General features: G+C 58.6%; 39 protein-coding genes. 29 read left to right on the top strand and 10 right to left on the bottom strand.

What is annotated here, in order from left to right:
• Positions 1–42: 42 nt before the first annotated feature.
• The 8 genes from cobU (at position 43) to Q7W83_RS18470 (ending at position 5,473) form a co-directional block, all read left to right on the top strand.
• Positions 43–564, top strand: coding sequence for a bifunctional adenosylcobinamide kinase/adenosylcobinamide-phosphate guanylyltransferase (cobU, locus tag Q7W83_RS18505; RefSeq protein WP_150630149.1), 522 nt, complete (start codon positions 43–45; stop codon positions 562–564).
• Entirely contained in the window at positions 561–1,616 is a 1,056-nt protein-coding gene (gene cobT / locus Q7W83_RS18500; RefSeq protein ID WP_458377707.1) for a nicotinate-nucleotide--dimethylbenzimidazole phosphoribosyltransferase, read from the top strand. Before cobU ends, cobT begins: the two co-directional genes overlap by 4 nt.
• Entirely contained in the window at positions 1,613–2,188 is a 576-nt protein-coding gene (gene cobC / locus Q7W83_RS18495) for an alpha-ribazole phosphatase family protein (RefSeq protein ID WP_473656460.1), read from the top strand. Before cobT ends, cobC begins: the two co-directional genes overlap by 4 nt.
• 2 nt (positions 2,189–2,190) lie before the next feature.
• Positions 2,191–2,928, top strand: a complete 738-nt coding sequence (locus Q7W83_RS18490) for an adenosylcobinamide-GDP ribazoletransferase (RefSeq protein ID WP_473656459.1) — start codon at positions 2,191–2,193, stop codon at positions 2,926–2,928.
• A gap of 152 nt (positions 2,929–3,080) precedes the next feature.
• Positions 3,081–3,485, top strand: coding sequence for a MarR family winged helix-turn-helix transcriptional regulator (locus Q7W83_RS18485; protein ID WP_473656458.1), 405 nt, complete (start codon positions 3,081–3,083; stop codon positions 3,483–3,485).
• A 52-nt stretch (positions 3,486–3,537) separates the two neighbouring features.
• Positions 3,538–4,746 (top strand): MFS transporter, encoded by a 1,209-nt coding sequence (locus Q7W83_RS18480; RefSeq protein ID WP_150630144.1) that lies wholly within the window; start codon positions 3,538–3,540, stop codon positions 4,744–4,746.
• Positions 4,743–4,865: a hypothetical protein gene (locus Q7W83_RS18475; protein WP_263596861.1), complete on the top strand. Its 123-nt coding sequence runs from the start codon at positions 4,743–4,745 to the stop codon at positions 4,863–4,865. Before Q7W83_RS18480 ends, Q7W83_RS18475 begins: the two co-directional genes overlap by 4 nt.
• 56 nt (positions 4,866–4,921) lie before the next feature.
• The gene (locus Q7W83_RS18470) at positions 4,922–5,473 is read left to right on the top strand and encodes a glutathione peroxidase (protein WP_150637788.1); all 552 of its coding nucleotides are present in this window, start codon (positions 4,922–4,924) and stop codon (positions 5,471–5,473) included.
• A gap of 90 nt (positions 5,474–5,563) precedes the next feature.
• Here the strand turns inward: Q7W83_RS18470 and Q7W83_RS18465 are convergent, their stop codons facing one another.
• The 3 genes from Q7W83_RS18465 to Q7W83_RS18455 form a co-directional block, all read right to left on the bottom strand.
• Complete coding sequence (locus tag Q7W83_RS18465) at positions 5,564–6,844, bottom strand: OmpP1/FadL family transporter (protein WP_150630142.1); 1,281 nt, start codon at positions 6,842–6,844, stop codon at positions 5,564–5,566.
• Between the two features lie 145 nt (positions 6,845–6,989).
• Entirely contained in the window at positions 6,990–7,472 is a 483-nt protein-coding gene (locus Q7W83_RS18460; protein WP_008033583.1) for a hypothetical protein, read from the bottom strand.
• Positions 7,473–7,748: 276 nt separating this feature from the next.
• Positions 7,749–7,973 (bottom strand): hypothetical protein, encoded by a 225-nt coding sequence (locus tag Q7W83_RS18455; RefSeq protein ID WP_008031832.1) that lies wholly within the window; start codon positions 7,971–7,973, stop codon positions 7,749–7,751.
• Between the two features lie 996 nt (positions 7,974–8,969).
• Here Q7W83_RS18455 and Q7W83_RS18450 point away from each other — a divergent pair.
• Together Q7W83_RS18450 and Q7W83_RS18445 are read left to right on the top strand one after the other, a co-directional pair.
• Positions 8,970–9,293, top strand: a complete 324-nt coding sequence (locus tag Q7W83_RS18450; protein ID WP_150630141.1) for an SEL1-like repeat protein — start codon at positions 8,970–8,972, stop codon at positions 9,291–9,293.
• A 175-nt stretch (positions 9,294–9,468) separates the two neighbouring features.
• A complete protein-coding gene (locus tag Q7W83_RS18445) occupies positions 9,469–10,833 on the top strand; it encodes a DNA recombination protein RmuC (protein WP_473657659.1) in 1,365 nt (454 codons plus the stop codon).
• A gap of 110 nt (positions 10,834–10,943) precedes the next feature.
• Here Q7W83_RS18445 and Q7W83_RS18440 read toward each other — a convergent pair whose 3' ends face one another.
• Both Q7W83_RS18440 and Q7W83_RS18435 read right to left on the bottom strand, forming a co-directional pair.
• On the bottom strand, positions 10,944–14,414 hold the full coding sequence (locus Q7W83_RS18440) for a hybrid sensor histidine kinase/response regulator (protein WP_473656457.1): 3,471 nt from the start codon (positions 14,412–14,414) through the stop codon (positions 10,944–10,946).
• A gap of 241 nt (positions 14,415–14,655) precedes the next feature.
• The gene (locus Q7W83_RS18435) at positions 14,656–15,195 is read right to left on the bottom strand and encodes a TetR/AcrR family transcriptional regulator (RefSeq protein WP_150630138.1); all 540 of its coding nucleotides are present in this window, start codon (positions 15,193–15,195) and stop codon (positions 14,656–14,658) included.
• Between the two features lie 91 nt (positions 15,196–15,286).
• Between Q7W83_RS18435 and Q7W83_RS18430 the strand changes: the two genes are divergently transcribed.
• From Q7W83_RS18430 to Q7W83_RS18415, 4 genes are all read left to right on the top strand, one after another.
• On the top strand, positions 15,287–16,480 hold the full coding sequence (locus Q7W83_RS18430; RefSeq protein ID WP_150630137.1) for an MFS transporter: 1,194 nt from the start codon (positions 15,287–15,289) through the stop codon (positions 16,478–16,480).
• 40 nt (positions 16,481–16,520) lie between these two features.
• The gene (locus Q7W83_RS18425) at positions 16,521–16,832 is read left to right on the top strand and encodes a cupin domain-containing protein (protein WP_150630136.1); all 312 of its coding nucleotides are present in this window, start codon (positions 16,521–16,523) and stop codon (positions 16,830–16,832) included.
• A 105-nt stretch (positions 16,833–16,937) separates the two neighbouring features.
• Entirely contained in the window at positions 16,938–18,086 is a 1,149-nt protein-coding gene (locus Q7W83_RS18420; protein WP_473656456.1) for a TDT family transporter, read from the top strand.
• A gap of 86 nt (positions 18,087–18,172) precedes the next feature.
• On the top strand, positions 18,173–20,047 hold the full coding sequence (locus tag Q7W83_RS18415; protein ID WP_150630134.1) for an MFS transporter: 1,875 nt from the start codon (positions 18,173–18,175) through the stop codon (positions 20,045–20,047).
• Positions 20,048–20,095: 48 nt separating this feature from the next.
• Here the strand turns inward: Q7W83_RS18415 and Q7W83_RS18410 are convergent, their stop codons facing one another.
• The 5 genes from Q7W83_RS18410 to Q7W83_RS18390 all read right to left on the bottom strand — a co-directional run bounded on the left by Q7W83_RS18410 (position 20,096) and on the right by Q7W83_RS18390 (position 24,987).
• Positions 20,096–21,022, bottom strand: a complete 927-nt coding sequence (locus tag Q7W83_RS18410) for a GGDEF domain-containing protein (RefSeq protein WP_150630133.1) — start codon at positions 21,020–21,022, stop codon at positions 20,096–20,098.
• A 372-nt stretch (positions 21,023–21,394) separates the two neighbouring features.
• A complete protein-coding gene (locus Q7W83_RS18405; RefSeq protein ID WP_008031809.1) occupies positions 21,395–22,135 on the bottom strand; it encodes a YciK family oxidoreductase in 741 nt (246 codons plus the stop codon).
• 86 nt (positions 22,136–22,221) lie between these two features.
• Positions 22,222–22,893 carry an N-acetylmuramic acid 6-phosphate phosphatase MupP gene (gene mupP / locus Q7W83_RS18400; protein WP_056856462.1) on the bottom strand — a complete coding sequence of 224 codons (672 nt, stop codon included), beginning with the start codon at positions 22,891–22,893 and terminating at the stop codon, positions 22,222–22,224.
• 4 nt (positions 22,894–22,897) lie between these two features.
• Positions 22,898–23,596 (bottom strand): bifunctional 2-polyprenyl-6-hydroxyphenol methylase/3-demethylubiquinol 3-O-methyltransferase UbiG, encoded by a 699-nt coding sequence (gene ubiG / locus Q7W83_RS18395; protein ID WP_109633737.1) that lies wholly within the window; start codon positions 23,594–23,596, stop codon positions 22,898–22,900.
• 56 nt (positions 23,597–23,652) lie between these two features.
• The gene (locus Q7W83_RS18390) at positions 23,653–24,987 is read right to left on the bottom strand and encodes a TRZ/ATZ family hydrolase (protein ID WP_150630130.1); all 1,335 of its coding nucleotides are present in this window, start codon (positions 24,985–24,987) and stop codon (positions 23,653–23,655) included.
• Between the two features lie 107 nt (positions 24,988–25,094).
• Here Q7W83_RS18390 and mtnA point away from each other — a divergent pair, with 107 nt between their 5' ends.
• From mtnA to Q7W83_RS18315, 15 genes are all read left to right on the top strand, one after another.
• Positions 25,095–26,171, top strand: coding sequence for an S-methyl-5-thioribose-1-phosphate isomerase (gene mtnA / locus Q7W83_RS18385; protein ID WP_150630129.1), 1,077 nt, complete (start codon positions 25,095–25,097; stop codon positions 26,169–26,171).
• 434 nt (positions 26,172–26,605) lie between these two features.
• Positions 26,606–29,269 carry a DNA gyrase subunit A gene (gene gyrA / locus Q7W83_RS18380; protein ID WP_150630128.1) on the top strand — a complete coding sequence of 888 codons (2,664 nt, stop codon included), beginning with the start codon at positions 26,606–26,608 and terminating at the stop codon, positions 29,267–29,269.
• A gap of 251 nt (positions 29,270–29,520) precedes the next feature.
• Positions 29,521–30,606, top strand: coding sequence for a 3-phosphoserine/phosphohydroxythreonine transaminase (serC, locus tag Q7W83_RS18375; RefSeq protein WP_150637801.1), 1,086 nt, complete (start codon positions 29,521–29,523; stop codon positions 30,604–30,606).
• Positions 30,606–31,700 (top strand): prephenate dehydratase, encoded by a 1,095-nt coding sequence (gene pheA / locus Q7W83_RS18370; protein WP_007899727.1) that lies wholly within the window; start codon positions 30,606–30,608, stop codon positions 31,698–31,700. Before serC ends, pheA begins: the two co-directional genes overlap by 1 nt.
• 10 nt (positions 31,701–31,710) lie before the next feature.
• The gene (hisC, locus tag Q7W83_RS18365) at positions 31,711–32,823 is read left to right on the top strand and encodes a histidinol-phosphate transaminase (RefSeq protein WP_473656455.1); all 1,113 of its coding nucleotides are present in this window, start codon (positions 31,711–31,713) and stop codon (positions 32,821–32,823) included.
• Between the two features lie 28 nt (positions 32,824–32,851).
• The gene (locus Q7W83_RS18360; protein WP_473657656.1) at positions 32,852–35,059 is read left to right on the top strand and encodes a bifunctional prephenate dehydrogenase/3-phosphoshikimate 1-carboxyvinyltransferase; all 2,208 of its coding nucleotides are present in this window, start codon (positions 32,852–32,854) and stop codon (positions 35,057–35,059) included.
• Positions 35,056–35,745 (top strand): (d)CMP kinase, encoded by a 690-nt coding sequence (gene cmk, locus Q7W83_RS18355; protein WP_008031791.1) that lies wholly within the window; start codon positions 35,056–35,058, stop codon positions 35,743–35,745. The genes Q7W83_RS18360 and cmk overlap by 4 nt, the downstream gene beginning before the upstream one ends.
• Before the next feature lie 120 nt (positions 35,746–35,865).
• Entirely contained in the window at positions 35,866–37,554 is a 1,689-nt protein-coding gene (gene rpsA, locus Q7W83_RS18350) for a 30S ribosomal protein S1 (RefSeq protein WP_150630124.1), read from the top strand.
• Positions 37,555–37,770: 216 nt separating this feature from the next.
• Entirely contained in the window at positions 37,771–38,049 is a 279-nt protein-coding gene (locus Q7W83_RS18345; RefSeq protein WP_150653846.1) for a hypothetical protein, read from the top strand.
• A 149-nt stretch (positions 38,050–38,198) separates the two neighbouring features.
• Positions 38,199–38,495 (top strand): integration host factor subunit beta, encoded by a 297-nt coding sequence (gene ihfB, locus Q7W83_RS18340; protein WP_473656454.1) that lies wholly within the window; start codon positions 38,199–38,201, stop codon positions 38,493–38,495.
• 15 nt (positions 38,496–38,510) lie between these two features.
• Positions 38,511–38,744 carry a LapA family protein gene (locus Q7W83_RS18335; RefSeq protein ID WP_473656453.1) on the top strand — a complete coding sequence of 78 codons (234 nt, stop codon included), beginning with the start codon at positions 38,511–38,513 and terminating at the stop codon, positions 38,742–38,744.
• Between the two features lie 770 nt (positions 38,745–39,514).
• Positions 39,515–40,828 carry a UDP-N-acetyl-D-glucosamine 6-dehydrogenase gene (wbpA, locus tag Q7W83_RS18330; protein ID WP_473656452.1) on the top strand — a complete coding sequence of 438 codons (1,314 nt, stop codon included), beginning with the start codon at positions 39,515–39,517 and terminating at the stop codon, positions 40,826–40,828.
• Positions 40,829–40,909: 81 nt separating this feature from the next.
• On the top strand, positions 40,910–41,860 hold the full coding sequence (gene wbpB / locus Q7W83_RS18325) for a UDP-N-acetyl-2-amino-2-deoxy-D-glucuronate oxidase (RefSeq protein WP_473656451.1): 951 nt from the start codon (positions 40,910–40,912) through the stop codon (positions 41,858–41,860).
• 154 nt (positions 41,861–42,014) lie between these two features.
• Positions 42,015–42,605 carry an acyltransferase gene (locus Q7W83_RS18320; RefSeq protein WP_473656450.1) on the top strand — a complete coding sequence of 197 codons (591 nt, stop codon included), beginning with the start codon at positions 42,015–42,017 and terminating at the stop codon, positions 42,603–42,605.
• On the top strand, positions 42,598–43,393 hold a 796-nt coding region (locus Q7W83_RS18315), incomplete at its 3' end, for a DegT/DnrJ/EryC1/StrS family aminotransferase (protein ID WP_473656449.1). The genes Q7W83_RS18320 and Q7W83_RS18315, both read left to right, overlap by 8 nt.

Here is a 43,393-nt window from a genome sequence, read left to right as displayed (position 1 = left end):
GATGAGGCCGGCACAGTCACCGAAGATTGAAAGGAATGAACCATGCTGCAACTGATCCTCGGCGGCGCCCGCTCCGGCAAAAGTCGCCTGGCCGAAAAACTGGCAGCAGACAGCGAGCTAGCGGTGACCTACATCGCCACCAGCCAACCGCTGGACGGTGAAATGAACGAGCGGGTTGCCCACCACCGCGCCCGTCGTCCGGTCGAATGGGCGCTGATCGAAGAGCCCGTTGAGCTGGCCCGCGTGCTGCGAGAAACCGCCAGCGCCGAGCGTTGCCTGCTGGTGGATTGCCTGACGTTGTGGATGACCAATCTGCTGATGCTCGACAACGCCGAGCGTCTGACGGCCGAACGCGAAGCGCTGCTGGACTGCCTGGCGCAATTGCCGGGTGAAATCATTTTTGTCAGCAACGAGACCGGAATGGGTGTCGTGCCGCTGGGCGAATTGACTCGCCGCTACGTCGATGAAGCCGGTTGGCTGCATCAAGCTTTGGCCGAGCGCTGTCAGCGAGTCGTCCTGACCGTCGCCGGCCTGCCCCTGACTCTGAAAGGAACCGCGTTATGACTCAATCCTGGTGGCTGAACCCGTGTAAGCCGATCGATGCCCACGCCGTCGAACAGGCTGAAGCCCGGCAACAGCAATTGACCAAGCCGGCCGGCTCCCTCGGACGGCTGGAGTCGGTGGCGGTGCAGTTGGCGGGATTGCAGGGGCGGGTCAAGCCAAACATGGATCAACTGTGGATCGCGATTTTTGCCGGAGACCATGGCGTGGTCGCCGAAGGTGTGTCGGCGTTTCCCCAGGAAGTCACCGGGCAGATGCTGCACAACTTCGTCAACGGTGGCGCAGCGATCAGTGTGCTGGCGCGTCAGCTCGGCGCGTCCCTCGAAGTGGTTGACCTCGGCACGATCACGCCGTCGTTGAGTCTGCCGGGCGTGCGCCACTTGAACATCGGCGCCGGCACCGCGAATTTTGTTAACGGCCCAGCCATGACTCAAGCCCAGGGCGAACGCGCCTTGCAGGCTGGTCGCGACAGCGTGCAGCGCGCCATGGCGGCGGGCGCGCAGTTGTTCATCGGCGGCGAGATGGGCATCGGCAACACCACGGCGGCCAGTGCATTGGCCTGTGCCTTGCTGGATTGTCCGGTGGTGCACCTGACCGGGCCGGGCACTGGCCTGAACGCGGCGGGTGTCAGCCATAAAGCTCAGGTCATCGAGCGCGCTTTGGCCTTGCACAGCGCTCAGCGCGGCGATGCGCTGCAAACCCTGTTCAACCTCGGCGGTTTTGAAATCGCCGCGCTGGTGGGCGCGTATCTGGCGTGTGCCCAGGAAGGTGTCGCGGTGCTGGTGGACGGGTTCATTTGCAGCGTCGCCGCCGTGGTGGCGGTGCGCTTGAATCCGCACTGCCGCGAATGGCTGTTGTTCGGGCATCGTGGTGCCGAGCCCGGTCATCGCCATGTGTTGGAGGCCCTGCACGCCGAACCCTTGCTGGACCTCGGCCTGCGCTTGGGCGAGGGTAGCGGTGCTGCGTTGGCCGTGCCGTTGCTGCGCCTGGCGTGTGACCTTCACGGGCAAATGGCGACCTTCGCCGAAGCCGCCGTGGCGGACCGTCCGGCATGACCTTGCGCCTGGACCTGTTACGCCACGGCGAAACCGAACTGGGCGGCGGTTTGCGCGGCAGCCTCGACGATGCACTGACCGCCACAGGTTGGGCGCAGATGCGCGCAGCGGTGGTCGCGCAGGGGCCGTGGGATCGGCTGGTCAGTTCGCCATTGCAACGCTGTGCGCGGTTCGCCGAAGAACTGGGCGCGCAACTGGGTTTGCCGGTGCAACTGGATAAAGATCTGCAAGAACTGCACTTCGGTGCCTGGGAAGGGCATAGCGCGGCGGCGTTGATGGAAACGGACGCCGAGGCGTTGGGTTTGTTCTGGGCTGATCCCTATTCGTTTACGCCGCCGCAGGGTGAGCGGGTCGCGGATTTTTCGACGCGAGTGCTGGCCGCAATCGGGCGTTTGCAGGCGGCCTGCGCGGGCGAACGTGTGTTGCTGATCAGCCATGGCGGCGTCATGCGTTTGTTGCTGGCGCAGGCAAGGGGATTGCCGCGCGAGCAGTTGCTCAACGTTGAAGTCGGCCATGGTTCGCTGTTTTCGTTGAGCGTCGAACCCGGCGTCATCCTCAAGGAATCGATCTGATCATGTTGCCCTTCTGGATCGCCCTGCAATTTTTGAGCAGCCTGCCGATTCGTCTGCCGGGCATGCCGGCGCCTCAGGAATTGGGGCGCTCGCTGCTGTTCTATCCGCTGGTCGGGCTGCTGTTCGGCGGGATCTTGTGGGTGTTGAACTGGCTGTTGCTGGGCACGCCGGTGTTGCTGCATGCGGCGTTGTTGTTAACGGTTTGGGTATTGCTCAGCGGTGCGTTGCACCTCGATGGCCTGGCCGATAGCGCCGATGCCTGGCTGGGTGGTTATGGCGATCGCGAGCGTACGTTGACGATCATGAAGGACCCGCGCAGTGGTCCGATAGCGGTGGTCACGCTGGTATTGGTATTACTGCTGAAGTTCGCGGCGTTGCTGGCATTGATTGAGCAGCAACACAGCGTTTTCCTGATCATCGTTCCGTTGATTGGCCGTTCCGCGTTGCTGGGGTTGTTCCTGACCACGCCGTATGTGCGCGCCGGCGGTTTGGGGCAGGCGCTGGCCGATCATCTGCCGCGTTTGGCCGGCAAGCGGGTGCTGGCGGTCAGTGCATTGGCGTGTGTGCTGATTGCAGGCCTCGGCGGTGTTTTGGCGTTGGTGTTGGCAGCGCTGATGTTTGTCTGGTTGCGGCAAGTCATGTTGCGACGACTGGGCGGCACGACCGGTGATACGGCGGGGGCGTTGCTGGAATTGCTGGAGGTCGGGGTGTTGGTGGGACTGGTGTTGGTCATCAGATGATTAATGTGCTGAATTTTCTGGCCTCATCGCGAGCAAGCTCGCTCCTACGGTGGTGCGAGCTTGCTCGCGATAGCGATCTACCCGACACTCTCAATCGCTAAGCGACGAATCTGTAACTTGATTTAACCTACTCGCGGGTATATACACGCACCATGCTCGACTCCCAATGTTTATGCATCAACCTGCGTCGCGCCGCCCGTGGCGTCAGCAGGCATTACGACGGCGCTCTCGACGGCTTCGGAATCAACGTTGCCCAGTATTCTTTGCTGTGCAATCTGCAGCGTTTGAATGAGCCGAGTATTTCCGCCCTGGCGGAAGCCATGGGCCTGGACCGCAGCACCCTCGGGCGCAATCTGCGGGTGCTGGAGGGCGAAGGCCTGGTCATGCTGGTCGAGGGCGAAGACATGCGTAATCGCATCGTCAGGTTGACCGAGTCTGGCGCTCAACGCCTGGCAGCAGCCTTGCCGGCCTGGGAGGGGGCGCAGCAGCGACTGGTTGATCGTCTGGGCGCCGAAAAACGCGAAACTTTGCTGAAGCTGCTGGACGAACTGGCCTGACGCCAGTTTTTCCGATCTTAAGCGGGTATATACCCGCTACCGGAGAATAAGAATGACATCGATGTGGCGTACTTGCGGTTGGGTTTTAGTGGGGAGTGCGCTGATCCTTGCGTTGTCACTGGGCGTGCGACACGGTTTTGGGCTGTTTCTGGCGCCGATGAGTGCCGAGTTCGGCTGGGGGCGTGAGACGTTTGCCTTTGCCATCGCCCTGCAGAACCTGATCTGGGGGCTGGCGCAGCCCTTCACCGGCGCGCTGGCCGACCGCTTCGGCGCGGCGAAAGTGGTGCTGATCGGCGGCGTGCTCTACGCGATGGGCCTGCTGTTCATGGGCTTGTCCGATTCGGCAGTCACCCTGTCGCTGAGCGCGGGCCTATTGATCGGTATCGGGCTGTCGGGCACCTCATTTTCGGTGATCCTGGGTGTAGTTGGCCGCGTGGTACCCCCAGAGAAACGTAGCATGGGCATGGGCATCGCCAGCGCTGCCGGTTCTTTTGGCCAGTTCGCGATGGTCCCGGGCACGCTGGGTTTGATCGGTTGGCTCGGCTGGTCGGCGGCATTGCTGGCGCTGGGCCTGATGGTGGCGTTGATCGTGCCTCTGGTGAGCATGCTCAAGGACAAGCCGTTGCCAGTTTTCGGTCATGAGCAGACCCTCTCCGAAGCCTTGCGCGAAGCCTGTTCCCATTCGGGCTTCTGGCTGCTGTCGTTCGGCTTTTTCGTCTGCGGTTTCCAGGTCGTGTTCATCGGCGTGCACTTGCCGGCGTATCTGGTGGATCAGCATTTGCCCGCCACGGTCGGCACCACGGTGTTGGCGCTGATCGGCTTGTTCAACATATTCGGTACTTACACGGCGGGCTGGCTCGGCGGTCGGATGTCCAAGCCGCGTTTGCTCACCGGCCTGTATTTACTGCGGGCCGTGGTCATTGTCCTGTTTCTGTGGGCGCCGGTGACGACCACCACGGCGTATCTGTTTGGCATGGCCATGGGTTTCCTTTGGCTGTCGACGGTGCCGTTGACCAACGGCACTGTGGCGACCTTGTTCGGCGTGCGAAATCTGTCCATGCTCGGTGGGATCGTTTTCCTGTTCCACCAGCTCGGATCGTTCCTGGGGGGCTGGTTGGGCGGGGTGGTGTATGACCGAACCGGGAGCTATGACTTGATCTGGCAAGTAGCGATTCTCTTGAGCCTGTTGGCGGCTGCCTTGAATTGGCCAGTGCGAGAGCGACCTGTGGCGCGCCTGCAAACCCGGATGAGTGCGACATGAACAGCCTCTGGCCACGAGTCGCCGTGGCAGCGGGCGGCGTGTTGCTGCTGGCCTTGGCATGGTGGGGTTGGCATCAGGGTGGGTTGGCGCTGATGCAGTTGGGCATGGGCGCTTGCTAGCACGATGTGAGGGCGAGTAAGTTCGTTGCAGACGACTTTTTCAAGGATGCATGGACATGTTTATGCGTTGGCTTGCCGTTCCCGCGTTACTGGTGGCGTTTACCGGATTGGTTCACGCGGCCGAGTGTCCCGAGCTTTTGGAAGGCTCGTTGCCCAAGCTGCGGTCCAAGGAAACGATCGACCTGTGCCAGCGCTTCGCCGGTAAACCGCTGGTGGTGGTCAATACCGCAAGCTTTTGCGGTTTCGCCCCGCAGTTCAAAAGCCTCGAAGCGCTGAATCAGCGTTACAAGGGGCAGGGGCTGGAGGTGATCGGTGTGCCTTCCAATGACTTCAAGCAGGAGTCCAAGGACGGTGAGGAAACCGCCAAGGTTTGCTACGTGAATTACGGCGTGACCTTCACCATGACCGAGCCGCAGAAGGTTCGCGGGGATGATGCGACTCATCTGTTCGAGGTCCTCGCCGCCCAAAGCGACGCGCCGAAGTGGAATTTCTACAAGTATGTGATTGATCGCAAAGGCAAGGTAATCGCCAACTTCTCCAGCCTCACCACGCCGGACGATCCTGAATTCATTGCCGCCGTGGAAAAAGCCCTGGCTTCACAACCCTGATCGACACCGACTAAAAAGCCCCGCCTCTGTAAGGAGCGCGGGGCTTTTTTGATTCAGGCGGCGAGGGGGTCAGGTTCGCCGTGAATCACCTCAGAAGCGGTAGGTTGCACCGACGCCGAAACCGTTCGCCCAGTTTTCATACTTGGCGCTGTAGCTCTGGTTGCGAGGGGCACCGTTGCTGTTGTTGACCTTGACCGACTCTTCGCGCAGGTACGAATACGCTACGTCGATGGTCAGGTCGTCGGTCGGGCTCCAGCCAGCGCCCAGGCTGAAAATCTTGCGATCGCCCGTCGGGATGCGTGGGGAGCGGTTTTCGTTGTTGGTCGGGGCCTGGTCGAAGGACAGACCGGTACGCAGCACCCATTGCTTGTTCAACTGATAGGAGGCACCGATGGCGTGAGCCCAGGTGTCGTGCCAGTTCTGCTCTTCAGTGATGGTGCCAAGGCCACGGGCGGCCAGCGCGGCAGGAACGCCTTCGTTCTCGACGGAGATTTCTTTCAGGCGGCTCCAGCGAGTCCAGGTGCTGCCTGCGTAGAGGGTCCACTGGTCGTCCAGCTGATGAGTGACCGAGAAGTCCAGGGACTCAGGCGTGGTAATGTCCAGCGAAGCGTCGAACTTCTGGTTTGGGTTCTGGCCCAGTGCCGCGAGCACGCCGTAGTTGACCTTGGTGTCACCTTCGAGCTTGTACTTCACTTTCGAGTGATAGGTCAGGCCGAGGCGAGTGCTTTCGAGGGCTTGAACCATGATACCGATGTTGTAGCCGATCGCGGTGTCGTCACCTTTGATCTTGACCTGGCCGTCCGGCGCCAGCGGGTTCAGCGACAGGTTCGATTCCAGCTTGCCGTCGATGCGGTTGATGGTCGGACCGAAACCGATCGACACCTTGTCGTTGAAGGCGTAGCTGACGGTTGGCTGCAGGGTGACGATTTTGACTTCGCTCTTGCTGCCGAAGTATTTGCCGGCGAAGCCGTTCTCGTAGTCGGTCACCAGGCCGAACGGAGCGTAGACGCCGAAACCGACTGCCCACTGGTCATCGATTGGCTTTACGTAGTAGCCCATGGGAACGCCCATGAAAGGGACCATGTCGCCTTTGTTGGTACCACCATTCGGGCGGGAGCTGGCATCGCTGATGTCAGTGTGCGCGTCGATAAATGCCACACCACCGGTCACTTGTTCGCGCTTGAGGCGAGCCATGCCGGCAGGGTTGCCAAATACTGTGCTTGCGTCATCGGCAGAGGAAGATCGCCCGGCAAACCCTGTGCCCATACCACTGATGCTTTGTTCGTTAAGGGCAAAACCACTGGCGAAGATTTGAGTGGATGCCAAGGCAACGGCGAGGCTAAGGGTGGTTTTGAGCATTACTTTTTTCATTATTAGAACTCCTGGTGATCACCGGGGCGGAAATTACCAACATTTTCGTCCCAGCGCCATAGGCTGTATTGCTTGATTTAGAGCGGTTTTGTAGGACAATCCGACCAAATCGCCACCTGTTGGGCGATCTTCTTGAGCGAGGAATTCAGCAGGCGACTTGATTCAGCGGTGATACACAGGTTTGCCAGGCGTAGGTGAAGTCTCTCAGGCGTCCTTGAGGCTGGAAGGTCTGGCGCCAGATTCGGGCCATTCCCAGCAAGTCGTCTGCTTCGGGGAGGGGGGTGTTCTGTTCTTCGACCAGCAGCCAGGCGATGGCGGTGGCGTAACGCAGGTTGACGGTCAATTCGAGATGCGGGCCACTGAGGAAGGCATGCTGGCTGGCCAGTCCACGCACCAGGCTTGCGCGCTCCGGGTCAAGCGCCAGGTAGTGGTCCCAGAGTGCCTGGTGGCGGGGTTCGGCGATTCGGTACAAGCCGTGCCCGCGACGGTCATGCAGGGCGGAGCCAAGGGCTGACTGACTGGCGGCGATGCCCAGCAGCAGGGATTCGGCAGTCGCGCTATGGCGTCCAAGGTAGATCAGCGTCGGACGGATCACATAACGGCACAGTTCGCTGGCAGCGATACCCATAAAACCCTCGAACATGAAGTGGTCGGCGAGTCCTGAAAGTAGCGTTGGCAGCGGGTGGATCGAATCAGGCTCGCCGTAAGCGGTTCAAGCCGCTTGAGTTGAAGTGTAGTGTCATATTCGCGCTGTAAAGGCCTGTTTTTAAAATATTTCCGGCAGCCAGTTATAACCGTTATATCGGTTAGTGCTTAGGCGACGGCTGCGAAAAGAGAAATATCGGGCAATAAAAAGCCCCGCTATTCAAGCGAGGCTTTTGAGGTTTTCAGCGTTTCTGGCGTCTCAGGCAACCAGTGCCTGACGGGTACGCTCGATCACTGCCTGCAGCGGCTCGGCGCTGGAGTATTGATCGGGGTACAGGCGTTCGCTGTGACGAGCGATGCCGTGTTCATTGACCAGGGTGAAGCTGAAGCAGCCTTTGCGTGCGGCCATGATCAGGCAGTTCATTGGTGCAAAAGCGTTGGTTAGGGTGCGGATGGCATCCTGGGTGTGGATTTGAGTAGTCATTATTGGGTGTTCCTACAAGCGACACGGATAAGAACCGTGCAAAATTAAAACGTTCCAGTGACGACGACCACCATTGGTCGAACGAAGAACCCGACTGGAACAAAGCAGCCAGTTTGAAGCGCTGATTAAGTTGGCGCGCTTGGGCTGGCAGGTAGGTACTTAGGAGGGCAGGCAACACATCAAGGGCAAAGGTTCTGGGCCCGGGGTGAAGATCCTGATCAATTTGCAGGCTGGTTCGGTCAGAGTAAGTGAGCTTCGCAACACCCTTTGCTTTCGATTCAAAGGCTGTGTTGGCGCAAGGTTTACCTGGAAACCATCGAGGTGGTCGATCCCGCTTGTTCGGTAGAGGCTTCCTTTGGGAAGGCTGACCGGGAGGATTTGTTCGACCAGAATTGACTTTCAGCTTGGTACTAACGCCGCGGATACTAACGGATTGAATCGCAGAAGGGAAGTGTGTTAGCCAAAAACATCTTCACGGGCCGGCATTCGTCTGCGGATTGGCGCTCTCCAACGGCCATGGAGCGCCGGTTGCGCCTTGTAAAGGCACAGATTACGACCGTCGGTCGTCGACGTTCGTCGGTCCGGAATCAGCCTGGATCATGGGTTAGCCAAGGTTTATCCCCAGGTCAGGTGCCAAAATGCGCCGAAAAAGCGCATCGATATAACTGGCTTGAAGGTACTTGTGCACATAAGTTGCGCGGACTGTCACGGCCCTGTCATCTGGCCCTCAAGCGTAGTGGGTGCCTGTAACCAAAATTTAAGTCAATGAAAAACATCGGTTTTTTTTACTGGTGAAAAAATCGTCAGTTTGACTGCGAGCCCCATTCCACAGGGGTTTGCGAGAGTTCAAGGGCGGTTGTCCACTGAGTTATCCACAGCTTCTGTGGATTGTCCCGAGCGCTTGCTCTAGCACGGGCGTGCCGGGTTTTTTTAGGCTTTACCTGTAAGAAAAAAAGAGTAGAGTGGCGCGCCTTCCGATCTGCCCCACAGTGCTTTATGAAGTTTCGCTCAATACCCGTTTCCGTAACCTCGACTCCTTCCAGCGTCCCCCCGCCCAAGCGCTTTTCGATGCGTGTGGCCGAGTGGTTGCTCGACAGCCCGCGTCTGGGCGAAAACCACAACGTCAAACACTTCGCCGGGCGTCTGCTCAAGCAGCCGGCGCGCGAAGGGGTAGTGGCGGCGCAGAGCCGTCTTGGTCAGTTGATGTGCCGCGAGTGTGGGAATGCAAGGGACCGCCGCATTGGCCAGGACCTCTTGCGTCAGGCCGCGCGGGCAGGGGATCGGCGCGCTCAACAGGAACTCGGTCTGATCGAAGACTGAGCTGTCCAAGACCTGATGCCTTGGTTAACCTTCAAGCTTTATCGAACGGGCAGGATTGGCTATGGCGATGGACTTGACCAGCATATTGCTCGGTCTGGCGGGTGCGGCGCTGCCGTTGCTGGTATTGGCCTGGCAACTTCAGCGTCGGGCGAGCACCACGCAGTCTGAAGTTGCACTGCTGGAAGAACGTCTGGCCATGGCCAACCTGGCACAGGACGGGCTGAATGCCCAACTCGAGGCGGCTCGCGACGAAATCGCGGATCTGGGACAGGCCAATGCCGCCAAACAGGCAGACCTGGCCGCCGTGCGCCGTGAAGTCGAATTACTGCAGATTGAACGTGATGACGCCCGCGACGCCGCTCATGCCTGGAACATCGAGCGCGCCGGCAAAGACGTTGAGTTGCGTCGCCTGGACGCTCAAGCCGCGTCGCTGAGTGCCGAGTTGCGAGAGCAACAGGAAAGCCATCAGCAGCGCCTCAGTGACCTGCAAGGCTCGCGGGATGATCTGCGTGCCCAGTTCGCCGAGCTGGCCGGCAAGATCTTCGACGAGCGCGAGCAGCGCTTCGCCGAAACCAGTCAGCAGCGTCTGGGGCAGTTGCTCGATCCATTGAAAGAACGCATCCAGTCGTTTGAAAAACGCGTCGAGGAAAGCTATCAGGCCGAGGCGCGCGAGCGCTTTTCGCTGGCCAAGGAGCTTGAGCGTCTGCAACAGCTGAACCTGCGCCTGAGCGACGAAGCGACCAACCTGACCCGCGCCTTGAAAGGGCAGAAGACCCAGGGTAACTGGGGGGAGTTGATTCTCGAGCGGGTGCTTGAACACGCCGGTCTGGAGAAGGGCCGCGAGTATCAGACGCAGGTCAATCTCAAAGGCCCGGACGGCGAGCGGTTCCAGCCGGATGTGATCATTTATCTGCCGGGCGACAAGCAGGTGGTGGTCGACTCCAAAGTCAGCCTGACGGCCTATCAGCAATACGTGGCGGCCGAAGACGATGCCATCGGCCAGATCGCCATCAAGCAGCATGTGCTGTCGCTGCGTAACCACGTCAAAGGCCTGGCCGGCAAGGATTACAAGCGTCTCGACGGTTTGCACAGTCTGGATTTTGTCTTGCTGTTCGTGCCCATCGAAGCGGCGTTTTCCGCTGCGTTGCAGGCTGAGCCAACGCTGTTTCAGGAAGCGTTCGACCGCAATATCGTGATCGTCAGCCCGACCACGTTGCTGGCCACGCTGCGGGTCATCGACAGCCTGTGGAAGCAGGAGCGGCAGAGTCAGAACGCCCGGGAAATCGCCGAGCGGGCAGGGTGGCTGTACGACAAGTTCGTGTTGTTCATTCAGGACCTGGATGAAGTCGGCAATCGCTTGCAGCAACTGGACAAGGCTTACAGCTCTGCACGCAACAAGCTGACGGAAGGACGCGGCAACCTCGTCAGCCGCAGTGAGCAGCTCAAGTTGCTTGGCGCGCGGGCGAGCAAGAGCCTGCCAGCGGACTTGCTGGAGCGGGCGATGACTGATGTAGATGGGTTGGCCGAGTTGCCCGAGTAAGCTGAAAAGCACCGCCGGCAAGCCGGCTCCTGCACTGACCGATTAATGTAAAAGCCGGCTTGCCGGCGATGGCGTCCGTTGAAACACCACAGGGCTAAACATCTACACTCCTACAACGGTAAATGCCGACTCAACAACGCCCTCAATGCCGCCGGTTTCACCGGTTTGGCCAGGTAATCCAGCCCCGCCGCATGCACCTGCGCCACAGTCTCGGGGCGCCCGTCGGCGCTGATCACCACGCCCGGCACTGGCTCGCCCAAACGGGTACGCAGCCACGCCATCAACTCGGTCCCGGTCTCGCCATTGTCCAGGTGATAATCCACCAGTGCCAATTGCGGACGTACGCCATCGCTGAGCAGCGCCGCGCATTCGTCGCGATTGCGCGCGGTCCAGACCTGACAACCCCAGCGGGTCAGCAAACTGTTCATGCCGATGAGGATGCTGTCTTCATTGTCGATGCACAGCACCTGCGCGCCGCTCAGCAACTTGCCGTTGAGCGGGGCGACTTTGCTCGGCGTCGCGGTTTGCGCCTTTGCCAACGGCACGCTGACGCTGAACACGCTGCCACGACCCGGCCAGGAACGCACTTGCAAGGTGTGCCCCAGAACGCGACACAGCCCGTCAGCAATCGCCAGCCCCAGGCCCAAACCTTTCTCGGCACGGGTCTGGTGACTGTCCAGGCGTTTGAACTCCTCGAAAATCACTGTCAATTTGTCTTTCGGGATACCCGGCCCACGGTCCCAGACTTCCAGGCACAGTTCACCCTTGTGCCGACGAACCCCCAACAGCACGGGGCCCTTGGCGTAGCGAAAGGCGTTGGTCAGAAAATTCTGCAAGATCCGTCGTAACAGTTTGATGTCGCTGTCGACCCGCAGCGTGCTGCCGCGAACTCGGAATTTGAGCCCTTGGTCCCGGGCCAGCGCCTTGAACTCTGCACCAAGAGTGTCGAACAGCTCATTGAGCACGAACGGTTTCGGATCCGGATTGATCTTGCCGTTTTCCAGGCGAGAAATGTCCAGCAAATCGCTGATCAGGTCCTCGGCCGAGCGCAGTGACGTATCCAGGTGATGAACCAGCTTCTGCGCTTCGCTGGACAAGCCGTCGTCCTGATGGGACAGCGCGGCGGAAAACAGCCGGGCAGCGTTCAGCGGTTGCATCAGGTCATGGCTGACTGCCGCGAGGAAACGGGTCTTCGACTGGTTGGCCGACTCGGCGGTGCCCTTGGCTTCGGTCAGGGCCACGTTGAGTTGCGACAGCTCGTGGGTCCGTTCGGTGACCCGCCGCTCCAGGCCTTCGTTGGCTTCGGTCAGCGCCTGCTCGGCCTCGCGGTACGCGGTGATGTCGGTAAAACTCATGACGAAACCGCCACCCGGCATCGGGTTGCCGATCAGCTCGATCACACGGCCATTGGGAAACAGTCGTTCAGAGGTGTGGGCGCGTCCCTGACGCATCCAGTGCAAACGCCGAGCGACGTGCACTTCGGCTTCGCCGGGACCGCACAGGCCACGTTCGGCGTTGTAGCGAATGATGTCGGCAATCGGCCGGCCGACGCTGATCAAGCCATCCGGGTAGTTGAACAGTTCCAGATAACGCCGGTTCCACGCCACCAGCCGCAGCGACTGGTCGACCACGCTGATGCCTTGCGTAATGTTCTCGATCGCGCCTTGCAGCAACGCACGGTTGAATTGCAGCACTTCCGAGGCTTCGTCGGCGATTCGGACGACATCCTCGAGTTGCATTTCCCGACCTTCGATGGCGGCTTTTACCACTGCCCGCGTCGAAGAAGCACCGAGAACACCGGCCAGCAAACGTTCGGTATGGGCGATCCACTCGCCGTCGGCGTTCTGGTTCGGGTTGAAACCTTTACCTTGGCGATAGGCGAAACGGATAAAGCTCTGGCGGGCGCGTTCTTCACCGACAAACCGTGCGGCCAGTTGCAGCAGGTCGTCGATCTGCACCGACAGCATGGAGCGGGCGCTGGGGCGGGCACTGATTTCCTGGCCGATGAACCGTCCGGCCTGCCAGTGTTCCGAAACACGCGTGCGCGACAACACCGATACCCAGGCGAATAGCGTGAAGTTGGCCGCGAGGGACAGCACCACACCTTGGGTCAGCGGGGTGAGCGGCAGGTTCAGCGGGTTGCCGTGCAGCCACGCCAGCCCGGGGAAAGTGTTCAACGACACACCCAGGCTGTGCGCGGCAATCGGCAGAACCAGCGTGTAAAACCACAGGAATGTTCCGGCAGCGAGGCCGGCGAACACACCGCGACGGTTGGCCTGTTTCCAGTACAACGCGCCCAGCATGGCCGGGGCCAGTTGGGTCACGGCGGCGAAAGCGATCTGGCCGATGGTCGCCAGGCTTGCGGTCGAGCCCAGCAGCCGATAGCTGACATAGGCCAGCAGCAAAATCACCACAATGCTGACCCGACGCACCGACAGCATCCACTGGCGGAACACTTCGAATGGCCGCTCGGCGTTGTTGCGGCGCAACAGCCACGGCAACAACATGTCATTGGAGACCATGGTCGACAGCGCCACGCTGGCGACAATCACCATGCCGGTCGCTGCTGAAGCACCGCCGATAAAGGCCAGCATCGCCAGTGCGGGGTGGGCCTGCGCCAGTGGCAGGCTGATAACAAATGAATCCGGCAACACCGAGCTGGGCAGCAGCATCTGACCGGCCAGCGCGATCGGCACGACAAACAAGGCTGCCAGCGCCAGGTAGGCCGGGAACACCCACTTGGCCAGGCGCAAATCCTGTGGGTCGATGTTCTCCACCACGGTCACGTGGAACTGCCGGGGCAGGCAGATGATCGCCATCATCGCCACACCGGTCTGCACCACCATCGACGGCCAGTTGATGGTTTCCTTCCAGTAGGCTTCGAGGCGCGGCGCGAGCATGGCCTGGTTGAACAGATCGTCGAAGCCGTCGTACAGCCCATAGGTCACGAACGCGCCCACGGCAAGAAAAGCAAACAGCTTGACCAGCGATTCAAACGCGATCGCCAGCACCATTCCGCGGTGGTGCTCAGTGGCGTCGAGGTTGCGCGTACCGAAGACGATGGTAAACAGCGCCAGCACCAGCGACACGATCAGCGCCGTGTCCTGGGCGCGGGTGCCCATGGCGTCGGCGCCGGCACCGATCAACAGGTTCACCCCGAGCACAATGCCTTTGAGCTGCAACGCAATGTAGGGCAGCACGCCGACCATGCAGATCAGCGCCACGACGATTGCCAGTGACTGGGATTTGCCGTAACGGGCGGCGATGAAGTCGGCAATGGAGGTGATGTTCTCCTGTTTACTGATCATCACCATTTTTTGCAGGACCCACGGCGCGCAGACCAGCAACAGGATCGGCCCAAGGTAGATCGGCAGGAACGACCAGAGTTGTTCGGCGGCCTGGCCGACGGCGCCGAAGAATGTCCAACTGGTGCAATAAACGGCCAGCGACAGGCTGTACACCCAGGCGCGCACACGCGGCGGCAACGGCGCACTGCGACGGTCACCGTAGAAGGCAATGGCGAACATGATGGCCATATAGGCCAGGGCGACGGCGGCGATCAGCCCGCTGGACAGCGACATGGAAACTCCAGACAAAAGACACCCGGGACTACAGCCCGGACGGACAGTCTCGCACGACCGTCCGAGTTAGTCAGTGTCGACCAAGGTCGTGGCGTGGTGGGGTGTCGCAGGGTTTCAGATCCTGGTTGTCTGTGTTGGCGCCATCGCGAGCACGCTCGCTGCCACAGGGATCTATGTTGGCCATAGATTATGTGGCCGCTGAAGATCCGCTGTGGGAGCGAGCGTGCTCGCGATGGTGGTTTTACTGACTTAACGCAATCTCGATCAACCGATGCAATTCCTCAACCTCCAGCGGCGCTGGCGAAAACAGAATGCGAAAAACCGTCGGCGCCGCTACCAGATTGATCAGCCGATCCACACCCGGTTTTGGTTGATCGGGATAACGATCCAGAATTATCTGCAACTGCCCGCCAATCAGTGAAACGCAAAGGCCTGGCGTCGGGCTCGATTGCACATCGCGCAGCATGTTGCGTCCCGGTTCGGAGCTCATCTCGTCCAGATACTGCTCCGCCCACGCTTGCACATCCCCGCGCAGGCTGCCGGTGTTGGCCGGCTCACTGTCAGGCTGCATGCGCGCCAGGGCGACATCCGCCAGCAACACCGACAGATCGCCCCAGCGTCGATAGATAGTCGACGGCGTAACGCCCGCGCGCGCGGCGATTTGCGGGACGGTCACGGTGGAGCGGTCCTGTTCTTCGAGCAGTGCGCGGACAGCCGAGTGAATCGACTCTTGCACCCGGGCGCTACGGCCTCCAGGGCGTAAACCTTCTTTAATAGTCATGGAGCGGACCTTAACACAAAGAATTTGCTTTAAGCGCTAGCGAGTAGCACACTCCGCAAAAGCAATAAATTAGCTTTTGCGGAGTGTGCACATGTTGAATTCAGCTTCCAACCGTTCCAGCCTGTGGTTTCTGGCGATCACTTTACTCAGTTTCCTCGCCGCTTCCACGGCGCCGACGCCGTTGTATCACTTGTACCAAGAGCACCTGAATTTCTCTGCAGCGACGCTGACGATGATTTTCGGCGTCTACGCCATCAGTCTGCTGGTGGCCCTGCTGACGGTCGGCTCGCTTTCGGATTATCTGGGACGCAAACCGGTGATCTTTACCGCTGTGCTGCTGAACATGCTGGCGATGCTGCTGTTTATCAATGCTGACAGTGTTGCGTGGCTAATCGGTGCGCGGGTGCTTCAGGGGTTTGCGACCGGGATGGCCACTGCCGTGCTGAGCGCTGCATTACTGGATACCGATCGCAAGCAAGGACCGCTGGTCAATAGCGTCGCGCCGCTACTCGGCATGGCGTTCGGCGGCATGGGCTGCGGTCTGTTGGCCGAGTTTGCGCCGCTACCGTTGCAGCTCACTTATTGGGTGTTGTTCGCGTTGTTTGCGATGCAGGCGCTGTATGTCTGGCGCCTGTCGGAAAGCGTCAGTCCGCAGCCGGGGGCACTCGCTTCGTTGCGGCCTACGCTGCATGTGCCCCTCCAGGCGCGGTCCACTTTGTGGCGAGTTCTTCCGCTCAATACCGCTACCTGGGCGCTCGGTGGTTTTTACGCTTCGCTCGCCCCTTCGTTGGTGCGCACGGCCACTGGCTCAACCTCGAACCTGGTCGGTGGATCGACCGTAGCGGCATTGACGGTGACCGGTGCGTTGATGATCTTCACCTTGCGCAATCGGCCCGCCGCCACCGCGCTGGTGTTGGGCGGTACGTTACTGCCCATCGGCATTGTGTTGCTGTTGCTGGGCGTGCACAGCGCCAGCCTGGCATTGTTTTTCCTCGGCACACTGGTGGCCGGTTGCGGCTTCGGTGCCGGGTTCCTCGGCGCGGTGCGCAGCCTGGTTCCGTTGGCGCTGCCCCATGAACGGGCCGGGTTGATGTCGGCGTTTTATGTGCTCAGCTACCTGGCGTTTTGTTTGCCGTCGTTGCTGGCGGGGAATCTGACGCGGACGTTTGGTCTGGTGGCGACCACTGATGGGTATGGTGCCGTGCTGATTATCCTGTCTGTCGGTGCGTTGCTGGCATTGATGCGCGAGCAGTCCATCAAAGTCTGTAGCGCCGATGGTCAATGATCGTTAGCCTTGGCACGCCATTCCTTTCGACGGACCGAACATGAAGATCATCCGCAGCAACGCCTTCACCGCTGACCGTGCCTGGGGAGCGCTGGACATCGCCAATATGAACGGCATCACCACGCGTTTGCACTGGACCGATCAGCCCTACAAGTGGCATGTGAATGACGGCGAGGAAGTGTTCGTTGTGCTCGATGGCCAGGTGCAGATGCGCTATCGCGAAGCAGGCGTGGAGAAAGCGGTGGTGTTGGCTGTAGGCGATATCTTTTACGCCTCGGTGGGCACCGAGCACGTGGCGCATCCGCTGGGCGTGGCGAGGATATTGGTGATCGAATCGGAAGGCAGCGTTTGACGCTATATCTACAAAGCAGATAACAGTTAGAGATATTACCCGTTATATAGATATTCGATTTGCGCCTACCCTGAATTCCACCTCAACAGAGGACAGGAGTTCGCTATGACATGCCCCAACGCCACCCCCGTTTTCAAACCCTTCAGTCACTTGCAGCACCCGCGCGAGGTTATCCGCCAGTTCACCCCGAACTGGTTCGCCGCGACCATGGGTACGGGCGTTTTAGCGTTAGCCCTGGCCCAGTTGCCTGTCGCGTCGCCAGGTTTGCAGGCGATCGCCGAAGCCCTGTGGCTGTTCAATATCGGTCTGTTCATCGTGTTCACTGCGCTGTACGCGGCGCGCTGGGTACTGTTCTTCGATGAGGCCCGGAGGATTTTCGGGCACTCCACGGTTTCGATGTTTTTCGGCACGATTCCCATGGGGTTGGCGACCATCATCAATGGCTTCCTGCTGTTTGGCCTGCCTCGCTGGGGCGAGGGGGTCGTCCATGTGGCCGCGTTGCTGTGGTGGCTGGATGTGGCGATGTCGCTGGCCTGCGGTGTGCTGATTCCCTACATGATGTTCACCCGCCAGGAACACAGCATCGACCAGATGACCGCCGTTTGGCTGTTGCCGGTGGTAGCAGCGGAAGTGGCGGCTGCCAGTGGTGGCCTGTTGGCGCCGCACCTGGCCGAGGCCCAGGCGCAAATGGTGGTGTTGGTGACCAGCTACGTGCTCTGGGCATTTTCCCTGCCGGTGGCGTTCAGCATTCTGACCATTCTTATGTTGCGCATGGCGCTGCACAAACTGCCCCACGAAAACATGGCGGCGTCGAGTTGGCTGGCGCTCGGCCCGATTGGCACCGGGGCGCTGGGGATGTTGCTGCTGGGCGCCGACGCGCCGGCCATCTTCGCCGCCAACGGGCTTCCGGGCCTGGGTGAAATCGCAGCGGGGCTCGGGCTGGTGGCGGGAATCACGCTGTGGGGCTTTGGTTTGTGGTGGATGCTGATTGCTCTTCTGATTACCGGGCGTTACCTGCGGGCCGGGATTCCGTTCAACCTCGGCTGGTGGGGCTTCACCTTTCCGCTGGGCGTCTATTCTCTGGCAACGTTAAAACTGGCCAGCACGTTGAACCTGACGTTTTTCAGCGCCTTTGGCTGTGTGCTCGTGGCGTTGCTGACGGTGATGTGGCTGATCGTCGCCCAACGCACGTTGCAGGGCGCATGGCGGGGCGAGTTGTTTGTCTCGCCGTGCATTGCAGGTTTAAAAAAATAACCTGCAAAGATTAGGTAATGTGTGGCCTGGATCGACGTCCGACATTCCAATAGCAGTATCCACGCCATCACAGGGACACACGGAAGATGAGTCACCCCTCACAGTTCACCTTGCTTCGCACCCGCCGCTTCCTGCCGTTTTTCGTGACCCAGTCCCTCGGGGCGTTCAACGACAACGTCTTCAAGCAATCGTTGATCCTCGCCATTTTGTACAAATTGTCCATCGAGGGGGATCGTTCGATCTGGGTCAATCTGTGTGCGTTGCTGTTCATTCTGCCGTTCTTTCTGTTCTCGGCACTGGCCGGGCAGTTTGGCGAGAAGTTCGCCAAGGACGCGCTGATTCGCCTGATCAAGCTCGGGGAGATCGTCATCATGGCGATCGGCGCGGTCGGGTTCGTCTTCGATCACCTGTCGCTGATGCTGCTGGCGCTGTTTGCCATGGGTACGCACTCGGCGCTGTTCGGGCCGGTGAAATACTCGATCCTGCCCCAGGCCTTGCATGAAGAGGAGCTGGTAGGCGGCAACGGCCTGGTGGAAATGGGCACCTTCCTGGCCATCCTCGCCGGGACCATCGGCGCCGGGGTCATGATGTCGTCCGCGCATTACGCGCCCATCGTGTCCACGGCGATCATCGGCATTGCAGTGCTCGGTTATCTGGCCAGTCGCAGCATTCCACGGGCGGCGGCCTCGTCGCCGCAGATGCGCCTGAACTGGAACATCTTCAGTCAATCCTGGGCCACCTTGAAACTGGGCCTGGGGCAAACGCCGGCGGTCTCGCGCTCGATTGTCGGCAACTCGTGGTTCTGGTTTGTCGGGGCGATTTATCTCACGCAAATCCCGGCGTATGCCAAGGAATGGATGCACGGCGACGAAACCGTGGTGACCCTTATTCTCACTGTGTTCTCGGTCGGCATTGCGCTGGGTTCGCTGCTTTGCGAAAAACTGTCCGGGCGTAAAGTCGAGATCGGTCTGGTGCCTTTCGGCTCGTTTGGTTTGACGGTGTTCGGTTTGTTGCTGTGGTGGCATTCCGGCGGAATTCCCGACAGCGTCAACGGCCATGGCTGGATCGAGATTCTCGGTTTTGGCCACACCTGGCTGGTGTTGATCGACATTCTCGGCCTGGGGGTTTTTGGTGGTTTCTACATCGTGCCGCTGTACGCGCTGATCCAGTCGCGCACCCCGGAGAACGAGCGGGCGCGGGTGATTGCCGCCAACAACATTCTCAACGCGCTGTTCATGGTGGTCTCGGCAATTGTTTCGATCGTGCTGCTGAGCCTGGCCAAGCTGTCGATCCCGCACTTGTTCCTGGTGGTGTCGCTGCTGAACATTGGCGTCAACGCGTACATCTTCAAAATCGTTCCCGAGTTCAGCATGCGTTTCATGATCTGGCTGCTCAGCCATTCCATGTACCGCGTGGAGCATCGCAATCTGGAGCTGATACCGGATGAAGGCGCGGCGCTGCTGGTGTGCAATCACGTGTCTTTCGTCGACGCGCTGCTGATCGGCGGCGCGGTGCGTCGGCCGATTCGCTTTGTGATGTACTACAAGATCTACAACCTGCCGGTGCTGAACTTCATCTTCCGCACGGCCGGGACCATTCCGATCGCGGGACGTCAGGAAGACATTCAGATTTACGAAAGAGCCTTCACGCGCATTGCTCAATATCTGAAGGACGGTGAGCTGGTATGCATCTTCCCTGAAGGCAAATTGACCGCCGATGGCGAGATCAACGAGTTCAAGGGCGGGTTGACGCGGATTCTCGAAGAGACGCCTGTGCCGGTGATTCCGCTGGCATTGCAGGGGCTGTGGGGGAGTTTCTTCAGTCGCGATCCCGACAAGGGCGTGTTCCGTCGGTTGTGGTCGCGGGTGACCCTGGTGGCGGGGCCGGCGGTGGCAGTTGAGGCAGCGGAACCGGCGAAGCTGCAAGGGTTGGTCGGGGCGTTGCGCGGCGCTGTTCGCTGATCCTTGTCGATGCGGGCCGATATTACCGCGAGCCCGCGCTGGCGGCGGTCAGCCCGCCATCGCCAAGCGGTTGCGTCCTTCGCGCTTGGCCACATAGAGCGCACTGTCGGCCCTACGCAACAGGCTCTCGGCCGATTCTCCGGGCAACAGGGTCGAGCAGCCGAGGCTGACGGTCAGCTCGATCAGGTTGCCATCGGCTGAAAAATTCTTGGCTTGTGCCGCGAATCGCAGTCGCTCGCCGACCATGGCGGCGGCTTCCCGGCCGGTGTTGGACAACAGAATCAAAAACTCCTCGCCACCAAAGCGGAACACCATGTCGACGTTGCGCAGCTGGCTCTTGATCGAAGCGGCGACACCCCTGAGCACGTCATCGCCGGCGCTGTGCCCGTGGTTATCGTTGATGTGTTTGAAGTGGTCGATGTCCAGCATCAGCAGTGACAAAGGTTGCAGATGCCGGCGCGACATCTCGATTTCCCGCTGCAGCGTCTGATCCATGGCAATGCGGTTACCGGTGTCGGTGAGGGGGTCGCGCAGGGCACTTTGGGTAGCTGCGCGGTAAAGCAGCGCATTACGCATCGGGTACATCAACGCGGACAGCGAAGATTCGAGATTGCCCAGTTCCTGCTCGCTGAAACGCTGATTGCGGCGGAACACCAGTTCACCCAGATGCTCGCCTTCATGGCTGAGGCTATAGCTGATCGAATGGTGGCCGCGCTGGCCGTATTCCAGGCGCAAATCGCTGGCCTTGTGTTGGTAGCTCAGGGCATCGAGCGGTACGAGTCGCTGAATTTCACGGTAGAAGAGCCCAAGAATGCGTTGCGGCTCAAGACTGGTTTGCAGCTGCAAACTCAGTTGCTGGCGCAATTGCGCAAGGCTGACCGGCCTCTCCAGAAGAGGGGGCTGCTGACCAAAGCCCAGGCGTTGCAATTTGGCGCTATCGAAGTCAATTGCGTTGGTCTGGGAAGGTGATTTCATATGGCGTGCACCCCTAAGCAGTAAGGCTGTCTTACAGGCTGGGTGAGAGCGGCTTTGGGCTGCGCGTCATACTGGTCCATCAGTCCCGTAGGACATTTGGAGCAAGTCTAATCTGCTTTGCTGGAGATTAGTAACCAATCGACCCGAAGGTCTGCCCGCCTGCTTTCACACCGCGTGTCTGAACAGATATAGAGCGAAAGTCATGCCATTCGGTTCATTCGGATTAAAGCCGTTTAAAATCAACGCACTGGAAGTGTCTTAAGTTGTTTTCAGCTTATTCGGCGACATTTGTTTGACTGAATTCAGGTGCAGTTGCGCCGCTTATGGGTGCCGTGACGGAAATTCGCCACGGCACAAAAGCGACGCACGGTGTTACTGAGCGTTGAACGCCTGGCCGTTGATACCGGTGCTGTCCGGGCCCATCAGGTAGAGGTAGACCGGCATGATCTCCTCAGGCGTCGGATTGTTCAGCGGGTTTTCGCCGGGATAAGCCTGGGCACGCATGCTGGTGCGGGTGGCGCCGGGGTTGATGCTGTTGGAACGTACCGGGGCGACGGTGTCGACTTCGTCGGCCAGGGTTTGCATCAGGCCTTCGGTGGCGAACTTGGAGACGCCATAAGCGCCCCAATACGCACGCCCCTTGCGGCCGACGCTGCTGGAAGTGAATACCACCGAGGCGTCCTGCGACAGTTTGAGCAGTGGCAACAGCGTGCTGGTGAGCATGAACATGGCGTTGACGTTGACTTGCATGACACGCATGAAGTTCTCGCCGGAGAGCTGTTCGATCGGCGTGCGAGGACCAATGATCGACGCGTTGTGCAGCAAACCGTCGAGGTGGCCGAATTCAGTTTCGATCATCGCCGCCAACTCATCGTATTGATGGGGCAGGGCGGTTTCCAGATTGAACGGGATGACCGCAGGTTGTGGATGACCGGCGGCTTCGATTTCGTCGTAGACCTGAGTCAGGTTGGCTTCGGTCTTGCCCAGCAACAGCACGGTGGCGCCATGCGCGGCGTAGGTTTTCGCAGCGGCAGCGCCAATACCGCGACCGGCGCCAGTGACCAGGATGACCCGGTCCTTGAGCAATTCAGGGCGGGCGGAATAATCAAACATAAAAAAACCTCAAAAATCAGAATGCGGGCGACCGATGCGCGGTCCTGCAGGAGCCCGGCAAGCCGGCTCCTACGAAGCGGTGCGGATCAGCAGCTACAGAGCGCGCTGTCCAACACCTTGCGCAACTCCAGCGGATGATCGACCACCACGTCCGCACCCCAGTGCCGCGGGTTATCGTCGGGGTGGATGTAGCCAAAGGTCACGGCGGCGGTCTTGGTGCCGGCATCACGACCGGATTCGATGTCACGCAGGTCATCCCCCACAAACAGCACGCTGGCCGGATCGAGGTCGAGCATCTTGCACGCCAGGATCAACGGCTCCGGGTCCGGTTTGCTGTTCTTCACGTGATCCGGGCAAATCAGCAGCGCCGAGCGTTCGGCCAACCCGAGTTGCTGCATGATCGGCTCGGCAAACCGCAGTGGTTTGTTGGTGACCACGCCCCAGATCAGGTTGGCTTTCTCGATGTCGGCCAGCAACTCGCCCATACCGTCGAACAGTTTGCTGTGCACCGCGCAACCCACGAGGTAGCGCTCCAGGAACTCCAGGCGCAGCGCTTCAAAGCCTGGCGATTCCGGGTCCATGCTGAACGTCACGGCGACCATCGCCTTGGCGCCGCCGGAAATTTCGTCGCGGATATGCTTGTCGTTGATCGGCGGCAAGCCGCGATCGGCACGCATCGCCTGACAGATCGCAATGAAGTCCGGCGCGGTGTCGAGCAGCGTGCCGTCCATGTCGAAAAGGACTGCTCTGATACGCATCGACTTACTCCTCGCGCAGGGTCTGGATCATGTAGTTGACGTCCACGTCGGCCGCCAGTTTGTAGTGCTTGGTCAGCGGGTTGTACGTCAGGCCGATGATGTCTTTGACAGTCAGACCGGCCATGCGGCTCCAGGCACCGAGCTCGGAAGGGCGGATGAATTTCTTGAAGTCGTGCGTGCCGCGAGGCAGCAGCTTCATGATGTATTCGGCGCCAACGATGGCGAACAGGTACGCCTTCGGGTTGCGGTTGATGGTGGAGAAGAACACCTGGCCGCCCGGTTTGACCATTTTGAAGCAGGCGCGGATCACCGAAGACGGATCCGGCACGTGCTCAAGCATTTCCAGGCAAGTGACCACGTCGAACTGCTCGGGCATTTCTTCAGCCAGGGCTTCGGCGGTGATCTGTCGGTACTCGACGCTGACACCCGATTCCAGCTGATGCAGTTGAGCGACGGCCAGCGGCGCTTCGCCCATGTCGATGCCCATCACGGTCGCGCCGCGTTGCGCCATGGCTTCGCTGAGGATGCCGCCGCCGCAACCGACGTCGAGGACTTTCTTGCCGGCCAGATTGACCCGTTCGTCAATCCAGTTGACCCGCAGCGGGTTGATGTCGTGCAGTGGCTTGAACTCGCTTTCGCGATCCCACCAGCGATGGGCCAGGGCTTCGAATTTGGCGATTTCGGCGTAGTCGACGTTACTCATGGTTCATCCTCTAAAACTTGAAAAATCCTGTTGCCCCGGCGTTGAGTCCAGGGTGCTTACAATTCGGTATGGCCGCTGATGCGCTGGCCCCAGGCCTTGGCGGTGGCGCACAGCTGTTCTTCATCCAGACGGGTCAGGCGGCGGTCGTCGAGCAATTGCTTGCCACCTACCCAAAGGTGTTTCACGCAGTCCCGGCCAGTGGCGTATATAAGCTGTGAAACCGGGTCGTACACCGGTTGCTGCGCCAGGCCGGAAAGGTCGAACGCGACCATGTCCGCGGCTTTGCCGATTTCCAGCGAGCCGACCTCGGCCTCGATCCCCAGCGCCCGTGCGCCGTTCAGCGTGGCCATACGCAACGCGCGATGGGCGTCCAGTGCGGTGGCCGAGCCGGCGACGGCTTTGGCCAGCAACGCAGCGGTGCGGGTTTCGCCAAGCAGGTCGAGGTCGTTGTTACTGGCCGCACCATCGGTGCCGACGGCCACATTGACGCCCGCCTGCCACAAACGCTCCACCGGGCAGAAACCGCTGGCCAGTTTCAGGTTCGACTCCGGGCAATGAATCACATTGGTGTTGCTTTCTACCAGCATCACCAGGTCGTCCTCGCTGATCTGCGTCATGTGAACCGCCTGGAAGCGCGGCCCCAGCAGGCCCAGGCGTGCAAGGCGGGCCAGCGGGCGCTCGCCACGCTGCTCGACCGATTGCTGCACTTCGAAGGCTGTTTCGTGGACGTGCATGTGAATCGACGCGTCCAGCTCTTCGGCGATCACCCGGATTTTCTCCAGGTTTTCGTCGCCCACGGTGTAGGGGGCATGGGGGCCGAAGGTGACTTTGATGCGTTCGTGGTGCTTGAGATCGTTGAACAGTTCAACGCCCTGACGAATGGCGTCGTCCGCCGTACTGGCGCCCGGAATCGGGAAATCGAGGATCGGAATCGCGATTTGCGCGCGTATGCCGCTGTTATGCACGCGTTCGCTGGCAACCTTCGGGAAGAAATACATGTCAGAGAAGCAGGTAATGCCACCTTTTATCTGTTCGGCGATGGCAAGGTCGGTACCATCGCGTACAAACGCTTCATCGACCCATTTGGCTTCGGCGGGCCAGATGTGGTTTTCCAGCCAGGTCATCAGCGGCAGGTCGTCGGCCAGGCCACGGAACAGCGTCATCGCTGCGTGCCCGTGAGCGTTGATCAGGCCGGGACTGAGCAGCATGTCCGGCAGTTCGCGGACTTCGGTTGCGTCAAGCTTCAGCGCGGCGGACCGCGGGCCGATAAACACGATGCGCCCGTCGCGGATGCCCACGCCATGCTCTTTGAGGACAACGCCAGCGGGTTCGACGGGTACCAGCCAGGTCGGCAGCAATAACAGGTCGAGCGCAGCGGCAGTGTTCGGCATCGAGGGTCGGTTCCAGTGCTTTTGTAAAGGATGGCGAAGTATACCCGAGCGTCTTCGCGGTGGGATCGCTATAATCGGCGGCTTTGTTTATGAGTGCGGGGTGAGGGATGCGCGATCGACTGTTGGCTGCGGAGAAGGTGAAGGCCATCGATTGGCGTGATGGCGCCCTTTATCTGCTGGATCAGCGTGTTTTGCCGTTCGAGGAAACCTGGATCGCCTACACCAGCGCGGCCGGCGTGGCCGAGGCGATTCGTTCGATGGTGGTGCGCGGCGCGCCGGCGATTGGCATCAGTGCCGCGTATGCCATGGTGCTGTCAGCCCGCGCCCGTATTCTCGAGGGCGGTGACTGGCAGGCAGCGTGGGAAGAAGATTACGCGTTGCTGGCCGATTCCCGTCCAACGGCGGTGAATCTGTTCTGGGCCTTGAGTCGCATGCGTGACCGCCTGGATCGTCTCAAGGGCGATACCGACCCTTTGGCGGCGCTGGAGGCGGAGGCCATCGCCATTCACGAAAGTGATCGCGAAGCCAACCTGACCATGGCGCAACTGGGTGTGGACCTGATCCGCAAGCACCAGGGCAACGCGCAGGCGATCCTGACCCACTGCAACACCGGCGCGCTGGCCACCGGCGGTTTCGGCACGGCGCTGGGGGTTATTCGCGGGGCCTTTATCGAAGGCATGGTCGAGCGCGTCTACGCCGACGAAACCCGTCCCTGGCTGCAAGGTTCGCGACTGACCGCATGGGAGTTGGCCAACGAAGGCATTCCCGTGACCCTCAATGCCGATTCCGCCGCCGCGCACATCATGAAGACCAAGGGCATTACCTGGGTCATCGTCGGCGCCGACCGGATCACCGCCAATGGCGACGTGGCCAACAAGATCGGTACTTATCAACTGGCGGTGAACGCCATGCACCACGGCGTGCGCTTCATGGTGGTGGCACCGAGCTCGACCATCGACATGAACCTGGCCAGCGGCGACGACATTCCGATTGAAGAGCGTGACGGCCGAGAGTTGCTGGAAGTGGGCGGCAAGCGGGTCGGGGCGGATGTCGATGCGTTCAACCCGGTGTTCGACGTCACCCCGGCGGACTTGATCGACGCGATCGTGACCGAGAAAGGCATCGTCGAGCGTCCGGACACGGCGAAGATGGCGCAGTTGATGTGCCGCAAGCGTCTGCATTGAAGGGATTTGGTGTCTGATCGATCGCCATCGCGGGCAAGCCCGCTCCCACAGAAATTTGTGTTGTGCCGCAAATCCCGGGCATTTCATGATCCCTGTGGGAGCGGGCTTGCCCGCGATGAGGCCCGCAAATTCAATAAAACAGTCTGAATTCTGCATTCGGCAACCCTCTAAGCCCCTCTCGTCCCCGTTAAGCCTGCCACCAGTCAACTAACTACACTCCATGCGCATCTGGGGGATAGGTGCGTGGCGGCTCTTGTGATAACATCCGGCGTTTTCCGAGGCAGTCCCACGGGGTTGTCTTTACTGCGCAAATCCATGGCATAACTCGTTGATTTGTCGTAAGTCGGTGCATGGCACTCAGCCTGCAGCGGCGAGCTTCGTTCGTCCCATATGGATGTGACGAGGTTTCACCAGAAAAAGGAATCGAGCTTCTCATGGGCGAACTGGCCAAAGAAATCCTCCCGGTCAATATCGAAGACGAGCTGAAGCAGTCCTACCTCGACTACGCGATGAGCGTAATTGTCGGGCGGGCCCTGCCGGATGCGCGCGATGGCTTGAAGCCCGTGCACCGGCGCGTGCTGTTCGCGATGAGCGAGCTGGGCAACGACTTCAACAAGCCGTACAAGAAATCTGCCCGTGTGGTCGGTGACGTGATCGGTAAGTATCACCCGCACGGTGATACCGCGGTGTACGACACCATCGTTCGGATGGCGCAGCCATTCTCGCTGCGCTACCTGCTGGTAGATGGTCAGGGCAACTTCGGTTCGGTGGACGGCGACAACGCTGCGGCCATGCGATACACCGAAGTGCGCATGACCAAGCTGGCGCACGAGCTGCTGGCTGACCTGCATAAAGAAACCGTGGACTGGGTGCCGAACTACGACGGCACCGAAATGATCCCGGCGGTCATGCCGACCCGTATTCCCAACCTGCTCGTCAACGGCTCCAGCGGTATCGCCGTGGGCATGGCGACCAACATCCCGCCGCACAACCTCGGTGAAGTCATCGACGGTTGCCTGGCCCTCATCGACAACCCCGAGTTGACCATCGATGAGCTGATGCAATACATCCCCGGTCCGGACTTCCCGACCGCCGCGATCATCAACGGTCGCGCCGGCATCATCGAAGCCTACCGCACCGGTCGCGGGCGCATTTACATGCGCGCCCGCTCGATGATCGAAGACATCGACAAGGTCGGTGGCCGTCAGCAGATCGTCATCACCGAACTCCCTTACCAGTTGAACAAGGCCCGTCTGATCGAGAAGATCGCCGAGCTGGTAAAAGAGAAGAAACTCGAAGGCATCACCGAACTGCGCGACGAGTCCGACAAGGACGGTATGCGCGTCGTGATAGAGCTGCGTCGCGGTGAAGTGCCTGAGGTGATTCTCAACAACCTCTACGCCCAGACCCAGCTGCAAGCCGTGTTTGGTATCAACATCGTTGCGCTGATCGACGGCCGTCCACGGATCCTGAACCTCAAGGATCTGCTGGAAGCCTTCGTGCGTCACCGTCGCGAAGTCGTTACCCGTCGCACCGTGTTCGAACTGCGCAAAGCCCGCGAACGGGGTCACATCCTCGAAGGTCAAGCGGTTGCCCTGTCGAACATCGACCCGGTCATCGCGCTGATCAAGGCCTCGCCAACGCCGTCGGAAGCCAAGGAAGCGCTGATCAAGACCGCGTGGGAATCTTCCGCCGTGGTCGCGATGGTAGAGCGTGCCGGTGCCGACTCTTGCCGTCCAGAGACCCTGGACCCGCAATACGGTCTGCGCGAAGGCAAGTACTTCCTGTCGCCGGAACAGGCGCAAGCCATTCTGGAACTGCGTCTGCACCGCCTGACCGGTCTGGAACACGAAAAACTGCTGGCCGAGTATCAAGAGATCCTCAACCAGATCGGCGAGCTGATCCGCATCCTCAGCAGTGCCACGCGCCTGATGGAAGTGATCCGCGAAGAGCTGGAAGTGATCCGCGCCGAATACGGCGACGTGCGCCGCACCGAAATTCTCGATGCCCGTCTCGACCTGACCCTGGGTGACATGATCCCGGAAGAAGAGCGCGTCGTGACCATTTCCCACGGTGGCTACGCCAAGACCCAGCCTTTGGCTGCTTACCAGGCCCAGCGTCGTGGCGGTAAAGGCAAGTCGGCTACCGGCGTCAAGGATGAGGACTACATCGCTCACCTGCTGGTCGCCAACAGCCACACCACGCTGCTGCTGTTCTCCAGCAAGGGCAAAGTGTACTGGCTCAAAACCTACGAAATCCCGGAAGCATCCCGTGCGGCCCGTGGTCGTCCGCTGGTCAACCTGCTGCCGCTGGACAGTGACGAATACATCACCACCATGCTGCCGGTCGAAGAATACACCGAAGGTCACTTCATCTTCATGGCCACCGCCAAAGGCACCGTGAAGAAGACCCCGCTGGAATCCTTCAGCCGTCAACGCAGCGTTGGTCTGATCGCGCTGGAACTGGATGAAGGTGACGTACTGATCTCTGCTGCCATTACCGATGGCAGCCGCGAAGTCATGCTGTTCTCCGACGGCGGCAAGGTCACTCGCTTCAAGGAAACCGACGTTCGCGCCATGGGCCGTACCGCTCGCGGTGTCCGCGGCATGCGTCTGCCGGAAGGCCAGAAGCTGATTTCCATGCTGATCCCGGAAGAAGGCAGCCAGATCCTCACCGCTTCGGCGCGTGGTTTCGGCAAGCGTACGGCGATCACCGAGTTCCCTGAGTACAAGCGTGGCGGTCAGGGCGTTATCGCCATGGTCAGCAACGACCGCAACGGCCGTCTGGTCGGCGCAGTCCAGGTGCTCGACGGCGAGGAAATCATGCTGATTTCCGACCAGGGCACCTTGGTTCGTACCCGTGTCGACGAAGTTTCCAGCCTGGGTCGTAACACCCAGGGCGTGACCCTGATCAAACTGGCCAGCGATGAAACGCTGGTCGGTCTGGAACGGGTTCAGGAGCCGTCGGAAGTCGAAGGTGAAGAGCTGGAAGGTGAAGAGGGTGAAGAAGGTGCAGTGTTCGACGGTGAAGTCGTGATCGACGACGTTGCCGAAGACCAGCAGCTCGACGCCGCCGCTGACGAAGAACCGCAAGAGTAAGCGGACAAACAGGGGGCGGATGAAAATTCGCCCCCTTGTTGTTTGTCCGTAATGAAATATCGACACCCATGGAGATCCCTTGTGGGAGCGAGCCTGGTCGCGATGCAGGCGCCGCGATACGTCTGAGGCGCTGCGGTGATGCCATTGCGAGCAGGCTCGTTCCCACAGATGTTTTGCTTTAGCAGGGACTCTGTGTCGATTGATGTTGTGATTTATTGCGTGACTACCACCAAATCAGAGCGAGATTGGATGTGAGCAAGAGAGCCTATAACTTCTGTGCCGGTCCTGCGGCACTTCCCGAAGCTGTCCTGACGCGCGCCCAGGGTGAACTCCTTGATTGGCACGGCAAGGGCCTGTCGGTCATGGAAATGAGCCATCGCAGTGATGAGTTCGTGTCCATCGCCACCAAGGCCGAGCAGGATCTGCGTGATCTGCTGAATATCCCCTCGAACTATAAAGTGCTGTTTCTGCAAGGTGGCGCCAGCCAGCAATTTGCGCAGATTCCTCTGAACCTGCTGCCGGAAAGCGGCACCGCCGACTATATCGACACCGGTATCTGGTCGCAGAAAGCCATCGAAGAAGCTTCGCGCTACGGTAACGTCAATGTCGCCGCCACCGCCAAGCCTTACGACTATTTTGCTATCCCTGGTCAGAACGAATGGAAGCTGTCGAAAGACGCGGCCTACGTTCACTACGCACCGAACGAAACCATCGGTGGTCTGGAATTCAACTGGGTTCCGGAAACCGGTGACGTTCCGCTGGTCGCCGACATGTCTTCCGACATCCTGTCGCGTCCGATCGATGTCTCGCGCTTCGGCATGATCTACGCCGGCGCCCAGAAAAACATCGGCCCGAGCGGCATCGTCGTCAACATCGTTCGCGAAGACCTGCTGGGTCACGCCCGTTCCCTGTGCCCGACCATGCTCAACTACAAGGTCGCGGCCGATAACGGTTCGATGTACAACACCCCGCCAACCCTGGCCTGGTACCTGTCCGGCCTGGTGTTCGAGTGGCTGAAAGAGCAGGGCGGCGTCGAAGCCATCGGCAAGCTCAACGACGTGAAGCAGCGCACGCTGTACGACTTCATTGATGCCAGCGGCCTGTACAGCAACCCGATCAACAAGTCCGATCGCTCATGGATGAACGTGCCGTTCCGTCTGGCTGACGATCGTCTGGACAAGCCATTCCTGGCCGGTGCCGACGAACGTGGCTTGCTGAACCTCAAGGGTCACCGGTCCGTGGGCGGCATGCGCGCCTCCATCTATAACGCCGTCGATATCGTTGCGGTCAACGCACTGGTTTCGTACATGGCAGAGTTCGAGAAGGAACACGGCTAATGTCTGAGCAAGAACTCAAGGCACTGCGCCTGCGCATTGATGCCCTGGACGAAAAAGTCCTGGAGCTGATCAGTGAGCGCGCACGCTGCGCCCAGGAAGTTGCGCGAGTAAAGATGGCCTCGCTGGCCGAAGGCGAAGTGCCGGTGTTCTATCGTCCTGAGCGCGAAGCTCAGGTGCTCAAGCGTGTGATGGAGCGCAATCAGGGCCCGTTGGGCAACGAAGAAATGGCGCGGTTGTTCCGCGAAATCATGTCTTCGTGCCTGGCGCTCGAGCAGCCGCTGAAAGTGGCTTACCTCGGCCCTGAAGGCACTTTCACCCAAGCGGCGGCCATGAAGCATTTCGGCCACGCGGTGATCAGCAAGCCGATGGCTGCGATCGATGAAGTGTTCCGCGAAGTGGCGGCCGGCGCGGTGAACTTTGGCGTGGTCCCGGTAGAAAACTCCACCGAGGGTGCGGTCAACCACACGCTCGACAGCTTCCTCGAACACGACATGGTCATCTGCGGCGAAGTCGAGTTGCGGATTCACCACCACCTGTTGGTGGGTGAAAACACCAAGACCGACAGCATCAGCCGCATCTATTCCCACGCCCAGTCGCTGGCCCAGTGCCGCAAGTGGCTGGATGCACACTACCCGAATGTCGAGCGCGTGGCGGTTTCCAGCAACGCCGAAGCCGCGAAGCGGGTCAAGGGTGAGTGGAACTCGGCGGCGATTGCCGGCGACATGGCCGCAGGCTTGTACGGGCTGACCCGCCTGGCCGAGAAAATCGAGGATCGTCCGGACAACTCCACGCGATTCCTGATGATCGGCAGCCAGGAAGTGCCACCAACCGGCGACGACAAGACCTCGATCATCGTCTCCATGAGCAACAAGCCGGGCGCGCTTCACGAGTTGCTGGTGCCGTTCCACGACAATGGCATCGACCTGACGCGCATCGAGACGCGTCCTTCTCGCAGCGGTAAATGGACCTACGTGTTCTTCATCGACTTCGTCGGTCACCATCGCGATCCGCTGGTAAAAGGTGTGCTGGAAAAGATCAGTCAGGAAGCAGTGGCACTTAAAGTGTTGGGTTCCTACCCGAAAGCCGTTCTCTAAGGGGTAGCAAATGAGTGGCAACTTCCTCGCTCTGGCACAGCCGGGCGTGCAACAACTTTCGCCTTACGTTCCGGGCAAACCCGTGGACGAATTGGCGCGTGAGCTGGACATCGATCCGGCCAGCATCGTCAAACTGGCGAGCAACGAAAATCCGTTGGGCGCCAGTCCAAAAGCCTTGGCGGCCATTCGTGAAGAGTTGGCCGAGCTGACCCGTTATCCGGATGGCAACGGTTTTGCGCTCAAGACCCTGCTGGCCGATCAGTGCCGCGTCGAACTGAATCAGGTGACGCTGGGCAACGGCTCCAACGACATCCTGGAACTGGTCGCTCGCGCTTATCTGGCGCCGGGCCTGAACGCGGTGTTCAGCGAGCATGCGTTTGCGGTCTATCCGATCGTCACCCAAGCGGTCGGTGCGACGGCCAAAGTCATCCCGGCCAAAGACTGGGGCCATGACCTGTCGGCCATGCTGGCCGCGATCGATGTCGATACCCGTGTGGTCTTCATCGCCAACCCGAACAACCCGACCGGGACCTGGTTTGGCGCCGAAGCGCTGGACGAGTTCCTGCAGGATGTGCCGGAACACGTGCTGGTGGTGCTGGACGAGGCCTACATTGAATACGCCGAAGGCAGCGATTTGCCGGATGGCCTGGACTTCCTGGCGGCGTACCCGAACCTGCTGGTCTCGCGCACCTTCTCCAAGGCTTACGGCCTGGCGGCGCTGCGGGTCGGTTATGGCTTGTCTACCGCGGTGGTTGCCGATGTGCTGAATCGCGTGCGTCAGCCGTTCAACGTCAACAGCCTGGCCTTGGCCGCTGCGTGCGCAGTGCTGCAAGACGCCGAGTACCTGGCTGAAAGCCGCCGCGTGAACGAAGCCGGCATGCAGCAACTGGAAGCGGGTTTCCGCGAACTGGGGCTGAGCTGGATTGCGTCCAAGGGCAACTTCATCTGCGTCGATCTGGGCCGTGTTGCTCTGCCGATCTTCCAGGGCTTGCTGCGCGAAGGCGTGATCGTGCGTCCGGTGGCCAACTATGGCATGCCGAACCACTTGCGCATCACCATCGGCTTGCCGGCGGAAAACAGCCGCTTCCTCGAGGCGCTGACCAAGGTTCTGGCTCGTGGTTGATGTCACTGCTCTGCAATCTCCTGAACCTGTGATCGGTCGCCTGGTGGTGGTCGGTCTGGGGTTGATCGGTGGTTCGTTTGCCAAGGGGTTGCGTGAAAGCGGCCTGTGCCGCGAAGTGGTCGGCGTCGATCTCGACCCGCAGTCGCGCAAGCTCGCGGTCGAATTGGGCGTGGTGGATCGCTGCGAAGAAGACCTGGCCGTCGCCTGCCAGGGCGCCGACGTGATTCAGCTGGCCGTGCCGATCCTGGCCATGGAGAAGATGCTCGGCCGGTTGGCCAGCATGGACCTCGGGCAAGCGATTCTGACCGATGTCGGCAGTGCCAAGGGCAACGTCGTGCGCGCCGCGACCGAAGCGTTTGGCGGTATGCCGGCGCGTTTCGTACCGGGCCATCCGATTGCCGGTTCCGAGCAGAGCGGGGTGGAAGCCTCCAATGCCGAACTGTTTCGTCGCCATAGAGTGATTCTGACACCGCTGGACCAAACCGATCCGGCCGCGCTGGCCGTGGTCGACCGGTTGTGGCGCGAACTGGGCGCCGATGTCGAGCACATGCAGGTCGAGCGTCACGACGAAGTGTTGGCGGCGACCAGCCATTTGCCGCACTTGCTGGCGTTCGGTTTGGTCGATTCATTGGCCAAACGCAATGAAAACCTTGAGATCTTCCGTTACGCTGCCGGCGGTTTCCGCGATTTCACAAGAATCGCGGGAAGTGACCCGGTCATGTGGCACGACATCTTCCTCGCCAACCGCGAAGCTGTCCTGCGCACACTCGATACATTTCGCAGCGACCTCGACGCCTTGCGCGACGCGGTCGATGCAGGGGATGGGCACCAATTGTTGGGCGTGTTCACGCGCGCCCGGGTTGCCCGCGAACATTTCAGTAAAATCCTGGCCCGCCGGGCTTATGTGGACGCTATGAACTCCAACGACCTGATTTTCCTGGGACAACCTGGTGGCCGCCTGACTGGGCGGATTCGTGTACCGGGCGACAAATCGATTTCCCACCGTTCGATCATGCTCGGCTCCCTGGCTGAAGGCGTCACCGAAGTCGAAGGTTTCCTCGAGGGCGAAGACGCTCTGGCGACCTTGCAGGCCTTCCGTGACATGGGTGTCGTGATCGAAGGACCGCACCACGGGCGCGTGACCATCCATGGCGTCGGTCTGCACGGATTGAAGCCTGCACCGGGTCCGATCTATCTGGGCAACTCCGGCACCTCGATGCGTCTGCTGTCCGGCCTGTTGGCTGCGCAGAACTTCGATAGCACCTTGACCGGTGACGCCTCGCTGTCCAAGCGTCCGATGAATCGCGTGGCCAATCCGCTGCGTGAAATGGGCGCCGTGATCGAGACCGCTGCTGAAGGTCGTCCACCGATGATCATCCGTGGCGGCAACAAGCTTAAAGGCCTGACCTACACCATGCCGATGGCCAGTGCCCAGGTTAAATCCTGCCTGCTGTTGGCCGGTCTGTACGCCGAGGGCAAAACCACCGTCACCGAGCCTGCACCGACGCGCGACCACACCGAGCGCATGCTGCGCGGCTTTGGCTACCCGGTCAGCGTCAATGGCGCTACAGCTTCGGTCGAATCCGGCCACAAGCTGACCGCGACCCACATTGAAGTGCCGGGCGACATCTCGTCGTCGGCGTTCTTCCTGGTGGCGGCGTCGATCGCCGAAGGTTCCGAGCTGGTGCTCGAGCACGTCGGCATCAACCCGACCCGTACCGGCGTGATCGACATCCTGCGCCTGATGGGCGCCGACATCACCCTGGAAAACCAGCGCGAGGTCGGCGGCGAGCCGGTAGCGGACCTGCGCGTGCGTGCAGCTAAACTCAAAGGTATCGAGATTCCCGAAGCGCTGGTTCCATTGGCCATCGACGAATTCCCGGTGTTGTTCGTGGCGGCGGCGTGTGCCGAAGGGCGCACCATCCTGCGCGGCGCCGAAGAGTTGCGCGTCAAGGAGTCGGACCGGATCCAGGTCATGGCCGATGGCTTGCTGGCACTGGGCGTCAAGTGCGAACCGACCCCGGACGGCATCATCATCGACGGCGGCCTGATCGGCGGCGGCGAAGTGCATGGTCACGGCGATCACCGGATTGCCATGGCTTTCAGCGTGGCGTCGCTGCGTGCCACTGCACCAATTCGCATCCATGACTGCGCCAACGTCGCAACCTCGTTCCCGAACTTCCTGGCGCTGTGCGCGCAGGTCGGTATCCGTGTTGCACAAGAGGCTCAGTCGTGAAAAACATCGCACCGGTCATTACCATCGATGGGCCAAGCGGCTCCGGCAAGGGCACGGTGGCTGGCATTCTGGCCAAGCGTCTGGGTTGGAACCTGCTGGATTCCGGTGCGCTTTATCGGTTGCTGGCCTTCGCTGCGCATAATCACGGTGTCGACCTCACCAATGAAGAGTTGCTGAAGAAACTCGCCGCTCATCTGGATGTGCAATTCATCGCGGCGACCGACGGTCAGTTGCAGCGCATCATTCTCGAGGGCGATGAAGTCAGCGATGTGATTCGCACCGAAAGCATCGGCTCCGGTGCCTCGCAGGTCGCGGCATTGCCCGCAGTGCGCGAGGCGCTGCTGCAGCGCCAGCGTGCATTCCAGGAAGCGCCGGGCCTGGTGGCCGATGGGCGCGACATGGGTACGGTGGTTTTTCCGGATGCACCGTTGAAGATTTTCCTCACCGCCAGTGCCGAGGAGCGTGCGCGCCGTCGATACTTGCAGTTGAAGGGCAAAGTCGATGGTGTTAGTCTGTCGAGTCTGCTAGATGAGATACGTGCACGCGATGAGCGTGATACCCAGCGAGCGGTAGCCCCGCTTAAGCCGGCGGCTGACGCCATACAGCTGGATTCCACGGAATTATCCATCGACCAGGTGCTGGAACGCATCATGAGCGAGATCGCCATTCGCGATATCGCCGGGTGACCAAGAAGTTGTGCAGGGGACCAGTCATAGTCCTGCGCCGCTTCTTTAAATGAACGTAACCCACGTCGTCTGGGATGTGGAGATGGGCGTATCCTTCGCCCTTATTCAACAGGAATTAAAATGAGCGAAAGCTTTGCGGAACTCTTTGAAGAAAGCCTAAAAACCCTGAACCTTCAGGCAGGCTCCATCATCACCGGTGTTATCGTTGATATCGATTACCAAGCTCGCTGGGTAACCGTTCACGCTGGCCTGAAGTCTGAAGCACTCATCCCGCTTGAGCAGTTCTACAACGACGCTGGCGATCTGACTATCAATGTCGGTGACGAAGTTCACGTTGCGCTGGACTCGGTTGAAGACGGCTTTGGTGAAACCAAACTGTCCCGTGAAAAAGCCAAGCGCGCTGAATGCTGGATTGTTCTGGAAGCTGCCTTCGCAGCCGAGGAAGTGGTCAAGGGCGTTATCAACGGTAAGGTTAAAGGCGGCTTCACTGTCGACGTTAACGGCATCCGTGCGTTCCTGCCAGGTTCCCTGGTTGACGTCCGTCCTGTGCGCGATACCACGCACCTGGAAGGCAAAGAGCTGGAATTCAAGGTCATCAAACTCGACCAGAAACGCAACAACGTTGTCGTTTCCCGTCGTAGCGTCCTCGAAGCCGAGAACTCCGCCGAGCGTGAAGCTCTGCTGGAATCCCTGCAGGAAGGTCAACAAGTCAAAGGTATCGTCAAGAACCTCACCGATTACGGCGCATTCGTCGATCTGGGTGGCGTCGATGGCCTGCTGCACATTACCGACATGGCTTGGAAGCGTATCAAGCATCCTTCCGAAATCGTCAACGTTGGCGACGAGATCGATGTCAAGGTTCTGAAGTACGATCGCGAGCGCAATCGTGTTTCCCTGGGCCTCAAGCAACTGGGCGAAGATCCATGGGTTGCTATCAAAGCCCGTTACCCAGAAAGCACTCGCGTTACCGCTCGTGTAACCAACCTGACCGACTACGGCTGCTTCGCTGAGCTGGAAGAAGGCGTTGAAGGTCTGGTACACGTTTCCGAAATGGACTGGACCAACAAAAACATCCACCCTTCGAAAGTCGTACAAGTCGGCGACGAAGTGGAAGTTATGGTTCTGGACATCGACGAAGAGCGTCGTCGTATCTCCCTCGGCATCAAGCAGTGCAAATCTAACCCATGGGAAGATTTCTCTGGCCAGTTCAACAAGGGCGATAAAATCTCCGGCACCATCAAGTCGATCACCGATTTCGGTATCTTCATTGGTCTGGACGGCGGCATCGACGGTCTGGTTCACCTGTCCGACATCTCCTGGAACGAAGTGGGCGAAGAAGCCGTTCGCCGCTTCAAGAAGGGCGACGAGCTGGACACCGTTATCCTGTCGGTTGACCCAGAGCGCGAGCGCATCTCCTTGGGTATCAAGCAACTGGAAAGCGATCCGTTCTCCGAGTACGTTCAAGAGAACGACAAAGGCGCAATCGTTAAAGGCATCGTGAAGGAAGTTGACGCTAAAGGCGCCATCATCACTCTGGCCGACGATATCGAAGCGACTCTGAAAGCCTCCGAAATCAGCCGTGACCGCGTTGAAGACGCGCGCAACGTTCTGAAAGAAGGCCAGGAAGTAGAAGCCAAGATCATCAGCGTTGATCGTAAGAGCCGCGTCATTCAGCTGTCGATCAAATCGAAAGACGATGCTGAAGAGAAAGAAGCCATCCAGAGCCTGAAATCGGCTCCGGAAGGTGAAGCTGCTGCTGACACCACCATGGCGGCACTGCTGCGCCAGGCAATGGCCAAACAGAACTAAGTTCTGCTTGATCGTTAAAAAGGGCGACTTCGGTCGCCCTTTTTTGTGCCTGCGATTTGGTGTTTGCAGTAACGGCGTCGCACGACATTGATGGCCCATGAAACCAATAGCCCCGCGCAGCTGTCTCTTTCTTTAATCGGATCAATCGCTTATTTGGGCTAGTCTTTAATCAGAAGCGAGCGGAGCTCGGGCAGGGCGCCCGGCATAAGGAAGAGAATGAATAGGCTGATTGTCGCAATAGCATTACTGACATTGGCGGGTTGTACCACTAATGCCAAGACCCACGCCGCACGTGGGGTCAGTGGCATCGAGGTCGATTGTTCGGGGTTGGGGTCGGGATGGGAGAAATGTCACAAGCGCGCTGCCAAGGAGTGCAAGGGCGCTGGTTACAAGGTGGTCACTCGATCCGATGACGCCAAAGACGAAGATGAGTTTCCCTTTGGGTTCAACCCCGCAGGTTATCTGACGCGCACCATGCTGGTTATCTGCAGATGAGCAGGTCGCGCTTGATCGGCTTTCTGGGCTGAAATAGGTCATCCCCTTGACAGCGAAGATATGTCAAAGCTCGGGCTGTTCAAATTCCTTCGGGCATGCTAAAACCTTTGAAGCGATTTTCCTAGCTGCTTGAAAAAGAAGGGAAAAATATGACGAAGTCGGAGTTGATCGAACGAATTGTCACCCATCAAGGGCTGCTCTCATCAAAGGATGTGGAGCTGGCCATCAAGACTATGCTTGAACAAATGTCCCAATGTCTGGCCACCGGTGATCGTATCGAGATCCGTGGATTTGGTAGCTTCTCCTTGCATTATCGGGCGCCGCGAGTAGGGCGCAATCCGAAAACCGGTCAGTCCGTCAGCCTTGACGGCAAATTCGTTCCCCATTTCAAACCGGGGAAAGAGTTGCGGGATCGGGTAAATGAGGATGAAGAGAGCGAGGTTTGATCGTCGGAGGCGCTGATGCGTGGTTTTAAGCGTGTGATACTTGTTCTGTCTATTCTGTTGATTGTGCTCATTTGTGTAGCGTTTGTGCTTGAAAATCAGCAGCCTGTTGCACTGTCGTTCATCGGTTGGTCGACACCTCAGGTCCCCGTTTCCCTGTGCATAGCGGGCTCATTGCTTGTGGGTATGATTATTGGTCCTATCTTGGGGATTTTAACTGGCCGCAAAAAAATGGCAATCCGAGCTCATTGATGATTCGTTAGGCCTGTTTTTTCTGGGAGTGCTCTGAATCCGTCGTTTGGGCTGGGTGACTCTCATCGGACAAGGCTTTTTTGTGATCGGATTATGTTCATGCCTCGCATGCATCTCGCATGAATGTGCATGTGCTCGAGAGTGGCGGTGGTCACTCTTTTTTTTTAAGAAAACCCATGAAATTTGGGTCGACGCGCCCTGAAAAACGTCTACATCCTGGTGTGTGCCCCGATTTTCAATCGTGATCTAGTGTGGTCGGCTTTTTTTCGGGAGGCGGAAAATTCCTGGGCCTGTGCGTGGGCTGGTGGCGTTATAATGGCTCACTGGGATTTTCACCGGGTTCTATCGCCCTACTTGTAGTATGTGAATGTCGGCTCTGGCAGCGCGGCTGGCGTGGGCTGAAGTCCTCAATCTAGTGTGCGCCATCCAGACGTCACATACGGTACAAATAGTTTTGATTAACGACGGCGATGCAATAGCATGTAGTGAATAACTGATCGAAGTAGTTTGCCGACCATTCGGTGACATACAAGTCACTCCGAAGATCGCGGTGTGAGATAATCCAACAGCTTTTTTTTGGCAGTCATGGCTAAGTGCTATGCGTCGCCATCCACCTTCACCGGCAAGGCTTTGAGGGTGTCGGTCCCGCGGTAGCGAGATCCGGGCTTGATTTGCATTTGAGATACAGGAGCGCCCTGGTAGTCAGATTTTGACTATCCGCGCAAACCCAAGCTGATAATTTTCAGGTTTTTAGAGTTGGAGTATTACTGATGCCCCTGCAGAAACAGGCCAGTGTCGCCAAGTTCAAAAGTAAAGAGGCATTGATCGGAATCGTAGGCCTTGGATATGTCGGCCTGCCTTTAATGCTTCGTTACAATGCGATTGGCTTCCGTGTGCTCGGTATTGACATTGATAGTCACAAGGTCAGCAAACTAAATGCTGGCGAAAGCTACATAGAGCACATTCCTTCGAGCAAAATATCTCAAGCGTGCAAGAGCGGCTTTGAGGCGACTGTTGATTTCAGTCGCGCGGCGGAGTGTGATGCCCTCATTCTTTGTGTTCCTACGCCTCTGAACAAATATCGCGAACCGGATATGAGTTTCGTTATCAATACGACTGATGCGATCAAACCATACCTTCGCGCCGGTCAAGTGGTGTCCCTTGAGAGTACCACTTACCCAGGAACTACCGAGGAAGAGCTTCTGCCGCGGGTTCAAGAAGGTGGGCTGGTTGTTGGCAAGGACATCTTCCTGGTGTATTCCCCTGAGCGGGAAGACCCGGGGAATCCTGACTTTGAAACCCGGACAATTCCGAAAATCATCGGGGGTGATACCCCGGAATGCCTGGAAGTCGGTGTGGCGCTTTACGAGCAGGCTATCGATAAAGTTGTACCGGTCAGTTCCACGAAAGCTGCTGAAATGACCAAATTGCTCGAGAATATCCACCGTGCGGTGAATATTGGCTTGGTTAACGAGATGAAGATCGTGGCCGACCGCATGGGTATCGATATTTTTGAAGTGGTGGATGCCGCTGCTACTAAGCCATTCGGCTTCACGGCTTATTACCCAGGGCCGGGACTGGGCGGGCATTGCATTCCTATCGACCCGTTTTACCTGACGTGGAAGGCGCGTGAGTATGGCCTGCATACTCGCTTTATCGAGCTATCTGGCGAAGTTAACCAGGCAATGCCCGAGTATGTTGTCGGGAAGCTCATGGATGCATTGAATGACCATGGCAAAGCATTGAAAGGTAGTCGCGTTTTGATATTAGGTATTGCCTACAAGAAAAACGTAGATGATATGCGAGAGTCGCCATCTGTGGAGATAATGGAGCTTTTGGAGACAAAAGGTTGCGTCATTTCGTACAGTGATCCGCATGTGCCGGTGTTTCCAAAAATGCGCGAGCATCATTTCGAGCTGAGCAGTTTGGCTCTGAGTGAAGAAAGCCTGGCGGGTTACGATGCAGTTGTTTTGGCAACGGATCATGACAAATTTGATTATGATCTGATCAAAGCGTCGGCTCGTTTGATCGTTGATAGCAGGGGGAAATACCGTACCGCTGCTGCTCATATCATCAAGGCTTGATACACATAAATTGGAATTGCGAACCCGTCTGGTCCTCAGAGTCTCGGTCGGGTAATCGCGCTTCGGAAGGAATAGCGCTCAATGAAAAATTTTGCACTGATCGGCGCCGCTGGTTATATCGCGCCTCGTCATATGCGAGCCATCAAGGATACTGGCAATGTGTTGGTGTCTGCATATGACATCAACGACTCTGTAGGTGTTATTGACAGCATTTCTCCTGAAAGCGAGTTTTTCACCGAGTTTGAGCGATTTCAAGAGCATGCGTTTCGCCTCAAGCGTAACCCACAGACAGCACTTGATTACGTTGCAATATGTTCACCAAATTATTTGCATCACGCTCATGTCGCTGCTGGGTTGCGCATGGGCTGTGATGTTATTTGTGAAAAACCATTGGTGCCGACTGTTGCGATTCTAGATGAACTTGCACGGGTTGAACAAGAAAGCGACTTTCGTGTTTACAATATTCTCCAGTTGCGTCATCACCAGGCGATTCTTGCCCTGAAAAATAAAGTGGCGAACGAGAATAAACAGCAAAAATATGATGTTGATCTTACCTATATTACTTCGAGAGGAAAGTGGTATATGGAAAGTTGGAAGGGGGACCCGCGTAAGTCATTCGGTGTCGCTACCAATATTGGCGTACATTTTTATGACATGCTGCACTTTATTTTCGGCAAGCTCCAGCGCAATGTTGTTCACTTCGCTAATGATTATAAGGCTGCTGGTTACCTTGAATATGAAAAGGCTCGGGTGCGTTGGTTTTTGTCCATTGATGCAAACGATCTTCCTGACTCCGTGAAAGGCAAGAAACCGACTTATCGTTCTATTACTGTAGACGGTGAGGAGATGGAGTTTTCCGAAGGTTTCACCGACTTGCATACGACGAGCTACCAAGAAATTCTGGCAGGTAGAGGGTACGGTCTGGAAGATGCACGGCATTGTGTCGAAACGGTGGATGTCATTCGCTCGTCGCGCATTGTTACGCCTTCCGATAATGAAGGACACCCAGCACTTTCCGGTTTGATCGGATAAGAGCCGCGTGTCTGGCAAGGGCGAAATTCTGGAAGTATAAAGAAGCAGTCTCACTGCGGATGCTTCCATTAAAACCTACGGGCTCATTTCGTCTTTGCGCCGAATTTTCTCCTTGAGTTGTTCGCGTCATATCATCGATTGCTGAGGGCTTAGCATGTCGCATTACCAACATTCATCTGCCATTGTTGATCCCGGAGCACAAATCGGAGAGGCAACGAGAATCTGGCATTTTGTTCACGTCTGTGGTGGCGCTCGCATCGGTAAAGGTGTCTCTTTGGGGCAAAATGTCTTTGTCGGCAATAAAGTTATTATTGGTGATAACTGCAAGATTCAGAACAATGTATCTGTGTACGACAATGTGACCTTAGAGAACGGTGTGTTCTGTGGTCCCAGTATGGTGTTCACTAACGTTTACAATCCTCGCTCGCTGGTCGAGCGCAAAAGTGAATATCGCGATACCCTCGTAAAGACCGGGGCAACCTTGGGTGCCAACTGCACTATCGTATGTGGCGTGACCATTGGCGAGTTTTCTTTTGTCGGAGCGGGCGCTGTGGTCAATAAATCGGTTCCTGCCTATGCTTTGATGGTGGGAGTACCCGCTCGTCAGATCGGCTGGATGAGCCAGTTTGGCGAACAACTTGAGTTACCTCTTCAAGGTGAAGGGGAGGCAGTCTGTGCTCATACTGGAGCACGCTATATTTTGGCGGGTGACCGAATCACAAAATTGGACATCGACCGTGATTGAATTTATTGATCTTAAAACCCAGCAACTCCGAATCAAAGACAAAATTGATGCGGCTATTCAACGAGTACTAGCTCATGGCCAGTATATTCTCGGCCCAGAAGTCGCAGAGTTGGAAGAGCAATTGGCTGCCTTTGTCGGGGCGAAGTACTGCATCACTTGCGCTAACGGCACGGATGCTTTGCAAATTGCGCAAATGGCGTTGGGTATAGGCCCGGGCGATGAAGTCATCACTCCAGGATTTACCTACATTGCAACCGCAGAAACAGTAGCGCTTTTGGGCGCGAAGCCGGTTTATGTGGACGTTGATCCGCGAACCTACAACCTTGACCCGCAATTGCTGGAGTCGGCTATCACGCCTAGGACGAAGGCAATTATCCCTGTGTCGCTTTACGGGCAATGTGCTGATTACGATGAAATCAACGCCATTGCTGCTCGCTACGGTATACCGGTTATAGAAGACGCAGCTCAGAGCTTCGGTGCAACCTACAAAGGGCGTCGCTCGTGCAATTTGACGACCATTGCTTGCACCAGTTTTTTTCCTAGCAAACCTTTGGGTTGCTATGGCGACGGTGGGGCCATTTTCACCAATGATGAAGAACTGGCCAAGGTTATGCGTCAGATAGCGCGACATGGGCAGGATCGACGCTATCATCATGTCAGGGTGGGGGTTAATAGTCGCTTGGATACTTTGCAGGCGGCAATTCTTTTGCAGAAACTTGAAATTTTCGGCGACGAGACTCTGATGCGTCAACAGGTAGCAGCTCGTTATAGTCAGTTGTTGGGGGGGG

This window comes from Pseudomonas sp. 300 (assembly GCF_055803035.1).
This window is presented reverse-complemented; position numbering and strand designations above follow the sequence as displayed.

Bases quoted from the DNA above. Each gene is read 5' to 3' on its own strand.
- cobU (WP_150630149.1), top strand. From the start codon at position 43: ATGCTGCAACTGATCCTCGGCGGCGCCCGCTCCGGCAAAAGTCGCCTG.
- cobT (WP_458377707.1), top strand. From the start codon at position 561: ATGACTCAATCCTGGTGGCTGAACCCGTGTAAGCCGATCGATGCCCAC.
- cobC (WP_473656460.1), top strand. From the start codon at position 1,613: ATGACCTTGCGCCTGGACCTGTTACGCCACGGCGAAACCGAACTGGGC.
- Q7W83_RS18490 (WP_473656459.1), top strand. From the start codon at position 2,191: ATGTTGCCCTTCTGGATCGCCCTGCAATTTTTGAGCAGCCTGCCGATT.
- Q7W83_RS18485 (WP_473656458.1), top strand. From the start codon at position 3,081: ATGCTCGACTCCCAATGTTTATGCATCAACCTGCGTCGCGCCGCCCGT.
- Q7W83_RS18480 (WP_150630144.1), top strand. From the start codon at position 3,538: ATGACATCGATGTGGCGTACTTGCGGTTGGGTTTTAGTGGGGAGTGCG.
- Q7W83_RS18475 (WP_263596861.1), top strand. From the start codon at position 4,743: ATGAACAGCCTCTGGCCACGAGTCGCCGTGGCAGCGGGCGGCGTGTTG.
- Q7W83_RS18470 (WP_150637788.1), top strand. From the start codon at position 4,922: ATGTTTATGCGTTGGCTTGCCGTTCCCGCGTTACTGGTGGCGTTTACC.
- Q7W83_RS18465 (WP_150630142.1), bottom strand. From the start codon at position 6,844: ATGAAAAAAGTAATGCTCAAAACCACCCTTAGCCTCGCCGTTGCCTTG.
- Q7W83_RS18460 (WP_008033583.1), bottom strand. From the start codon at position 7,472: ATGGGTATCGCTGCCAGCGAACTGTGCCGTTATGTGATCCGTCCGACG.
- Q7W83_RS18455 (WP_008031832.1), bottom strand. From the start codon at position 7,973: ATGACTACTCAAATCCACACCCAGGATGCCATCCGCACCCTAACCAAC.
- Q7W83_RS18450 (WP_150630141.1), top strand. From the start codon at position 8,970: ATGAAGTTTCGCTCAATACCCGTTTCCGTAACCTCGACTCCTTCCAGC.
- Q7W83_RS18440 (WP_473656457.1), bottom strand. From the start codon at position 14,414: ATGTCGCTGTCCAGCGGGCTGATCGCCGCCGTCGCCCTGGCCTATATG.
- Q7W83_RS18435 (WP_150630138.1), bottom strand. From the start codon at position 15,195: ATGACTATTAAAGAAGGTTTACGCCCTGGAGGCCGTAGCGCCCGGGTG.
- Q7W83_RS18430 (WP_150630137.1), top strand. From the start codon at position 15,287: ATGTTGAATTCAGCTTCCAACCGTTCCAGCCTGTGGTTTCTGGCGATC.
- Q7W83_RS18425 (WP_150630136.1), top strand. From the start codon at position 16,521: ATGAAGATCATCCGCAGCAACGCCTTCACCGCTGACCGTGCCTGGGGA.
- Q7W83_RS18420 (WP_473656456.1), top strand. From the start codon at position 16,938: ATGACATGCCCCAACGCCACCCCCGTTTTCAAACCCTTCAGTCACTTG.
- Q7W83_RS18415 (WP_150630134.1), top strand. From the start codon at position 18,173: ATGAGTCACCCCTCACAGTTCACCTTGCTTCGCACCCGCCGCTTCCTG.
- Q7W83_RS18410 (WP_150630133.1), bottom strand. From the start codon at position 21,022: ATGAAATCACCTTCCCAGACCAACGCAATTGACTTCGATAGCGCCAAA.
- Q7W83_RS18405 (WP_008031809.1), bottom strand. From the start codon at position 22,135: ATGTTTGATTATTCCGCCCGCCCTGAATTGCTCAAGGACCGGGTCATC.
- mupP (WP_056856462.1), bottom strand. From the start codon at position 22,893: ATGCGTATCAGAGCAGTCCTTTTCGACATGGACGGCACGCTGCTCGAC.
- ubiG (WP_109633737.1), bottom strand. From the start codon at position 23,596: ATGAGTAACGTCGACTACGCCGAAATCGCCAAATTCGAAGCCCTGGCC.
- Q7W83_RS18390 (WP_150630130.1), bottom strand. From the start codon at position 24,987: ATGCCGAACACTGCCGCTGCGCTCGACCTGTTATTGCTGCCGACCTGG.
- mtnA (WP_150630129.1), top strand. From the start codon at position 25,095: ATGCGCGATCGACTGTTGGCTGCGGAGAAGGTGAAGGCCATCGATTGG.
- gyrA (WP_150630128.1), top strand. From the start codon at position 26,606: ATGGGCGAACTGGCCAAAGAAATCCTCCCGGTCAATATCGAAGACGAG.
- pheA (WP_007899727.1), top strand. From the start codon at position 30,606: ATGTCTGAGCAAGAACTCAAGGCACTGCGCCTGCGCATTGATGCCCTG.
- hisC (WP_473656455.1), top strand. From the start codon at position 31,711: ATGAGTGGCAACTTCCTCGCTCTGGCACAGCCGGGCGTGCAACAACTT.
- rpsA (WP_150630124.1), top strand. From the start codon at position 35,866: ATGAGCGAAAGCTTTGCGGAACTCTTTGAAGAAAGCCTAAAAACCCTG.
- Q7W83_RS18345 (WP_150653846.1), top strand. From the start codon at position 37,771: ATGAATAGGCTGATTGTCGCAATAGCATTACTGACATTGGCGGGTTGT.
- ihfB (WP_473656454.1), top strand. From the start codon at position 38,199: ATGACGAAGTCGGAGTTGATCGAACGAATTGTCACCCATCAAGGGCTG.
- Q7W83_RS18335 (WP_473656453.1), top strand. From the start codon at position 38,511: ATGCGTGGTTTTAAGCGTGTGATACTTGTTCTGTCTATTCTGTTGATT.
- wbpA (WP_473656452.1), top strand. From the start codon at position 39,515: ATGCCCCTGCAGAAACAGGCCAGTGTCGCCAAGTTCAAAAGTAAAGAG.
- wbpB (WP_473656451.1), top strand. From the start codon at position 40,910: ATGAAAAATTTTGCACTGATCGGCGCCGCTGGTTATATCGCGCCTCGT.
- Q7W83_RS18320 (WP_473656450.1), top strand. From the start codon at position 42,015: ATGTCGCATTACCAACATTCATCTGCCATTGTTGATCCCGGAGCACAA.